At 61.9% G+C, this 57671-nt stretch carries 50 protein-coding genes and 2 pseudogenes (1 of these 52 running past the window's edge); 47 read left to right on the forward strand and 5 right to left on the reverse strand.

The window, feature by feature from the left end; all coding sequences use genetic code 11:
- The 6 genes and pseudogenes from ACIROY_RS04920 to ACIROY_RS04945 form a co-directional block, all read left to right on the forward strand.
- Positions 1-153, forward strand: a pseudogene (locus ACIROY_RS04920) (ABC transporter ATP-binding protein); the annotation flags it as partial.
- 168 nt (positions 154-321) lie between these two features.
- Positions 322-717 (forward strand): RcnB family protein, encoded by a 396-nt coding sequence (locus ACIROY_RS04925; RefSeq protein ID WP_402277679.1) that lies wholly within the window; start codon positions 322-324, stop codon positions 715-717.
- A gap of 217 nt (positions 718-934) precedes the next feature.
- Positions 935-4621: a trifunctional transcriptional regulator/proline dehydrogenase/L-glutamate gamma-semialdehyde dehydrogenase gene (putA, locus tag ACIROY_RS04930; RefSeq protein ID WP_402340175.1), complete on the forward strand. Its 3687-nt coding sequence runs from the start codon at positions 935-937 to the stop codon at positions 4619-4621.
- A gap of 270 nt (positions 4622-4891) precedes the next feature.
- Positions 4892-5428 carry an ATP-dependent protease subunit HslV gene (hslV, locus tag ACIROY_RS04935; RefSeq protein ID WP_007878415.1) on the forward strand — a complete coding sequence of 179 codons (537 nt, stop codon included), beginning with the start codon at positions 4892-4894 and terminating at the stop codon, positions 5426-5428.
- 26 nt (positions 5429-5454) lie between these two features.
- Entirely contained in the window at positions 5455-6813 is a 1359-nt protein-coding gene (hslU, locus tag ACIROY_RS04940) for an ATP-dependent protease ATPase subunit HslU (protein ID WP_402340178.1), read from the forward strand.
- 30 nt (positions 6814-6843) lie between these two features.
- A complete protein-coding gene (locus ACIROY_RS04945; RefSeq protein ID WP_402277673.1) occupies positions 6844-7041 on the forward strand; it encodes a hypothetical protein in 198 nt (65 codons plus the stop codon).
- 65 nt (positions 7042-7106) lie between these two features.
- On the opposite strand, the gene gspG is transcribed toward ACIROY_RS04945, so the two are convergent.
- Both gspG and ACIROY_RS04955 read right to left on the reverse strand, forming a co-directional pair.
- Positions 7107-7589: a type II secretion system major pseudopilin GspG gene (gene gspG / locus ACIROY_RS04950; RefSeq protein ID WP_402277671.1), complete on the reverse strand. Its 483-nt coding sequence runs from the start codon at positions 7587-7589 to the stop codon at positions 7107-7109.
- A 109-nt stretch (positions 7590-7698) separates the two neighbouring features.
- Complete coding sequence (locus ACIROY_RS04955) at positions 7699-8457, reverse strand: DeoR/GlpR family DNA-binding transcription regulator (protein WP_402277711.1); 759 nt, start codon at positions 8455-8457, stop codon at positions 7699-7701.
- A gap of 142 nt (positions 8458-8599) precedes the next feature.
- Between ACIROY_RS04955 and glpD the strand changes: the two genes are divergently transcribed.
- From glpD to glpK, 8 genes are all read left to right on the forward strand, one after another.
- Positions 8600-10114, forward strand: coding sequence for a glycerol-3-phosphate dehydrogenase (gene glpD / locus ACIROY_RS04960; RefSeq protein WP_402340181.1), 1515 nt, complete (start codon positions 8600-8602; stop codon positions 10112-10114).
- Between the two features lie 54 nt (positions 10115-10168).
- Positions 10169-11254, forward strand: coding sequence for an ABC transporter ATP-binding protein (locus ACIROY_RS04965; protein ID WP_402340184.1), 1086 nt, complete (start codon positions 10169-10171; stop codon positions 11252-11254).
- A 1-nt stretch (position 11255) separates the two neighbouring features.
- Positions 11256-12344 (forward strand): ABC transporter ATP-binding protein, encoded by a 1089-nt coding sequence (locus ACIROY_RS04970; protein WP_402340187.1) that lies wholly within the window; start codon positions 11256-11258, stop codon positions 12342-12344.
- A 3-nt stretch (positions 12345-12347) separates the two neighbouring features.
- Positions 12348-13238 carry a carbohydrate ABC transporter permease gene (locus ACIROY_RS04975; RefSeq protein WP_116436929.1) on the forward strand — a complete coding sequence of 297 codons (891 nt, stop codon included), beginning with the start codon at positions 12348-12350 and terminating at the stop codon, positions 13236-13238.
- Positions 13231-14049: a carbohydrate ABC transporter permease gene (locus tag ACIROY_RS04980; protein ID WP_402340190.1), complete on the forward strand. Its 819-nt coding sequence runs from the start codon at positions 13231-13233 to the stop codon at positions 14047-14049. The genes ACIROY_RS04975 and ACIROY_RS04980 overlap by 8 nt, the downstream gene beginning before the upstream one ends.
- 2 nt (positions 14050-14051) lie before the next feature.
- Positions 14052-14333 carry a DUF2160 domain-containing protein gene (locus ACIROY_RS04985; RefSeq protein WP_116436927.1) on the forward strand — a complete coding sequence of 94 codons (282 nt, stop codon included), beginning with the start codon at positions 14052-14054 and terminating at the stop codon, positions 14331-14333.
- A gap of 129 nt (positions 14334-14462) precedes the next feature.
- Entirely contained in the window at positions 14463-16190 is a 1728-nt protein-coding gene (locus ACIROY_RS04990) for an ABC transporter substrate-binding protein (RefSeq protein ID WP_402340193.1), read from the forward strand.
- Positions 16191-16320: 130 nt separating this feature from the next.
- The gene (gene glpK / locus ACIROY_RS04995; RefSeq protein ID WP_402340196.1) at positions 16321-17802 is read left to right on the forward strand and encodes a glycerol kinase GlpK; all 1482 of its coding nucleotides are present in this window, start codon (positions 16321-16323) and stop codon (positions 17800-17802) included.
- Between the two features lie 15 nt (positions 17803-17817).
- On the opposite strand, the gene cyaY is transcribed toward glpK, so the two are convergent.
- Positions 17818-18153, reverse strand: a complete 336-nt coding sequence (gene cyaY, locus ACIROY_RS05000; RefSeq protein WP_116436925.1) for an iron donor protein CyaY — start codon at positions 18151-18153, stop codon at positions 17818-17820.
- Positions 18154-18193: 40 nt separating this feature from the next.
- Between cyaY and ACIROY_RS05005 the strand changes: the two genes are divergently transcribed.
- The 28 genes and pseudogenes from ACIROY_RS05005 (at position 18194) to ACIROY_RS05140 (ending at position 51152) form a co-directional block, all read left to right on the forward strand.
- Entirely contained in the window at positions 18194-18430 is a 237-nt protein-coding gene (locus ACIROY_RS05005; protein ID WP_402277662.1) for a lipoprotein, read from the forward strand.
- A gap of 21 nt (positions 18431-18451) precedes the next feature.
- The gene (gene lysA / locus ACIROY_RS05010; protein ID WP_402277661.1) at positions 18452-19747 is read left to right on the forward strand and encodes a diaminopimelate decarboxylase; all 1296 of its coding nucleotides are present in this window, start codon (positions 18452-18454) and stop codon (positions 19745-19747) included.
- 32 nt (positions 19748-19779) lie between these two features.
- Complete coding sequence (locus tag ACIROY_RS05015) at positions 19780-20538, forward strand: DNA-3-methyladenine glycosylase (RefSeq protein WP_402277659.1); 759 nt, start codon at positions 19780-19782, stop codon at positions 20536-20538.
- A gap of 226 nt (positions 20539-20764) precedes the next feature.
- Positions 20765-20926: pseudogene (locus ACIROY_RS05020) on the forward strand (zinc-ribbon domain-containing protein); the annotation flags it as partial.
- Between the two features lie 276 nt (positions 20927-21202).
- Entirely contained in the window at positions 21203-21937 is a 735-nt protein-coding gene (locus ACIROY_RS05025) for a hypothetical protein (protein ID WP_402277713.1), read from the forward strand.
- A gap of 113 nt (positions 21938-22050) precedes the next feature.
- The gene (locus ACIROY_RS05030; protein ID WP_402340200.1) at positions 22051-23229 is read left to right on the forward strand and encodes a hypothetical protein; all 1179 of its coding nucleotides are present in this window, start codon (positions 22051-22053) and stop codon (positions 23227-23229) included.
- A gap of 11 nt (positions 23230-23240) precedes the next feature.
- Positions 23241-24398: a zinc-ribbon domain-containing protein gene (locus ACIROY_RS05035; protein WP_402277656.1), complete on the forward strand. Its 1158-nt coding sequence runs from the start codon at positions 23241-23243 to the stop codon at positions 24396-24398.
- Between the two features lie 208 nt (positions 24399-24606).
- Positions 24607-26058 (forward strand): sodium:solute symporter family protein, encoded by a 1452-nt coding sequence (locus ACIROY_RS05040; protein ID WP_402277655.1) that lies wholly within the window; start codon positions 24607-24609, stop codon positions 26056-26058.
- Positions 26059-26280: 222 nt separating this feature from the next.
- Positions 26281-27048: a trehalose-phosphatase gene (otsB, locus tag ACIROY_RS05045; protein ID WP_402277654.1), complete on the forward strand. Its 768-nt coding sequence runs from the start codon at positions 26281-26283 to the stop codon at positions 27046-27048.
- A 97-nt stretch (positions 27049-27145) separates the two neighbouring features.
- Complete coding sequence (locus tag ACIROY_RS05050) at positions 27146-28999, forward strand: glycoside hydrolase family 15 protein (protein ID WP_402277652.1); 1854 nt, start codon at positions 27146-27148, stop codon at positions 28997-28999.
- A 91-nt stretch (positions 29000-29090) separates the two neighbouring features.
- Positions 29091-30467: an alpha,alpha-trehalose-phosphate synthase (UDP-forming) gene (gene otsA, locus ACIROY_RS05055; protein WP_402277648.1), complete on the forward strand. Its 1377-nt coding sequence runs from the start codon at positions 29091-29093 to the stop codon at positions 30465-30467.
- A gap of 173 nt (positions 30468-30640) precedes the next feature.
- Positions 30641-31021: an FmdB family zinc ribbon protein gene (locus ACIROY_RS05060; protein WP_402277647.1), complete on the forward strand. Its 381-nt coding sequence runs from the start codon at positions 30641-30643 to the stop codon at positions 31019-31021.
- Positions 31022-31044: 23 nt separating this feature from the next.
- Positions 31045-31692 (forward strand): DUF502 domain-containing protein, encoded by a 648-nt coding sequence (locus ACIROY_RS05065; RefSeq protein WP_402277646.1) that lies wholly within the window; start codon positions 31045-31047, stop codon positions 31690-31692.
- A 129-nt stretch (positions 31693-31821) separates the two neighbouring features.
- Entirely contained in the window at positions 31822-33627 is a 1806-nt protein-coding gene (gene aspS, locus ACIROY_RS05070; RefSeq protein ID WP_402340203.1) for an aspartate--tRNA ligase, read from the forward strand.
- A 257-nt stretch (positions 33628-33884) separates the two neighbouring features.
- Positions 33885-35186, forward strand: coding sequence for an MFS transporter (locus ACIROY_RS05075; RefSeq protein WP_402340206.1), 1302 nt, complete (start codon positions 33885-33887; stop codon positions 35184-35186).
- 40 nt (positions 35187-35226) lie between these two features.
- A complete protein-coding gene (locus ACIROY_RS05080) occupies positions 35227-36477 on the forward strand; it encodes an amidohydrolase family protein (protein ID WP_402340209.1) in 1251 nt (416 codons plus the stop codon).
- 64 nt (positions 36478-36541) lie between these two features.
- Complete coding sequence (locus tag ACIROY_RS05085; protein WP_402340212.1) at positions 36542-37450, forward strand: LysR substrate-binding domain-containing protein; 909 nt, start codon at positions 36542-36544, stop codon at positions 37448-37450.
- Positions 37451-37510: 60 nt separating this feature from the next.
- Complete coding sequence (nudB, locus tag ACIROY_RS05090) at positions 37511-37999, forward strand: dihydroneopterin triphosphate diphosphatase (RefSeq protein ID WP_402340215.1); 489 nt, start codon at positions 37511-37513, stop codon at positions 37997-37999.
- Positions 38000-38071: 72 nt separating this feature from the next.
- Positions 38072-38866 carry an endonuclease/exonuclease/phosphatase family protein gene (locus ACIROY_RS05095; protein ID WP_402277638.1) on the forward strand — a complete coding sequence of 265 codons (795 nt, stop codon included), beginning with the start codon at positions 38072-38074 and terminating at the stop codon, positions 38864-38866.
- Positions 38867-38939: 73 nt separating this feature from the next.
- Positions 38940-40100: a cardiolipin synthase ClsB gene (clsB, locus tag ACIROY_RS05100; protein WP_402277636.1), complete on the forward strand. Its 1161-nt coding sequence runs from the start codon at positions 38940-38942 to the stop codon at positions 40098-40100.
- A 230-nt stretch (positions 40101-40330) separates the two neighbouring features.
- Positions 40331-41779 (forward strand): catalase, encoded by a 1449-nt coding sequence (locus ACIROY_RS05105; RefSeq protein ID WP_402340218.1) that lies wholly within the window; start codon positions 40331-40333, stop codon positions 41777-41779.
- 231 nt (positions 41780-42010) lie between these two features.
- Positions 42011-43186, forward strand: coding sequence for an acetyl-CoA C-acetyltransferase (locus tag ACIROY_RS05110; protein ID WP_402277633.1), 1176 nt, complete (start codon positions 42011-42013; stop codon positions 43184-43186).
- Between the two features lie 151 nt (positions 43187-43337).
- Positions 43338-43712, forward strand: a complete 375-nt coding sequence (locus ACIROY_RS05115) for an RNA-binding S4 domain-containing protein (protein ID WP_116436906.1) — start codon at positions 43338-43340, stop codon at positions 43710-43712.
- 242 nt (positions 43713-43954) lie between these two features.
- Positions 43955-44659 carry a TetR/AcrR family transcriptional regulator gene (locus ACIROY_RS05120; protein WP_402277631.1) on the forward strand — a complete coding sequence of 235 codons (705 nt, stop codon included), beginning with the start codon at positions 43955-43957 and terminating at the stop codon, positions 44657-44659.
- 52 nt (positions 44660-44711) lie between these two features.
- Positions 44712-46502, forward strand: a complete 1791-nt coding sequence (locus tag ACIROY_RS05125) for an acyl-CoA dehydrogenase C-terminal domain-containing protein (RefSeq protein ID WP_402340221.1) — start codon at positions 44712-44714, stop codon at positions 46500-46502.
- Between the two features lie 189 nt (positions 46503-46691).
- Positions 46692-49079, forward strand: a complete 2388-nt coding sequence (locus ACIROY_RS05130; protein WP_402340224.1) for a 3-hydroxyacyl-CoA dehydrogenase/enoyl-CoA hydratase family protein — start codon at positions 46692-46694, stop codon at positions 49077-49079.
- Between the two features lie 35 nt (positions 49080-49114).
- Entirely contained in the window at positions 49115-50311 is a 1197-nt protein-coding gene (locus ACIROY_RS05135; protein WP_402340227.1) for an acetyl-CoA C-acyltransferase, read from the forward strand.
- A gap of 76 nt (positions 50312-50387) precedes the next feature.
- Positions 50388-51152 carry an enoyl-CoA hydratase gene (locus ACIROY_RS05140; RefSeq protein ID WP_402340230.1) on the forward strand — a complete coding sequence of 255 codons (765 nt, stop codon included), beginning with the start codon at positions 50388-50390 and terminating at the stop codon, positions 51150-51152.
- Between the two features lie 39 nt (positions 51153-51191).
- Here the strand turns inward: ACIROY_RS05140 and ACIROY_RS05145 are convergent, their stop codons facing one another.
- Complete coding sequence (locus ACIROY_RS05145; protein ID WP_402277710.1) at positions 51192-51878, reverse strand: DJ-1/PfpI family protein; 687 nt, start codon at positions 51876-51878, stop codon at positions 51192-51194.
- 194 nt (positions 51879-52072) lie between these two features.
- Here ACIROY_RS05145 and ACIROY_RS05150 point away from each other — a divergent pair, with 194 nt between their 5' ends.
- From ACIROY_RS05150 to ACIROY_RS05165, 4 genes are all read left to right on the forward strand, one after another.
- On the forward strand, positions 52073-53023 hold the full coding sequence (locus ACIROY_RS05150; protein ID WP_402340233.1) for a GlxA family transcriptional regulator: 951 nt from the start codon (positions 52073-52075) through the stop codon (positions 53021-53023).
- 238 nt (positions 53024-53261) lie between these two features.
- Positions 53262-54071 (forward strand): IclR family transcriptional regulator, encoded by an 810-nt coding sequence (locus tag ACIROY_RS05155; protein ID WP_402340236.1) that lies wholly within the window; start codon positions 53262-53264, stop codon positions 54069-54071.
- 244 nt (positions 54072-54315) lie between these two features.
- Positions 54316-55680, forward strand: coding sequence for an MFS transporter (locus ACIROY_RS05160; RefSeq protein WP_402277619.1), 1365 nt, complete (start codon positions 54316-54318; stop codon positions 55678-55680).
- A 31-nt stretch (positions 55681-55711) separates the two neighbouring features.
- Entirely contained in the window at positions 55712-56386 is a 675-nt protein-coding gene (locus ACIROY_RS05165; protein WP_402340239.1) for a hypothetical protein, read from the forward strand.
- A gap of 60 nt (positions 56387-56446) precedes the next feature.
- On the opposite strand, the gene ACIROY_RS05170 is transcribed toward ACIROY_RS05165, so the two are convergent.
- Positions 56447-57307, reverse strand: coding sequence for an IclR family transcriptional regulator C-terminal domain-containing protein (locus ACIROY_RS05170; protein WP_402340242.1), 861 nt, complete (start codon positions 57305-57307; stop codon positions 56447-56449).
- A 181-nt stretch (positions 57308-57488) separates the two neighbouring features.
- Between ACIROY_RS05170 and ACIROY_RS05175 the strand changes: the two genes are divergently transcribed.
- A protein-coding gene (locus ACIROY_RS05175; RefSeq protein WP_402277613.1) for a 3-oxoacid CoA-transferase subunit A crosses the window boundary here: on the forward strand, positions 57489-57671 show its 5' portion. It continues 522 nt past the right edge of the window; only the first 183 of its 705 coding nucleotides appear in the window; the start codon lies at positions 57489-57491; the stop codon falls past the right edge of the window.

The raw sequence follows: 57671 nt of genomic DNA on the forward strand, positions 1-57671 counted from the left end.
ACGATCTTGCTGGTGGAACAGAACGCCAAGCTGGCGCTGGAGGCGGCGCACCGGGGTTATGTGATGGAGTCGGGGCTGATCACCATGAGCGGCAATGCCAAGGAAATGTTGAATGATCCGCGCGTCAAGGCGGCGTATCTGGGTGAAGGCTAAGGGACGTTAAATGAATGCCGATCCTGACAAAGTCGTCAGGTAGCATTCAGATACATACTTAAGGGAACGAAGGGGCTTGTTAAGGTCTCCACTGTATGGTCCCGCCGCATCGGGAGCAACAATGCGTGCGGCGGGGTTTCAGATTGTCCATATATAAGGGAGCCCTCCATGAATAAGAAATCCATCGTCTCCTCGGTTCTCGCACTGACGCTCGCCGTCGGCGCCTTACCTTTCGCCCAGGCGCAACAATACGGTCGCGACGACCGCCGTCCGCCGCCAGGCCAGGATGATCGCCGTGGTCCGCCGGATCGCCATGACAACCGCCGCGACGACCATCGCGGTCCCGATCGTCGCGACGAACGCGGTGCCGGTCCCAACCACGCGTTCCATCGCGGCGACCGCCTGCCGCCGGAATACCGCAACCGCCAATACGTCGTCAACAACTGGCGTGAGCACCGCCTGAGCGCGCCACCGCGCGGCTATCAATGGGTGCAGACCGGCGGCGACTACGTGCTGGCGGCAATCGGCACCGGCATCATCCTGCAATTGCTTCTGAACAATTAAATTCTGTCCTGCAGAATGCGCCCGCCGCTGGAACGCGACGGGCGTTTTTGTCGTTCCTGCAGTCGATGTGGCTAAGAATTTAATTCTCCTTAATTCACTTTTTAAAAATTAAATTCGCAATAACTGCCTTAAATGCAGAATTAATATTGGTTAATCCCGAATAGAATCGCAGCAAGCAAAAAATCGTATTTTGCTGATTTTTCAGAGACAAACCAATATGAACAGCGCCTCCCATCCTTCCGTCCCTTCTTCCACCTTTGCTCCCGCCTTCAGCGTCTTCCAACAGGAAGTCATGCAGAATCCGACGCCATTGCGCGCCGCGATTACCGCCGTCTATCGCCGCGACGAACGCGGCGCCGTGCAGTGGCTGCTGGCGCAGGTGCAAAGCAATGCGAGCTGGACCGAGGCGACGCAAAAGCTGGCGCGCAAGCTGGTGCAGGCGGTGCGCACCAAGCGCACGCGTTCGTCCGGCGTGGATGCGCTGATGCATGAATTCTCGCTGTCGTCGGAAGAGGGCGTGGCGTTGATGTGCCTGGCCGAAGCACTGTTGCGCATTCCCGATCACCAGACCGCCGACCGCCTGATCGCCGACAAGATCAGCAAGGGCGACTGGCGCAAGCATCTGGGCGAGTCGCCGTCGCTGTTCGTCAACGCCGCCACCTGGGGCTTGCTGATCACCGGCAAGCTGGTCGGCACCAGCAGCGAAAGCGGCCTGGCGTCGGCGCTCACGCGCCTGATCAACAAGGGCGGCGAACCGCTGATCCGCAAGGGCGTCGACCTCGCCATGCGCATGCTGGGCAACCAGTTCGTCACGGGCCAGACCATCGCCGAAGCGCTGGCCAACAGCCGCGACAACGAAAAGCGCGGCTATCGCTATTCCTACGACATGCTCGGCGAAGCGGCGCTGACCGGGCACGACGCCGACTTCTATTACCAATCCTACGAAGACGCGATCCACGCCATCGGCCGCGCTTCCAACGGCCGCGGCATCAAGGACGGCCCCGGCATTTCGGTCAAGCTGTCGGCGCTGCATCCGCGTTATTCCCGCGCCCAGCATGCGCGCGTGATGAGCGAACTGCTGCCGCGCCTGAAGCAATTGCTGGTGCTGGCCAAGTCCTACAACATCGGCCTCAACATCGATGCCGAAGAAGCCGACCGCCTCGAGCTGTCGCTGGACCTGATGGAAGCGCTGGCATTCGACCGCGACCTCGACGGTTTCGAAGGCATCGGCTTCGTGGTGCAGGCGTACCAGAAGCGCTGCCCGTTCGTGATCGACTACCTCGCCGACTTGGCGCGCCGCAGCGGGCGCAAGCTGATGGTGCGGCTGGTCAAGGGCGCCTATTGGGACAGCGAAATCAAGCGTGCCCAGGTCGATGGCCTGTCCGGCTATCCGGTCTACACGCGCAAGGTGCACACCGATCTGTCCTACCTGACCTGTGCGCAAAAACTGCTGGCCGTAACCGACGTCATCTATCCGCAATTCGCCACGCACAACGCGCACACGCTGTCTGCCATCTACACCTGGGCGCAGCAGCACAAGATCGACGACTACGAATTCCAGTGCCTGCACGGCATGGGCGAGACGCTCTATGACCAGGTAGTCGGCGCCGACCAGCTCGGCAAGGCCTGCCGCATTTACGCGCCGGTCGGCTCGCACCAGACCTTGCTCGCCTATCTGGTCCGTCGTCTGCTGGAGAACGGCGCCAATTCGTCCTTCGTGAATCAGATCGTCGACGAGAATGTCGCCATCGACACGCTCATCACCGACCCCATCGTCACCGTGCAAAAATCGGGCGGCGAACCGCATCCGCAGATCACCCTGCCGCGCAACCTGTACGGCGAAGAGCGCAAGAATTCCGCCGGCGTCGACCTCAGCAATGAAGACACCCTGCGCGGACTCGAGCATGCCTTCGCGCAACTGAGCGCCCAGCAATGGCAAGCCGCGCCGCTGCTGCATGACGGCGCCGTGTCCATCGGCGAGACGCAGCCGATCACCAATCCGGCCGACCGCCGCGACCTCGTGGGCCAGGTCATCGAAGCCTCGCGCGACGACGTCGAGAGCGCCTTGCATGCCGCCACCGAGTACGCCGTGCAATGGCAGGCGGTGTCTTCCGGCGACCGTGCGCACGCGCTGGAGCGCGCCGCCGATCTATTCGAAACACACCAGGCCGAACTGATGGCGCTGGCCGTGCGCGAAGCCGGCAAGTCGCTGCCCAATGCGATCGCCGAAGTGCGCGAAGCGGTGGACTTCCTGCGCTACTACGCGACGCAATCGCGCCACGACGGCAATGCGCTGGCGTGGGGGCCGGTGGTCTGCATCAGCCCGTGGAATTTCCCGCTGGCGATCTTCATCGGCGAAGTCAGCGCTTCGCTGGCCGCCGGCAACGTGGTGCTGGCCAAGCCGGCCGAACAGACGCCGCTGATCGCGCATCGCGCAGTGCAGCTACTGCATGAAGCGGGCGTGCCGCGCGCGGCGCTGCAATTCCTGCCGGGTCGCGGCGACACCGTCGGTGCCGCACTGACCGGCGACGCGCGCGTCAAGGGCGTGATCTTCACCGGCTCGACCGAAGTCGCACAACTGATCAATAGAACTTTAGCTGCGCGCACGCTGGCGAATGGAAGCAAGGACGAGCACGGCGACATTCCGTTCATCGCCGAAACCGGCGGCCAGAACGCGCTCATCGTCGACTCCAGCGCCTTGCCCGAACAAGTGGTGCAGGATGTGCTGAGCTCGGCCTTCGACAGCGCCGGCCAGCGCTGCTCGGCACTGCGCGTGCTGTGCCTGCAGGAAGACATCGCCGACAAGACCATGACCATGTTGAAGGGCGCCATGCAGGAGTTGCGCATCGGCCACCCGGATTGTCTGGAAACCGACATCGGCCCGGTCATCGACGACGAGGCGCGCACGCACTTGCTGGCCCACATCGAGCAAATGAAGAAGGGCGGCAAGGTCTACCAATTGCCGCTCGACGAACGCCACGAACACGGTACTTTCGTCGCGCCGACCGTGATTGAGATCGACTCCATCACCCAGCTCAAGCGCGAAGTGTTCGGCCCCGTGCTGCACGTGCTGCGTTATCGCCGCGACCAGTTGCCGCAGCTGATCGACACCATCAACGCCAGCGGCTACGGCCTGACATTGGGCGTGCATTCGCGCATCGACGAGACCATCGCCTTCGTCGCCGACCGCGCCCACGTCGGCAACATCTACGTCAACCGTAACATCGTCGGCGCCGTGGTCGGCGTGCAGCCGTTCGGCGGTGAAGGCAAGTCCGGCACCGGCCCCAAAGCCGGCGGTCCGCTGTACCTGAAACGCCTGCAACGTCACGCCGATGTCAATCTGTTCAACGACGCTGGGCAGGCGGCATCGCAACCATTGAAATCCCTGCTCGACTGGGCCGCGACCCACGGCCATGCCAAGCTGGCGCAACTGGGCGCGACCTATGTGCAGGAGAGCCTGCTGTACAAGACGCTGACCTTGCCGGGGCCGACCGGCGAGCGCAACACGCTGTCGTTTGCACCGCGCGGCAAGATCCTGTGCGCGGCCGCCGACGTCGCCGCGCTGCTGAACCAGATCGCTGCGGTGCTCGCCACCGGTAACACCGCCGTGGTGCCGGCTGCGCAAGGCAAGCTGATCCCGGCCGGTCTGCCGGCCGACGCGCGCCAAGCCATCGAACTCAGCGGCGACGTCGCTGCGCTGGACTTGCATCTGGCGCTGGTCGATGGTCCGGTGATCGCGCAATGGCGCGGCGTCCTGGCAGCCCGTGACGGCGCACTGGTGCCGCTGGTGCCGACGGCGGAAGACATGCCGATTGCCTTGTGGCGTCTGGTGGCCGAACGCGCGCTGTGCGTCAACACGACGGCAGCGGGCGGCAATGCGAGCCTGATGACCTTGTCGGTTTAAGGTACTGCCGTCATCCCGTTATCCCGTTATCCCGTCATCCTGGCATACGCCGGGATGACGGCGTTTTACATTCTTCCAAAGTAGACAGATTGTCATCTGTCTGCGTCTTCTCCTCCCCGCATTCTGTCCCTTGCCGCAGCGGCGTAAAATAACGCCTCGGCACCGGCGGACTTGCGCGTCCCACGACTCCTTGCAATCTGCACGGCTGTCCCCATTTCACCAGAACAAGCAAAGCAACACTCTGCGCAACACATTCATTGAGGCATTCGCATGGAACAATTTCACGGCACGACCATCCTCTCCGTCCGACGCGGCAACACCGTGGCGCTGGGCGGCGACGGCCAGGTGACGCTGGGCAACGTGGTCATGAAGGGCACTGCACGCAAGGTGCGCAAGCTCTACAACGGCAAGGTCCTAGTCGGTTTCGCCGGCGGCACGGCCGATGCTTTTACGCTGCTTGACCTGTTTGAATCCAAGCTGGAAAAGCACCAGGGCAACCTGATGCGCGCTTCGGTCGAGCTGGCCAAGGAATGGCGCACCGACCGCATGCTGCGTCGCCTCGAAGCCATGTTGCTGACCGCCGACCGTGACAGCACGCTGGTGATCACCGGCAACGGCGATGTGCTGGAGCCCACAGACGGCATCGGCGCAATCGGCTCGGGCGGCACCTTTGCGCAATCCGCGGCCAAGGCGCTGCAGGAAAACACCGAGCTGTCGCCCGCCGACATCGTCAAGAAATCTCTGGTGATTGCAGGTGAACTCTGCATCTACACCAACCTGAACCACATCATTGAGACCCTGGACTAAGCGTCCGGCACAGAAAAGCACACACCATGAACATGACTCCCAAAGAGATCGTTTCCGAACTCGATAAACACGTGGTCGGCCAGGGTCGCGCCAAGCGCGCCGTCGCCATTGCGCTGCGCAACCGCTGGCGCCGTCAGCAGGTCAGCGAACCGCTGCGTCACGAGATCACGCCCAAGAACATCCTCATGATCGGCCCCACCGGCGTCGGCAAGACCGAAATCGCCCGTCGCCTGGCCAAGCTGGCCGACGCGCCTTTCATCAAGATCGAAGCCACCAAGTTCACCGAAGTCGGCTATGTCGGCCGCGACGTCGACACCATCATCCGCGACCTGATCGACATCGGCATCAAGCAGACGCGTGAAGGCGAAGTGCGCAAGGTGCGTGCGCGCGCCGAAGACGCCGCCGAAGACCGCGTACTCGACATCCTGCTGCCGCCGGCGCGCGATTTCGGCTTCACGCCGGAAGGCAACAAGAACGCCGCCGCCTCCGGCGATGGCGTGGAAGAAAAAGGCAGCACCACGCGCCAGACTTTCCGCAAGCGCCTGCGCGAAGGTGCGCTCGACGACCGTGAGATCGAGATCGAATTGTCCGACTCTTCGCCGGCAATGGAAATCATGGCGCCGCCGGGCATGGAAGAAATGACCGAGCAGATCAAGAGCATGTTTTCCGGCATGGGCAACAACCGCAAGAAGACGCGCAAGATCAAGATCAGGGAAGCCATGAAGTTCCTGATCGAGGAAGAAGCCGGCAAGCTGGTCAACGAAGAAGAACTGAAGCAGAAGGCCATCGCCAACGTCGAGCAGAACGGCATCGTGTTCCTCGACGAAATCGACAAGATCGCCACGCGCTCGCAAGGCACGGCGGACGTCTCGCGCGCCGGTGTGCAGCGCGACCTGCTGCCGCTGGTCGAAGGCACCACCGTCAACACCAAGTACGGCATGATCAAGACCGACCACATCCTGTTCATTGCATCGGGCGCGTTCCACCTGGCCAAGCCGTCCGACCTGATTCCGGAATTGCAGGGCCGTTTCCCGATCCGCGTCGAACTGGATTCCTTGTCGATCGATGATTTCAAAACCATCCTGACCGGCACCGACGCTTGCCTGACCAAGCAATACCAGGCCTTGCTCGAGACCGAGGGCGTCAAGGTCGAGTTCGACGACAGCGGCATCCAGCAACTGGCGGAGATCGCGTTTTCGGTCAATGAAAAAACCGAGAATATCGGCGCGCGCCGTCTGTACACCGTGATGGAAAAACTGCTGGAAGAGATTTCGTTCTCCGCCGGTGAAACCGGTGAGCAGACCATCGCCATCGATGCCGCCTACGTCAAGGATCGCCTGGGTGAACTGGCGGTCAACGAAGACCTGTCGCGCTACGTGCTGTAAGCGACGCCTGGTGAACCGAAGGAGGGCGGTATGGCAAACAAGACGCTGGGAACGCGGCAGAAGCTGAGCTTCCGCATCGAGCCTTCGCAACTTGCCAAGCCGCGCAATCCGGTGGCGGTCGCCGCCAAACAGCGCGCCGCCGGCCCGCATCGCAAGACCGCGTCCGCTGTGCGGCAGTCGGCGCGCCGCGAGGTGAAAAAGAAACTGGATGAACCGGGCCAGGATTGATCAGGTCAAGCGCAATAAAAAAGCCACGGCATGCCGTGGCTTTTTTCATGGCGGTGGCGCCGGCGTCAATGCTTGCCGCGAATCACGCCGGCCTGGTCGACGCCTTCATCCGGACCTGCGGCGCCGAAGGAAAACACATCGAAGCTGTTGCCGTCTTCGGACAGCTGGTATTGGTAGGCGTTGCCCCACGGATCGCGCGGCAGTCGGTCGAGGTAGCCGCCGGTCTTCCATTCCTTGGGCACCGGCGCGCGGCCGGGCTTGACGATCAGCGCCAGCAGGCCTTGCTCGGTGGTGGGATAGCGGCCGATATCCTGCTTGTATAGCTGCAGGCCCTTTTCGATCTCGGCGATGTCCTGCTCGGCGGCGACGATTTGCGGGCTATGGGCGTGGTTGACGACGTTGAGCAGGCGCGGCGCGGCGACGATGGCCACCACCGCGATAACCGCAACTGCAGTCAACATCTGTAATTTGCTCAGGCCGCGTTGCAGTGAAAAAAATGGCGGGAGAAGTTGCGTGGGGGAAACGTGTCGCGTAACTATGCGGCGCATCGGACTTTCTTTCCAGTAAAGCGAGATGCGAGAGTATAAAGCCGAAGCGTCGGCTTTGGTATGGCGGAGTCGGATTGCCAGGAAGTTCCGTTCGTGGATTTGTTCAGGCTCAGGTCGCCAGCACCACCTCGACCTCGGTTTCCTGCAGCAGCTTCGCCAGCTCCGGTGGCGGAGCCGCATCGGTGAACAAGACGTCGATCTGCGACAGGTGCGCCATCTTCACCAGCGCCTGGCGGCCGAACTTGCTCGAGTCGGCGACCAGCCAGACTTGCCGGGATTGCTCGATGATGGTTTGCGCCACCTTGACCTCGCGCGCATCGAAGTCGCGCAGCACGCCGTCGAGCTCGATGCTGGAAATACCGATGATGCCGATATCGACCTTGAACTGGCGGATGAAGTCGATGGTTGCCTCGCCGACAATGCCGCGATCGCGCGCGCGCACCACACCGCCGGTGACGATCACTTCCGACGCGGTATTGCTGGCCAGCATGCTGGCGACATTGAGATTGTTGGTGACCACATGCAGGTGGCTGTGGCGATGCAGCGCGCGCGCCACTTCTTCGGTGGTGGTGCCCAGGTTCAGGATCAGTGAACATCCGTCCGGCACGCGCGCAGCGACCGCCTTGCCGATGCGCTGCTTGGCCTCGGCGTTCATCACCTGGCGCTGCGGGTAGGCGATGTTCTCGGTCGAAGAGAGCAGGCCGACGCCGCCGTGGTAGCGCGCCAGCAACTTGGCGTCGACCATCGCCTTGACGTCGCGGCGCACTGTCTGCGTCGTTACATCCAGCTTCCGCGCCAATTCTTCCACCGAAATCGTGATGTGCTTGCGCACGCAGTCGAGCAGGGTTTGTTGCCGCGGATTGAGCATCATGGAAATTGGTTAATGATCATATGAACATTAAAAAACATAATCGAATTGAAAACAACAAAATAATTGTTGATTTGTTTTCACGTTGTCGCGTATCGTAGCCAAAAAATACCATGCGGCAAATATAAAATCCGGAGACAAGTTGAACACACTTCTCGAATGTGATCTTCTGGTGGTCGGCGGCGGCATCAACGGCGCCGGTATTGCCCGTGACGCGGCCGGCCGCGGTTTGCGCGTGATCCTGTGCGAGCAGCACGATCTGGCGCAGCACACGTCTTCTGCCAGCACCAAGCTGATCCACGGCGGGCTGCGCTATCTCGAGTATTACGAATTCAAGCTGGTGCGCAAGGCCTTGCAGGAACGCGAAGTGCTGCTGCGCGCCGCGCCGCACATCATCTGGCCGTTGCGCTTCATCATGCCGCATGACGCCGGCCAGCGTCCGGCCTGGCTGATCCGCGCCGGCCTGCTGATGTACGACTATCTCGCCAAACGCGAAATCCTGCCGGCCTCGCAGGGACTCGAGCTCAACGAACATGCCGCCGGCAAGCCGCTCAAGGGTGACTACCGCCGTGGCTTCGTCTACTCCGACGGCTGGGTTGACGATGCCCGTCTGGTGGCGCTCAATGTGCTCGACGCCAGCGAACGCGGTGCCCGTATTTTCACCCGCACCACATGCACCGAAGCGCGCCGGGAGAGCGAGCTCTGGCGCGCCACGCTGGAGAATGAACAGGACGGCCGCATCCAGGTGCAGGCGCGCGCCATCGTCAACGCCGCCGGTCCGTGGACCGCGCAATTCGCCGACGCCGTTCCCGGTGCCAGCAAGAGCTACGGCCTGCGCCTGATCAAGGGCAGCCATATCGTCGTCAAGCGTCTTTTCGATCATCCTTACGCCTACATTTTTCAGAATCCCGACAAGCGCATCATTTTCGCGATTCCGTATCAGGACGACTTCACGCTGATCGGCACCACCGACCTGGAATACACCGGCGACGCCGGCAAGGTTGAGATCAGTGCTGCGGAAATCGACTATCTGTGCGACATGGCCAACCGCTATTTCACGCGCCAGATTTCCGCACAAGACGTGGTGTGGACATACTCCGGCGTGCGTCCGCTGCTGGACGACAATTCCTCCAACGCCTCCGCCGTGACGCGCGACTATCTGCTCGAATGCAACGACAGCGGGGCGCCCATGTTGAACGTCTGGGGCGGAAAAATCACCACCTACCGCAAGCTCGCCGAGGAAGCGCTGGCCATCCTGTCGCCGCGGCTGGGACTCAAGGCGCCGTCGTGGACTGCCGACGCGCCCTTGCCCGGCGGCGATCTCGAAGAGGCCGGCAAGCTGGTGCGGCACTACGACTTCGCGCGTTTCCTGGCGGCTTTCAGCGCACGCCATCCCTGGCTGCCTTCCGCGCTGGCGCAGCGCTACGCGCGCAGCTACGGCAGTCGCGCCGAACGTCTGCTCAAAGGCGCCGCCGGTCTCGCCGATCTCGGCGAAGAACTGGCGCCGGGACTCTACGAGACGGAGGCGCGTTATCTGCACGACGTCGAATGGGCGCGCAGCGCGGAAGACATCCTGTGGCGCCGGAGCAAGCTGGGCCTGTATTGCCGGCCGCAGCACGTGGAACGATTGCAGCAATGGCTGAAGGAGCGGACCTAGCCCCAACAGACCTGCGCCGCATGTAAAAAAACAGAACAGCAGCAAGGAGACAGCGTGACCCTGGAATTAAGACAAGTGACCAAGTCGGTGGGTGCCGAAACGCACCTGTATCCGCTTGATCTGAAACTGGCGGCGGGCGGCATCAACGTCCTGCTGGGCCCGACGCAGGCCGGCAAGACTTCGCTCATGCGCATCATCGCCGGACTGGACAAGCCCGGCAGCGGCAGCGTGCTGGTCGACGGCAAGGACGTCACCGGCGTTGGCGTGCGCGAGCGCAACCTGGCCATGGTGTACCAGCAATTCATCAACTATCCGGGCCTGAGCGTGTACGAAAACATCGCCTCGCCGCTGCGCCTGAAAAAATTGCCGCAGCAGGAAATCCACCAGCGCGTCACCGGGATCGCCGAAAAACTGCACATCGCGCACCTGCTGCAACGCCTGCCCGGCGAGCTGTCCGGCGGTCAGCAGCAACGCACCGCCCTGGCGCGTGCGCTGATCAAGCGCGCGCCGCTGGTGCTGCTGGACGAGCCGCTGGTCAATCTCGACTACAAGCTGCGCGAAGAACTGCGTTCCGAATTGATTTCCCTGTTCACCGGCGGCGACACCACCGTGGTCTACGCCACCACCGAGCCGCAGGAAGCCTTGCTGCTCGGCGGCCATACCGCCGTGATGCATGCCGGCCGCTTGTTGCAGTTCGGGCCGACGCTGCAATTGTTCAACGCGCCGGCCTCGACCGAAGTGGCGGCCATCTTCAACGATCCACCGATGAACATGCTGGCGGCAACCGCCATCGGCAATGACAGCGTGAAGCTCGACGACGGCAGCGTGCTGAGGGTCGTTGGCCGCAATCTGATGCTGACTTCGGGCCAGCGTTGCCAGGTCGGGATTCGCTGCAACGACGTGCGCCTGCAAGCGCTCACGGGCGCCGGCGTGACGCTGGCCTGCACGGTCGGCCTGGCCGAACTGAGCGGCTCCGAAACCTATCTGCACCTGCGTCACGGAAGCGATGCCCTGGTGGCGCAACTGCCCGGCGTGCATGCGCTCGAAATCGGCAGCGCGGTGCAGGTCAACATCAACGCCGCACAGATTTTTTTGTTCGATACCGAGGGCCGCCTGTTGAGCGCCCCGCAGGGAGACTGACATGGCACGTATTGAATTTCGCAATCTCGGCCATGCTTACGGACCCAATCCGGCGTCGCTGCAGGACTACGCTCTGCAGCCAATGAACATGGTGTGGGAAGACGGCGGCGCATATGCCTTGCTGGGCCCGTCCGGCTGCGGCAAGTCGACGCTGCTCAATATCATTTCCGGTCTGCTGGTGCCGTCCGAAGGTCAGGTGCTGTTCGACGGCAAGGACATGACGCAGATGCCAACGCGCGAACGCAACATCGCCCAGGTGTTCCAGTTCCCGGTGCTGTACGACACCATGAGCGTGTTCGACAACCTGGCGTTCCCGCTGCGCAATCGCAAGGTGGCGGAGAGTGAAGTGCGCGCGCGCGTGCATGAAATCGCCGACATCCTTGAACTGACGCGCGACCTCAAGCAGCGCGCCAGCGGCCTGTCGGCCGACGCCAAGCAAAAGATCTCGCTGGGACGCGGACTGGTGCGCAAGGACGTTGCCGCGATCCTGTTCGACGAACCGCTGACGGTGATCGATCCGCACATGAAATGGCAACTGCGGCAAAAACTCAAGCAGATTCACCACCAGCTCAAGCTGACTCTGATCTACGTCACCCATGACCAGGTCGAGGCGCTGACCTTCGCCGATGAAGTGGTGGTCATGACCAACGGCAAGGTGGTGCAGCAGGGCAAGCCGGAAGCCCTGTTTGTGCGTCCCGATCACACCTTCGTCGGCTATTTCATCGGCAGCCCCGGCATGAACTTTTATCCGCTGCAGATCGACGGCGACGCCGTCGTGATCGGACAGCAGCGCGTGGACGTTGACGCCGCGCAATTGCAGGCGCTCAAGCACGCCAACGGCGAACTCAAGCTGGGCATCCGGCCGGAATTCGTCGAGCTGACCACGGCGGGCGCGCCCGGCGCGGTCAGCGCCAAGGTCGTGCAGGTCCAGCATCTCGGCACCAGCCAGCTGCTCACGGCGGAATTCGGGGGCCAGATCGTCAAGGCCAGGCTCGATGCCTCGACCAAACTGAGCGATGGCCCGCAATGGCTGCGCCTGGCGAAGACGGAAACGATCTTCTTCAGCAATGACGAAAGGATAGGGCGATAGGTCATGAACAAGCCATACAACAACAAGGCCTGGTTTTTCATCCTGCCGGTGTTCCTGACGGTCGCGTTCTCCGCGATCATCCCGCTGATGACGGTGGTCAATTATTCGGTGCAGGACATCATCAGTCCCGAGCAGAGCGTGTTCGTCGGCCTCGAATGGTTCCGCGCCGTGATGCGCGACAGCGAGCTGCATTCGGCGCTGCTGCGCCAGCTGATTTTTTCATTCTGCGTGCTGCTGGTGCAGATTCCGCTGGGCATCGGCCTGGCGCTGTCGATGCCGGCGCAGGGCTGGAAATCGTCGGCGGCGCTGGTGATCCTGGCCATGCCGCTGCTGATTCCATGGAACGTGGTCGGCACCATCTGGCAGATATTCGGACGCGCCGACATCGGCCTGGGCGGTTATGTGTTGAGCCGCCTCGGCATGGACTACAACTACGCCTCCAATTCGCTCGACGCCTGGATCACCGTGCTGGTGATGGATGTCTGGCACTGGACGCCGCTGGTGGCCTTGCTGGCCTTCGCCGGCTTGCGCTCGATTCCGGATGCGTACTATCAGGCGGCGCAGATCGACGGCGCCAGCCGCTGGGCGGTGTTCCGTTTCATCCAGCTGCCCAAGATGCGCGGCGTGCTGGTGATCGCGGTGCTGCTGCGTTTCATGGACAGCTTCATGATCTACACCGAACCCTTCGTGCTCACCGGCGGCGGGCCCGGCAATTCGACCACTTTCCTGAGCCAGTACCTGACGCAGAAGGCGGTCGGCCAGTTCGACCTGGGACCTGCCGCGGCGTTCTCGCTGATTTACTTCCTGATCATCCTGCTGCTGTCCTTCATCTTGTACAACTGGATGCAAAGCGCAGGCAATGGCAACCAGGCGACAGGAGCCAATCATGAATAAAGACAAGCAAAGCAGCTGGCCGCGCGTGCTGACGCTGGCGCTGTACATCGCCTTCACGCTGGTCCCGCTGTACTGGCTGTTCAATACGTCGCTCAAGACCAACGAAGAAACGCTGGCGGTCTTCACGCTGTGGCCGAACCAGCCGACGCTGGACAACTACAAGGTGATCTTCACCGACGCGTCGTGGTATTCGGGCTATATCAATTCCATCATCTACGTCGCCATCAATACGGTGCTGTCGCTGCTGGTGGCGTTGCCGGCGGCCTATGCGTTTTCGCGCTACCGCTTCCTCGGCGACAAGCACATGTTCTTCTGGCTGCTGACCAATCGCATGACGCCGCCGGCGGTGTTCCTGCTGCCGTTCTTCCAGCTGTACTCGACGGTCGGGCTGATGGATACGCACATCGCCGTGGCGCTGGCGCACATGCTGTTCAACGTGCCGCTGGCGGTGTGGATCCTGGAAGGCTTCATGTCGGGCGTGCCGCGCGAGATCGACGAGACCGCCTACATCGACGGCTTTTCGTTCCCGCGTTTCTTCCTGCGGATTTTCCTGCCGCTGATCAAGTCGGGCGTCGGCGTGACGGCGTTCTTCTGCTTCATGTTCAGTTGGGTCGAGTTGCTGCTGGCGCGCACGCTGACCTCGGTCAACGCCAAGCCGATCAGCGCCATCATGACGCGCACCGCCTCGGCGGCCGGCATGGACTGGGGCATCCTGGCCGCCGCCGGGGTGTTGACGATTATTCCCGGGGCGCTGGTGATCTGGTTCGTTCGTAACCATATCGCCAAGGGCTTCGCGATGGGGAGGGTGTGACGATGGCTGCTTTTTCATGGATGTCGTGGACGCCGCCGATCGCCGTCTTTTTCATCTGCATCGCGCTCATGCTGGTGGGCATGACGATCTGGGAAATCCGTTCTCCGACGGTGGAGCGCAAGGGCTTCTTGCCGTTGCGCACGACCCGCGGCGACCGTTTGTTCATCGGCTTGCTGAGCGCCGCCTACATCAATCTGGCGTGGGTCGCGGTGACCGACCTGGATCAGTGGTATGCCGCTGTGCTCGGTTTTGCGGCCTTGTTTATCGTCATGCGCAAGGGCTGATTTTGCGCATGGCCAGGATTCAATTTCCGGTTTGCTCAGAATAAAAAAACCTGGAATGAAATGACGCGTTCGGGGAATGTCCTTCCCTCTCCGGCGCGACCATCTTTGGGAAGGTGACGAGGAGACGTGATGCAAAAATTCAAACTTACCGTGCTGGCCGCTGCGATTGCAGTGGCAGGCAATGTCTGGGCCGACACCAAGTCGGCCGAGAAGTGGATCGACAGCGAATTCAAGCCGAGCACGCTGTCGCGCCAGCAACAGCTGAGCGAAATGCAATGGTTCATCGATGCCGCCGCCAAACTGAAAGCCAAGGGCGTCAAGGAAATCCACGTGGTGTCGGAAACCCTCGACACCCACGCCTATGAATCGAAAACCCTGGCCAAGGCCTTCGAGGAAATCACCGGCATCAAGGTCAAGCACGACGTGATCCAAGAAGGCGACGTGGTCGAAAAGATGCAGACTTCGCTGCAATCGGGCAAGTCGATCTATGACGGCTGGGTCAATGACTCCGACCTGATCGGCACCCATTACCGCAACGGCCAGACCGTGGTGCTGTCCGACTACATGGCCGGCCCCGGCAAGGAATACACCAATCCCGGTCTCGACCTGAAGGACTTCATCGGCACCAGCTTCACGACCGCGCCGGACGGCAAGCTGTACCAGCTGCCCGACCAGCAGTTCGCCAACCTGTACTGGTTCCGCGCCGACTGGTTCGCACGCAAGGATCTGCAGGACAAGTTCAAGGCCAAGTACGGCTATGAGCTGGGCGTGCCGCAAAACTGGTCGGCCTACGAAGACATCGCCGCCTTCTTCACCAACGACGTCAAGGAACTGGACGGCAAGAAGATCTTCGGACACATGGACTATGGCAAGAAGGATCCGTCGCTGGGCTGGCGCTTCACCGATGCCTGGCTGTCGATGGCCGGCGCCGCCGACAAGGGTCTGCCGAACGGCTTGCCGGTCGACGAGTGGGGCATCCGCGTGGCGGCCGACAAGTGCACGCCGGTAGGCGCGTCAATGTCGCGCGGCGGCGCCACCAACTCGCCGGCGGCGGTCTATGCGCTGACCAAGTACCTCGACTGGATGAAGAAATACGCACCGCCGGAAGCGCTCGGCATGACCTTCTCCGAAGCCGGTCCGGTTCCCGCCCAAGGCCATATCGCGCAGCAGGTGTTCTGGTACAGCGCCTTTACCGCCGGCATGACCAAGCAGGGTCTGCCGGTGGTCAACACCGACGGCTCGCCGAAGTGGCGCATGGCGCCGGGACCGCACGGCCCGTACTGGAAGGAAGGCATGCAGAACGGTTATCAGGACGTCGGTTCCTGGACCTTCCTCAAGAGCACGCCGCCTGACCAGATGGCCGCCGCCTGGCTGTACGGCCAGTTCGTGACCTCCAAGACCGTGTCGCTGAAGAAGTCGATCGTCGGCCTGACCTTCATCCGCGATTCCGACATCCGTTCCGAGTACTTCACCAAGAACGCGGCCAAGTACGGCGGCCTGATCGAGTTCTATCGCAGCCCGGCGCGCGTGGCATGGACGCCGACCGGCAACAACGTGCCCGACTATCCGAAGATGGCGCAACTGTGGTGGAAGAATATCTCCACCGCCATTTCCGGCGAAAAGACACCGCAAGGCGCGATGGACAACCTGGCCGAAGAAATGGACGGCATCATGGCGCGCCTGCAGCGTGCCGGCATGAAGAACTGCGCGCCCAAGCTCAACGACAAGAAGGATCCTGCGAGCTGGATGTCCGACAAGGGCGCGCCATGGACCAAGCTGGCCAACGAAAAGCCGAAGGGTGAAACCATCCCTTACGACAAACTGCTGCAAGCATGGAAAGATGGAAAAGTCCGTTAGGATGATTTGAAGGTCTCGCAATCCTGAACGTCATTCCGGCAACTGCCGGGATGACGTTTTTTCTTCCAGCACGGCGCAATCGTTGTTACGCTGTGATCTTCACAGCGACGTATTTTGTAAGGCAAATGTCATGGCATATCTGCTCGCCCTCGACCAGGGCACCTCCAGCTCACGCAGCATCATCTTCGACGAGACCGGCGCCATCGTCGCCACCGCGCAGCAAGAGTTTCGTCAGATCTTTCCGCAGCCCGGCTGGGTTGAACACGATCCCATGGATCTCTGGAGCAGCCAGCTGCAGACTTGCCGCCAGGTGCTGGCGCAGGCCGGCATCAAGGCCGCCGACCTGGCCGGGCTGGGCATCACCAACCAGCGCGAGACCACCGTCGTGTGGGACCGCGCCACCGGCAAGCCGGTGCACAACGCCATTGTCTGGCAAGACCGCCGCACCGAAGCCATCTGCGCCGAACTGCGCGAGCGCGGCCTGACCGATCCCATCCAGGCCAAGACCGGACTGGTGCTCGATCCCTATTTCTCCGGCACCAAGCTGCACTGGATACTCGATACCGTGCCCGGCCTGCGCGAGCGCGCACGGCGCGGCGAGCTGGCGTTCGGCACCGTCGACGCCTGGCTGATCTGGAACCTGACGGCCGGGCGCCTGCACGTGACCGACGTGTCCAACGCCTCGCGCACGATGCTGTGGAACATCCATACCGGCAGTTGGGACGACGAACTATTGGAATGGCTGGACGTGCCGCGTTCGATGCTGCCGGAAGTGCATCCCTCGTCACATCTGTACGGCCGCACCGACGCCGGGCACCTGGGTGCGACGGTGATGATCGGCGGCATCGCCGGCGACCAGCAGTCGGCCTTGTTCGGCCAGGCCTGCTTCCAGCCGGGCATGGCCAAGAATACCTACGGCACCGGCTGCTTCATGCTGCTGCATACCGGCGACCAGTGCGCGCAGTCGCGTAACGGCCTGATCAGCACTGCGGCGTGCCAGGTCGGCGAGCGCAAGCAATACGCGCTGGAAGGCAGCGTCTTCATCGGCGGCGCGGTGGTGCAGTGGCTGCGCGACGGCCTCAAGGCGATCAAGAATTCAACGGATGTGGAAGAACTGGCGGCCTCGGCGCCGGACTCCGGCGGGGTGGTATTCGTGCCGTCGTTTACCGGCCTCGGCGCGCCGTATTGGAACCCTTCGGCCAAGGGTGCGATCGTCGGCCTCAGCCGAGGCAGCACGGTGGCGCACATTGCGCGTGCCGCGCTGGAATCGATTGCCTTCCAGAGCACCGCCTTGCTGACGGCGATGGTGCGCGACGCAGTGTCGCCGATCACTGAACTGCGCGTTGACGGCGGCGCCTCGGCCAATAATCTGCTGCTGCAATTCCAGGCCGACTTGCTCGGCATTCCGGTGATCCGTCCGCAAGTCACGGAGACCACCGCGCTGGGCGCCGCCAGCCTGGCAGGCCTGGCCACCGGTGTCTATCGCGACATGGCGGAGTTGTCGCAGCATTGGCGCATGGAACGCACCTTCCTGCCGACCATGAGTCGCGACGAAGCGCTGACCAAAATCCAGACCTGGGAGCGCGCCATCAAACAGGTGAGTGCGGGTTGACGCTGTTGCGTCTGATCAGGGCGCGCTCAGTGTCACGGCCACGCCGGCCTGTTCGGTGACCGATGCCGACAGCGTGGCGTACAGCTCGTTGCCGTCGCGTGCGCTCAGCCATTGTTTGCCGTCGTATTTGAAGTGATAGCCACCCGATTTGGAGGCAAGCCACAACTCCTGCATCGGCGCCTGGCTGTTGACGATGATTTTGGAGCCGTTATCGATGCATTCGATTTCAAGGACATTGCCGCTGCGGCTGCATTCGACGTCGAGGTCGGTGTCGTCGGTAGCCTGCTCCAGCGCGGCTTCGATCGCGTTCAGCGCGGAATCCGCGAGGGCCAGGAATTCTGATTCTGTCATGCTACACTCCGAGACATTGATGTAAACCCGTGATTCTATCGTGAAGTCTCCATTTCATTTTTCTCCCGTCCGTCCGCTGCTCGGCGCCGCCATGTTTGCCCTGCTGTTGGCAGGTTGCGGCCAGAAGGGCCCGCTCTACATCGGCAAACCGCCGGCGGAGCGCGTGCGCACTGCGCCCGCCGACAACATGAGCAAACCGGCCGTGCCCGATGATGCCGGCGTGCCGGCGATTTCCTTGCCTGCACCGGCCGCAGCACCCTCCAGCAGTTCCAAATAATTTCTCGCCGTACCTTATCTCATGTCCCATTTTTCTTACCGCGACGGCGTGCTGCATGCCGAAAATCTGCCTCTGAACGCGCTGGTCAAGCAGTTCGGCTCGCCGCTGTACGTCTATTCCAAGGCAGCGCTGACCGCCAATTATTCCGCTTACGCCGACGCCTGCAAGAAAGCCGGCCGCACTGAAAATGCGGATAATGGCGGCGCGCTGGTCTGCTATTCGGTCAAGTCCAACTCCAACCTTGCCGTCCTCAACGTGCTGGGCAAGCTTGGTTCCGGCTTCGACATCGTCTCGGGCGGCGAGCTGCTGCGCGTGATTGCCGCCGGCGGTGATCCGCGCAAGGTGATCTTCTCGGGCGTGGGCAAGGGCCGCGACGAAATGCGCCTGGCGTTGCAACACGACATCCTGTGCTTCAACGTCGAATCGATTCCCGAAGTGCATCGTCTCAACGAAGTCGCGGGCGAAGCCGGCAAGCGCGCGCGCATTTCGCTGCGCGTCAATCCGAATGTCGACGCCAAGACCCATCCGTACATCTCCACCGGCCTCAAGGAAAACAAGTTCGGCGTCGCCTACGAAGACGCGCTGGCCTGCTATCGCGACGCCGCTGCACTGCCGAACATTGAAGTGGTCGGCATCGACTGCCACATCGGTTCGCAATTGCTCGACGACGCGCCGCTGCTGGAAGCGCTCGACAAGGTGATCGAACTGATCGACCAGCTCGAATCCGAAGGCATCGCCATCCACCACCTCGACATCGGCGGCGGCATCGGCATTACTTACGACGACGAACAACCGGTCCCGGTCGGCGACTACCTGGGCCGTCTGTTCGCCCGCGTCGACGCCTGGCGCAAGGAAAAATACGCCGGTCGCGCAATCAAGGTCATGTTCGAACCGGGCCGTTCCATCGTCGGCAACGCCGGCGTGCTGGTGACCGAAGTGCAATACCTGAAGCACGGCGAGAGCAAGAATTTCGCCGTGGTCGACGCCGCCATGAACGACCTGATGCGTCCGGCCCTGTACGAAGCCTGGCACGGCGTGCAAGTGGTGCAACAGCGCCAGGACGCCGCCAAGACCTATGATGTCGTCGGTCCGGTGTGCGAATCCGGCGATTGGCTGGCGCGCAACCGCGAACTGGCGATCGCGCCCGGCGACTTGCTGGCGCTGATGTCGGCCGGCGCCTACGGCATGACCATGGCCTCCAATTACAACACGCGCGGCCGCGCCGCCGAAGTATTGGTCGATGGCGACCAGGTGCACCTGATCCGCAAGCGTGAAAACCCGGCCGACCTGTTCGCGCTGGAATCCATCGCTGGCTGATAGCGGCATCGCCGGGCAAGCGCATGGGTCGCATGACTACGACTGACGCGGCCCGGTTCACCATGCTGGATGCGGCGTTCTTCGACCAGGATAGTCCCGCCCTGGCGCGCGCCCTGATCGGCAAGGTCTTGCGGCGCCGCTGGAAAAACCAGTGGCTGTCCGCCCGCATCATCGAGACCGAAGCCTATTGTCTGGACGAGCGCGGCAGCCATGCCTCGCTGGGTTACACCCACAAACGCCGCGCCCTGTTCATGGAGGGCGGCACCATCTACATGTACTACGCGCGCGGCGGCGATTCGCTCAATGTCAGCGCCGCCGGTCCGGGCAATGCTGTCTTGATCAAATCGGCCTATCCCTGGATCGACCCGATCGCCGGTCCCGCCGCGCTGGCGGTGATGCAGGCGGAAAATCCCGACGCGCAGGGCGGCGCGCGTCCCCTGAGCCGGCTCTGTGCCGGCCAGACCCTGTTGTGCAAATCGCTGGCCTTGCGCGTGCCCGACTGGGACGCCGGCGCGTTTGATCCTGCTGAATTTTTTGTCGACGATGTCGGCGAAGCGCCGCAGACGCTGATCGAAACCACGCGGCTGGGCATCCCGGCCGGGCGCGACGAGCACCTCCCTTACCGTTTCGTCGATCCTGCTTACGCCCGCCATTGCACGCGCAATCCTCTGCGCAAGGGGCAGAGTGCGCCGGCGGACTATCGCTGGGTTGATCGCGACGGCAAGCCGGCGGCCGTGCAGGAATTCCCCCGTGGCGTCATTCCTGTCACCAGCGACCCACGCTCTTCCTGACGCGGATACCCCCGCCGAACTGTTGGCGTGACGATCGAGCTTCAGCCAGGTTTTATTACGGCAGCGTGACAGCCATCGGCTGTTTTACATCCTGCTGCGTATTCTTGGCGCAAGAAGGGTGGTTTTTGTTTTCTTTTGAGAAACGATACGTCAGAATGGCGGCGGCAAGAAGAATAGCTTCACATCACATCATTGCCGTCATCAATAAAAACAAGGGGAAAGCAATATGCAGTGTCTGCACTGTGGCGCCGAAAACAGGGATTCGGCGAAATTCTGTCTGTCTTGCGGGACCTCGTTCGCCGCATCTTCCGCACCACCGCCACCGCCGGTCGATACCATCGCTTGCCCGACCTGCCTGCACGCCAACAAACCGTCTGCCAAGTTTTGCGCCAAGTGCGGCACACAGATGCATGCCGCCAAAGTTGCTGTCGCAGCTGCCGTGCCTCCCGTGGCGTCGCCCCCGCCGGCAATTGCTTCGGCGCCGCTACCTGAATCTTTGCCGGATGCATTGCCGGAATCGTCCCCGCTTCCTGCCGCACCTGAACCCGTGCAAGTGATCGCGGCTCCCGAAGTCCGCTCTGAACCGTTGATTGAACCTGCTTCCAAAGCGACTCCTGAGCCTGTGCCGTCACCTGCCCCGAAGCCTGAGTTCACGCCGGCTCCGTTGTCAACGCCAACGCCTCCAGCATCGATCGCCGCGCCGCACGAGCAGGCGCCCACTACCGCAGCAACAACGCCTGATCCGATCCGCAGCGCCAAGCCCGGCTCGCGCCGGCCGTTGATCGCCGCGATCGGCGTTATGGCGATTGCGATTGCAGCGGGCGGTGTGTGGTGGTATTCCCATGTCGGCACTGCCGGTACTGCCAGTTCCGCAGCGGTAGCGGCCGCAGCTACACCAGCTGCCATCGCCCCCGTGGAGCCGGTCGTCGCAGTGGAAACCAAACCGGCTACGGAACTGGCTGCAGCCCCGTCTGCAGCTCCGGCCGCAGAACCCCAAGTACCCGTCGCCGCAGCGGTAGCGACCCCAGCTGCCATCGCTGCGACACCGGAAATCAAGCAGCCTTCGCCTGAAGAACTTGCCGCCCAGAAGGCGCAGTTGCAAGCCAAAAAACTTGCCGCAGAAGAAGCGCGCAAGAAAAAGGCGGAGGCGTTGCAGGCTGAACGGGATCAACGCAGTGCCCGTCTGGCCGAAGCGCAAGCGCAGGCGCGCGCCAATGCAGCGCAGGCGGCCAATGCCGCACCTGGTCCGACCAAGGTATTTACGCCAGGTGCATCGCCGACCGCAGAACGGGTCGCCGAATGCCAGCGCCAGTCTTTCTTCGTGCGCGAAAAATGCATGTGGGAAGTCTGCAACGGCAAATGGGGCAAAGACGGCTGCCCGTCCTACGACCGCAACTGAGCGTCACCCGGAAGTCCGGCCATCGGCCGGACATTCTCTCTGCAAGTCATCGGAAAGTCGGTTCGACCAGGCTTCCCGTTGCGCATCGAATCAAATAACCAAGGGGAAATTGCATGACCGACACGACCACTGCCGCACCGGCATCCGCGCCGCTGAAGTCCACATTCGATTCACTGCTTCAGGCAGCGACTGCGTTCAAGAATTTTCGCGCGCTCAGCCTGCTCGGACTGACCTTTCTGGCGGTTGTTCTGACCGGCGGGCTGCTTTCTTATCTGGCCAGCGTGACCGGCATCTACTTTCTGTTTTTCCTCGCGACCCTGCTGAGCATCGTGGTGCTGTTCTATGGCAGTAACGCCGTCGGCATCCTGCTGATGAACGACGCCCAGGGTCATCCCGACAGCCACGGTATCGTGGATGCCGTCCTGCTGTCGCTGTACACCAGCCATCGGCTGCTGGGCGTCATTTTCCTGCAGTTGCTGATCGTGCTGGCGGTGGTCATCGTCGTGGCGATCGCTTTGGCGATCTGCAAGATTCCGGTGCTGGGGCCGTTTCTCTACACGTTTGTTTTCCCGATCTCTGCGGTGGTGCTGGGCACACTGGTGTTCGCGCTGTACTTCGTGATGCTGCCGCTGGCGGCGCCTGCAGTCTGGAACGGCAGCAGCGTTTTCCAGGTCATCGCCCAACTCAACACGGTCGTGCGCAAGCAGCTGATCATGGTGTTGTTGTCGGAGTTCATCCTGTTGCTCATCACCGGCTTTGTCGCGTTCATCATTTCCATGGTGATCATTTCGGGATCGGCGATCACGTCGAGCATGTCGCTGGGCATCATCGGTTTCGGCAGCAGCGGCGGCTTGCTGGGGCTGGCCTCGGGCTTCGGCTTCGGCGGCATGGGCAGCAGCAACGGCCACGTGGTGGCCGGCATGATCGGCGGCGGCTTGCTATTCGCGGTCGGTGCGCTGATTCCCAGCCTGATCTGGACCAAGGGCATTTGCCTGGTTTATCTCAACAGCACGCGCGACCTGGATTTCTCCAAGGCGGAAGAACAGCTCAACAGCAAGCTGGACACGGTGCGCAAGAAAGCCGAAGAAGCGCGTGAACGCGCCCGCGATCTCGCTGCCCAGCAAAAGCAGAAGTCAGCAACGGAGTTTGCCGCGCCCGCTTCTGTGATCGTCGCCGGCGCAGTCGCCGATGTAGCTGCTCCGGCAGCAGTAGCACCGGCTTGCCCGGCCTGCCACGCAAGCATTGCCCCCGATGACGTCTTCTGCGGCAATTGCGGAAACAAACTGAAATAAGAGGAAACGACATGGCACGCTTTTGTACGCAATGCGGCGTTTCCAATGTGGACGCTGCGCGTTTTTGCGAAGAGTGCGGCACGCCTCTCAAGCAGACGGTGTCCGCCGCTTCTCCTGTGTTCGTCGCGCAGGAAGCCGGCGCAGCGGTCAACGCAAGCGCTGCTGCGCCCGGCGTCGGCATCAGCAAGCGCAAGCTGGCAATCGTCGCCGGCATCGCCGCTACGCTGCTCATCGCGGGCGGCGGCCTGGCCGTCTGGCTGGCGCCGGAAAGTCCTTCGGAAGCCAGTTTCAAGCGGGCGATGGAACGCTATCTGGCCGACAATGCCGACGCGCGCGACAAGCTGCTCTGTGTCGCCAACATGCGCTATCAGGGCGATGCGATCCGTGTCGCCGAATATGATGCGTTCACTCGCAACTGGATGGACGCGCTGGCACAGAGCGGCGTCTACGCGCCGGCGCAAGTGGTGCGCAGCAATTCCGGATTTCTGACGCAGACGCAATATGTCTACGCCTTGACCGAAGCGGGCAAGCCATGGATCAGGAACAATCGCCTCTGTCTTGGCGACGACGTGCGTGTGACGACCGTGTCGGGATTCGACCAGGTGCAAAAAAACGGTGAACAGAGTCTGGCTCTGGCCCGCGCGCAGCTGGAGATCAGCGGGGAAGCGCCTTGGCTGAAGCAATCGCCGCAGCGCGACAACATCCTGCAGAAGACCGGCAAGACCAGCATCCAGCTGAACATGCCGGTGACGCTGGTCGATGGGAAATGGAAGGTCGTTCAGGATGCGGCATTGCTGAGGCGGGCAGGATCCGAAAGTCCGTTCAACCTGTTCGGCCGCGACAACGCGCGCGCCGGCAGGGACGCAGCGGTGGCGTCCGGTGACGGTTTCTTGACCAAAATCAAACGCTGGTTCTCGTTCGGCGGCCATCCGCTGGTCGGCAAATGGCGTGAGCAAAGCGGTTTGCTCAACTTCGAGTTCACCAACGATCAGATGATTGAAGGCGGAAGCGCCGTCAAGGCGCGTTTCGAAACCGACGGAGACACCGTCAAAATATGGCCGGAGCAGGGCAGCGGCCTGGCGCAGGGGCTGGTTGTCACGATGCAGGGACAAGATACGGCGATCATCGACATGGGGCTCATCAAGGTCAGGTTGCTGCGCGTCAAGTGATGCATGGGTGACGCATGAGGGCGGCGCCGGGCTGGGCGCTGGGGATCATTGAGAAAACAGGCGCGGAATTTGCATCAGGCCGGGAGGTGCCTCCGCGTGGCTTCCAGCCGCGCTTTTACGGCGTGTATGCGGCTATAATGCGCGTTTTCGCACTTTAGCCCGCTCGCTTTTTAAGCCTTTTCCAGCCCCCTTTGCGTAAGGAACATGCATGAATGCCCTGATCTGGTTCGTCATACTTTATTGGGTGATTTCAGTCGGTATCGGTCTTTACGCAACCAAGTTCGTCAAGAGCGGCAAGGACTTTGCGATTGCCGGCCGGGCCTTGCCGATGTCGGTGGTGACGGCGACGGTGTTCGCCACCTGGTTCGGCTCGGAGGCGGTGCTGGGCGTGTCATCGACTTTCCTCAAGGAAGGTCTGGGCGGCATCGTGGCCGATCCCTTCGGTTCGTCGCTGTGCCTGATCCTGGTGGGCGTGTTCTTCGCCCGGCCGCTGTATCGCATGAACCTGCTGACCATCGGCGACTACTACAAAAAACGTTTTGGCCGCGCCGCTGAGATGCTGGTGACGATCTGCATCGTGATCTCTTATCTCGGCTGGGTGGCGGCGCAGATCAAGGCGCTCGGCCTGGTCTTCAACGTCGTCTCGGGCGGCTACATCACGATGCAGGCGGGCATGATCATCGGCGCCGCCAGCGTGCTGGTCTATACGCTGATGGGCGGCATGTGGGCGGTGGCGATCACCGACTTCCTGCAAATGATCATCGTGGTGGTCGGCATGCTGTACATCGGCTGGGAAGTGTCCGGCATGGTGGGCGGCCCCGGCGTGGTGATCCAGCATGCGGCCGATGCCGGCAAATTCAATTTCTGGCCCTCGCCCTCGCTCAGGGAGGTGATGTGGTTCTTTGCCGCGTGGATCACCATGATGCTGGGCTCGATCCCGCAGCAGGACGTGTTCCAGCGCGTGATGTCGTCCAAGAGCGAGAAGATCGCGCGCAACGCCTCCATCCTCGGCGGCGTGATCTATTTCGGTTTTGTGTTCATCCCGATCTTCCTGGCGTACTCGGCCACGCTGATCGATCCGGCCATGGTGGCGCGCTTGCTGGAGACCGATTCGCAACTGGTGCTGCCGACGCTGATCATGGAAAAAATGCCGGTGTTCGCCCAGGTGATGTTCTTCGGCGCGCTGCTGTCGGCGATCAAGAGCTGCGCCAGCGCGACGCTGCTGGCGCCGTCGGTGACCTTCACCGAAAACGTCATCAAGGAAATCCGTCCGTGGAAGAGCGACAAGGAGTTCCTGTTCTCGATGCGCGTGGTAGTGCTGTTGTTCACCGTCGCGGTGACCTCGCTGGCCTTGAACAGCCAGTCGAGCATTTACCAGATGGTCGAAAACGCCTACAAGGTGACACTGGTCGCCGCCTTCGTGCCGCTGGCCTTCGGCGTGTACTGGAAGCGCGCCACCCGTCAGGGTGCGCTGGCTGCCATGATCCTTGGCCTGACGACCTGGATCACGCTCGAATACGTCGCGCCGGAAGGTCTGTGGCCGCCGCAGCTGGCCGGCCTGCTGATGAGCGTGGGCGGCATGGTGTTCGGTTCGCTGCTGCCGCAACTGGTGGCGCCGATTCCGCAGGCGCCGGCTGCGGGCGCATTGAGCGCCGACTGATCTCTTCCTGATTTTCTTCCCTGCGCGATTCGCATTTTCTGCGAATCGCGCAGGCGACGCAGTTCCTTCCTGGTTGTCTTGCCCTCCTGTTTTGCAATGGTCATCACGACCGTTCACCTCGCATTTCTTCCTTGCTGAATTTGGCCGTTTTCTTGTGCCCGCGGAAAGTTGTTGTCGAAAAACCAATTGGAACTAATCAGTATTAAATCGACCTCATTGAGCATGTCTCTGCAAACTCATGAATACGATTTTTCTGCTGATGCACTGTTTCTCGACTTCGACGGCACCTTGGTGAATCTGGCTCCTGAGCCTGAAAGTGTTGTACCCGCGCCGGACCTGATCGAGATGCTGCAGCAGCTGCAAACACGCGCGAACGGCGCGCTGGCGGTTGTCAGCGGCCGTCCGGTGGCGCAGCTCGACCATTACCTGGCGCCGCTGCGCTTGCCTGCCGCCGGCGTGCACGGCCTTGAACGCCGCGATGCCTCCGGGCGGCTGGTGCAACTTGCCGCGCCCTCCACCGATGAACTGATGGAGCGGCTCGCGCCGTTCGTCGCACGTCATCCCGGCTTGCTGCTGGAGCCCAAGCGCGGCGCGCTGGCGCTGCATTACCGCAAGGCGCCGCATCTGGAACAGGCCTGTATCGAAGCGATGAATTACGCGGTCTCCAAAGCGGATTCGAACGCGAATTCGCATGCACCGGGCTTCAACGTCCTGCGCGGCAAGATGGTGGTCGAAGCCAAGGCGGCGCTGGCCGACAAGGGCGACGCCATCGCCTCGTTCATGCGCGAAGCGCCATTTGCCGGACGCCGGCCGGTGTTCGTCGGCGACGACGTCACCGATGAAGCCGGTTTCAACTGGGTGCAGACCCTGGGCGGCGGACTCGGCGTCAAGATCGGCGAAGGCGAGAGCCGGGCGCAGATGCGCCTGGACAATCCGGCGGCCTTGCATCAATGGCTGGAGCAGGCGCTGCGGGTCGCACCGCGCATCTGACATCAGCGGAATTTTTCAGACGGACGTCCTTACGTAAAGCAGCAGGCAAGTTCACCGCTCCGGCGACAACAAAAAAAGTAAAGAGAGGAAAGGCAGCATGAGCACGTCATCCATCGATACCCCCAGCAACGACACCTCCACCGGCGTCAGCAACGACGGCGACCGGCCTTCCACTTCTTCCCTCGATCTCGGCGTGATCGGCAACTGTTCCTACAGCGCGCTGATCGACAAGCTCGGCCGCGTGGTGTGGTGTTGCCTGCCGCGCTTCGACGGCGATCCGGTATTCAACGCCTTGCTTGATCCGGGCGAGAGCGGCAGCCTCTGGAGTTTCGAGCTTGAGAATTTTTCGCACAGCGAGCAGTGGTACGAACCGAACACAGCGGTGCTGAAAACGCGCCTTTACGACACGCTTGGACAGGGTGTTGAGATCACCGACTTCGCACCGCGCTTCCCGAGTCGCGGCCGCTTCTTCCGGCCGCAGACGCTGGTGCGCCGCGTGTTGCCGCTTCATGGCGCGCCGCGCTTGCGCGTGCTGTTGCGACCGCGTTTCGACTGGGGCCGCGAAGTGCCCGAGATCACGCGCGGCAGCAATCACGTGCGCTACGTCGGCTCCGAGATGACGCTGCGCCTGAACACCGATGCGCCGATCAGCTACCTGCTCGACGAGACTGCCTTCGTGATCAGCCGGCCCTTCAACTTCCTGCTCGGTCCCGACGAAACGCTGACCGGCGGCATCGGCGACACCGCACGCAGCTTCGAACAGGAAACCGTCACCTACTGGCGCAACTGGAGCCGCAGTCTGGCCACGCCGCTGGAGTGGCAGGCCGCCGTGATCCGCGCCGCCATCACGCTCAAGATGTCGGTCTACGAAGACACCGGCGCCATCATCGCCGCCATGACCACCAGCGTGCCGGAAGCGCCGGGCAGCGCGCGCAACTGGGACTATCGCTACTGCTGGCTGCGCGACGCCTTCTTCGTGGTACGCGCGTTGAACAGCATTTCCGAACTCGGCACCATGGAAGACTACCTGCGTTGGCTCACCAACGTGGTGGTGCGATCGGCCGGCGGCCACGTCCAGCCGCTGTACGGCATCGGCCTCGAAGAGGCGCTGCCGGAGCAGATCCTCGACCACCTGCCGGGCTATCGCCATCACGCACCGGTGCGCGTCGGCAACCAGGCTTACGAGCATTTCCAGCACGATGTCTACGGCAACATCATCCTCGGCGCGGCGCAGGCTTTCCACGATGCGCGCTTGCATCATCGCGCCGGCGCCGAGCAGTTCAAGCATCTGGAAGCAGTGGGCGAACGCGCCTTTGAAATGTACGACCGCCCTGATGCCGGCATGTGGGAGCTGCGCACGCGTTCGCGCATCCATACCTCGTCGGCGCTGATGAGCTGGGCCGCCTGCGACCGCCTCGGCAAGATCGCCTCGCGGCTTGAACTCGATGAGCGCGCACGCTACTGGCACGAGCGCGCCGAGATGATCGGCAAGCGCATCCTGACCGAAGCCTGGAACGAGGAGCGCCAGACCTACGCCGAAAGTTTCGGCGGCCGCGACCTCGACGCCAGCGTCTTGCTGATGGTCGAAGTCGGCCTGATCGCGCCGACCGACAAGCGCTTCATCGCCACCGTCGACGCGCTGGAAAAATACCTGTGCGACGGCCCCTACATGCGTCGCTACGAAGCGCCGGACGATTTCGGCCGGCCCGAAACCGCCTTCAACATCTGCACCTTCTGGCGCATCGACGCGCTCGCGCGCATCGGCCGCAAGGAGCAGGCGCGCGAGATTTTCGAAGCCATGCTGGCGGCGCGCAACCACGTCGGCCTGCTGTCGGAAGACACGCATCCGGTCACCGGCCAGATGTGGGGAAACTTCCCGCAGACCTATTCGATGGTCGGGATCATCAACTGCGCGATGCGACTGTCCGCATCATGGGAGAGCGTCATTTAAACGCTCGCTTCAGCCACGCTCAGCAACATCAGCAACATCAGCAACATCAGAACTGCAATTTTCACTTACACAACAACAAAGGAGTTTCACCATGTCCCGCCTCGTCGTAGTTTCCAATCGTCTCGCAGATCCGCGCAAGCCGGCGGCCGGGGGACTGGCGGTGGCGCTGGGCGAAACCCTCAAACGCACCGGCGGCCTGTGGTTCGGCTGGAGCGGCAAGGTCGTCGAAGACGGCACTCCCGGCGAGGGTGCACTGCACGTCAATCAGGCCGGGCCGGTGACGCTGGCCGAGCTCGATCTGTGCGCCGAAGACCATGACGCTTACTATCGCGGCTACGCCAACGGCGTGCTGTGGCCGGTGTTCCATTATCGCCTCGACCTGGCGCATTTCGAATCGGGGCATCTGGGCGGCTATCGCCGCGTCAACCAACTGTTCGCGCGCAAGCTGATGCCGCTGCTCAAGCCGGACGACCTGATCTGGATCCACGACTACCACCTGATTCCGCTGGCCGCCGAATTGCGCGCCATGGGCTGCGGCAACCGCATCGGTTTCTTCCTGCACATCCCGCTGCCGCCCCCGCAAATCCTGGCGGCGATTCCTTCGCATGAATGGCTGATGCGCGCCTTGTTTGCCTATGACCTGGTGGGCTTTCAGACGGAAGCGGATCTGCAGCATTTTTCGAACTACGTCAAAGCGGAGGCCACCGCCGAGACTGTGGGTGCGAGCCAGTTCCGTGCCTTCAACAGCACGGTGCAGGCCAAGGCCTTCCCGATCGGCATTGACGTCGACGATTTCCAGCGCCTCGGCCGGGCACGGGAGGCGCGCGAGACCTTCGAGAACACGCGCAAGGAATATTCGCGGCGACGCCTGCTGATCGGCGTCGACCGGCTCGATTACTCCAAGGGCTTGCCACATCGCATCCGCGCCTTCCGCGAGCTGTTGCAGCACTATCCGGAAAACCGCCACAGCGCCACGCTGTTGCAGGTGGCCTCGCCGAGCCGTGAAGACGTTGATGCCTACGCCGACATCCAGCGCGAGCTGGAAAGCCTGTGCGGCGCGATCAACGGCGACTATGGCGACTTCGAATGGATGCCGATCCGCTACATGCATCGCACAGTCGCGCGCAAACGCTTGCCGGGTTTGTATCGCGCCTGCGCGGTGGCGCTGGTGACACCGCTACGCGACGGCATGAACCTGGTGGCCAAGGAATTCGTCGCGGCGCAGGACGAGGAGGATCCCGGTGTGCTGGTGCTGTCGCGTTTCGCCGGCGCCGCCGAGCAGATGAAGGAAGCCTTGCTGGTCAACCCCTATGACACGCATGGCACCGCCGAGGCCATCCAGCACGCCTTGCAGATGCCGCTGGAAGAACGCAAGCAACGTCACGCCGCCTTGCTGGCGACGATACGCAAGTACGACGTGCACTGGTGGTGCAACAGTTTCCTCGACACATTGGAACAATCCCGTTGAAAATTCTTCTTTGTAGCGAATACGGCAAATAATCGAGCGGTTTTGTTGCTCCCCGGCAGTCCGCCGCGGGCTTGTGAGGTCTGCGTTGCACCGCCCGCACGCAGCGGACTCGTAAAAACGGCTGAAAAACCTTTATAATTCAGGGTTTTGGACGATTTTTGCTGGAGTAATTCATGCCGATTTACGCGTATCGCTGCGAAGCGTGTGGTTTTGCCAAAGATGTGCTGCAGAAGATGTCTGACGACGCGTTGACCGTCTGTCCGTCCTGCGGCAAGGACAGCTTCCGCAAACAACTGACCGCCGCCGGATTCCAGCTCAAGGGCTCGGGCTGGTATGTGACCGATTTCCGCGGCAATAGCGGAAGCGTCGCCAACAGCTCAGGCGCCACCGGCACGGCGCTGCCTGCGACCGAAGCGCCGGCGTCCGGCGACGCCGGTGCCGCTTCTGCTGCTTCTGCTGCTCCTGCTGCATCGGCTCCTGCCGCCCCGGCGGCGGCACCAGCTGCCGCAGCCCCGAGTGCTCCCAAGCCACCCAGCACCCCAAGCGCTTCCTGAGCGCCACCGCGAAAATCCATCCCATGCGCAAATACTTCATCACCGGCCTGCTGATTCTGGTCCCCCTGGCAATCACGCTGTGGGTGCTCAACCTGATCATCGGCACCATGGATCAGTCGCTGCTGCTGCTGCCTGTCAGCTGGCGGCCGGAAGCGCTGGTCGGCTTCCGCATTCCCGGCCTGGGCACCATCCTCACGCTGCTGATCATCTTCCTCACCGGCCTGGCCACGCGCAATTTCATCGGTCGCCAGGTGGTGTCGCTGTGGGAAGGCTTGCTGACCCGTATCCCGGTGGTCAAGTCGATCTACTCCAGCGTCAAGCAAGTGTCCGACACGCTGTTCTCGTCGTCCGGCAACGCCTTCCGCAAGGCGGTGCTGGTGCAGTATCCGCGCCAGGGCTCGTGGACCATCGCGTTCCTGACCGGCATCCCGGGCGGCGAAGTGAAGAACCACCTGCAAGGCGCCGACTACGTCAGCCTGTACGTGCCGACCACGCCGAATCCGACCTCGGGATTTTTCCTGATGGTGCCGCGTGCCGACACCATCGAGCTGGACATGAGCGTGGACGAAGCGCTCAAGTACATCGTCTCGATGGGCGTGGTGGCGCCGGAAATGCAGGCCGACAAGAAGATTATCACCGACATCGCCGCCGACGCGGCCAATCATAATTGAGGGGGCGTTCAGCGCTCTTCAAGATCGACCGCGCTGTTCTGCCCCGCCTTCGCCCTGCCAGCAGCACCGAACACAAGAAGCAAAAAACTGAATCAAACGAAACTGAAAACGGAATAACGGAACCTGAATATGTCCATGCGAACTCAATACTGCGGCCTCACCACTGAGGCACTGCTCGGCCAAACCGTCAGCCTGTGCGGCTGGGTGCATCGTCGTCGCGACCACGGCGGCGTGATCTTCATCGACCTGCGCGACCGCGAAGGCCTGGTGCAAGTCGTCTGCGATCCTGATCGCGTCGACGTGTTCAAGAACGCCGAAGCCGTGCGCAATGAATTCTGCCTGCGCATCACCGGCATCGTGCGCAACCGTCCTGACGGCACCGGTAACGCCAACCTGAAGTCGGGCAAGATCGAAGTGCTGGCGCACGAACTGGAAGTGCTGAACCCATCGGTCACGCCGCCGTTCCAGCTGGACGACGACAACCTGTCGGAAACCACCCGCCTGACGCACCGCGTTCTGGACCTGCGCCGTCCGCAAATGCAAAACAACTTGCGCCTGCGTTACAAGGTGGCGATGGAAGTGCGCAAGTTCCTCGATGCGCAAGGCTTCATCGACATCGAAACGCCGATGCTGACCAAGTCGACCCCGGAAGGCGCACGCGACTACCTGGTGCCGTCGCGCGTGAACGCCGGTGAATTCTTCGCGTTGCCGCAATCGCCGCAACTGTTCAAGCAGCTGCTGATGGTCGCCAACTTCGACCGTTACTACCAGATCACCAAGTGCTTCCGCGACGAAGACCTGCGCGCCGATCGCCAGCCTGAATTCACCCAGATCGACTGCGAAACCTCGTTCATGAACGAACAGGAAATCCGCGACCTGTTCGAAGGCATGATCCGCCTGGTCTTCAAGAACGTGCTCGATATCGACCTGCCTGATCCGTTCCCGGTCATGGACTTCGCCACCGCGATGGGCATGTACGGTTCGGACAAGCCGGACATGCGCGTCAAGCTGGAATTCACCGAACTGACCGACGTCATGAAGGATGTCGACTTCAAGGTCTTCGCCGGTGCAGCCAACAGCGAAGGCGGCCGCGTGGTCGGCCTGCGCGTGCCGGGCGGCGCCGAAATGCCGCGTTCGGAAATCGACGCCTACACCCAGTTCGTCGCCATCTACGGCGCCAAGGGCCTGGCTTACATCAAGGTCAATGAAAAGGCCAAGGGCCGCGACGGCCTGCAATCGCCGATCGTCAAGAACCTGCATGACGCCGCCCTGGCCGCCATCGTCGAGAAGACCGGTGCGCAAGACGGCGACCTGATTTTCTTCGGCGCCGACAAGGCCAAGGTCGTCAACGACGCCATCGGCGCGCTGCGCGTGAAGATCGGTCACAGCGATTTCGGCAAGAAGAACGGTCTGTTCGACGACGTTTGGCGTCCGCTGTGGGTGGTTGACTTCCCGATGTTCGAATACGACGAAGACAACCAGCGCTGGGTCGCCCTGCATCACCCGTTCACCTCGCCGAAAGATGGTCACGAAGATTTCATCTCGACCAATCCGGCAGCCGCCATTGCCAAGGCCTATGACCTGGTGTTGAACGGTTGGGAAATGGGCGGCGGTTCGGTCCGTATCCACCGCGCCGACGTGCAGAGCAAGGTGTTCCGCGCGCTGAAGATCAACGACGACGAAGCACGCCTGAAGTTCGGCTTCCTGCTGGATGCGCTGCAATACGGCGCGCCTCCGCACGGCGGCATCGCCTTTGGCCTGGATCGTCTGGTCACTATGATGGCCGGCGCCGAGTCGATCCGCGACGTCATCGCTTTCCCGAAGACCCAGCGCGCGCAAGATTTGTTGACGCAAGCACCGTCGGCGGTCGACGAGAAGCAACTGCGCGAGCTGCACATCCGTCTGCGCAATGCGGAGCCGGCAATCAAGGCGTAAGCGTAGCAAGCAACATGGCCATACCGTCCGCGCCTGATCCGCGCGGACGGGCAAGTCGAAAGAAGGCGCGTGCAGCAATGCATTGCGCCTTTTTTCATGGGCGCGTGGTTTTCCGCCATTCCTTGTTGCGGCGTGCATCCGGTATAAATCTTTTCCGCATGCATGCGCTGCAAGCATGGCGACATGCGCAGATATCATTTCCGGCTTGCTTCTTGCTCGTCCTATCATCGGATGCATATCCATCAAGGGGAGAGACCATGCAAACCAACACCGCCTACGTCGCGCCGCCGGTTGTCGTCAGCAACGACCAGCGCCGCCGCGCCATCATCGCCACCGTGATCGGCAACGGCCTTGAATGGTTCGACTTCACCGTCTACAGTTTTTTCGCCGTCATCATCGCCAAATTGTTTTTCCCCACCGGTAACGAACTGACCTCGCTGCTGCTGGCGGTAGCCACCTTTGGCGTCGGCTTCTTCATGCGCCCGGTCGGTGGCATTTTGCTCGGCATCTACGCCGACCGCGTCGGCCGCAAGGCGGCGCTGTCGCTGACCATCCTGCTGATGGCGGCCGGCACCACGCTGATCGGCATCGCACCGACGTATGAACAGATCGGCCTGTTCGCGCCGCTGATCATCGTGGTGGCGCGCCTGCTGCAAGGCTTCTCGGCCGGCGGCGAAATGGGCAGCGCCACCGCCTTCCTGACCGAATATGCACCGGTCAAGGAACGCGCTTTCTATTCCAGCTGGATCCAGGCCAGCATCGGTGTGGCCGTGTTGCTGGGCGCTGCGGTCGGCACCTACGTCACCAGCAGCCTGACTCCGGAAGCGTTGGCGAGCTGGGGCTGGCGCCTGCCGTTCCTGCTGGGCATCATCATCGGCCCGGTCGGCTATTACATCCGCCATCACCTTGATGAAACACCAGCCTTCCTCGAGGCCAAGGACAAGACCGATTCACCGCTCAAGGAAATCATTCGCAACTATCCGCGTGAAACCACCGCGAGTTTTTCGATGGTGATCCTGTGGACGGTCTGTACTTACGTGCTGCTGTTCTACATGCCGACGTATTCGATCAAGGTGCTCAAGCTGCCGCAATCGACCGGCTTCATCGCCGGCATGGTGGGTGGTCTGTGCATCATGGTGTTCGCACCGGTGGTTGGCCGCATCGCCGATCGCTATGGTCGCCGCGGCTTGCTGTCGGGCGCCGCGCTGCTGATCCTGCTGCTGGCGTATCCGATGTTTGCTTACATCAACCATGCGCCCGGCCTCGGCTCGCTGCTGGTGTTCCAGCTGGTGTTCGGCATCCTGATCGCGACTTATACCGGTCCGATTCTGGCGGCGTTCTCCGAGCTGTTCCCGGCCAAGGTGCTGTCGACCGGTTTGTCGGTGGCCTACAACCTGGCGGTGACGATTTTCGGCGGCTTCGCTTCGTTCATCATCACCGGCCTGATCGCCGCCACCGGCAGCACCATGGCGCCGGCGTTCTACGTGATGATCGCCGCCGCCATCAGCCTGGTTGGCACCCGCTTCGTGCGCGAACCTGCGTATCTGCAACGCGCTTAGTTTCAGTTTTTGCTTTCAATTTTCAAGATTCGATTTTTCCATGACCAAGATTCTCCTGCAGGGCGGCAACGTCCTCGACCCGGCGCACGGCAGCCTGCTGCTTCGCCACGATGTCCTGATTGAAGACGACCGCATCATCGACGTCTCTGCGACGCCTATCGATGTGCCGAATGCCTCCGATATGCAACGTATCGACGTGACCGGCAAGACCGTCATGCCCGGCCTGATCGATTGTCACGTGCACGTGCTGGCCTCGCTGGCGAACCTGGGTGCGAACGCCTTGCAACCCGGTTCGCTGACGTCGATCCGCGCGTTGCCGATTGTCGAAGCCATGCTCAACCGCGGCTTCACCACCGTGCGCGACGCCGGCGGCGCCGACTGGGGGCTGGCGCAAGCCATCGCCATCGGGCTGGTGCCGGGGCCGCGGATCTTCCCGTCCGGCAAGGCCTTGTCGCAGACCGGCGGACATGGAGACTTCCGCCCGCGTTCGGATGTGCTGGAGCCATGCTCCTGCGCCTTCCGCGCCGGCGCGATTGCGCGTGTGGCCGACGGCGTCGACGCCGTGCGGCTGGCTGCCCGCGAAGAAATTCAGAAGGGTGCGACGCAGATCAAGATCATGGCCTCCGGCGGTGTCGCCTCGCCGACCGATCCGATCGGCAACACGCAGTACAGCGAAGACGAAATCCGCGCCATCGTGGCCGAAGCGGAAGCGGCGCAGACTTACGTCATGGCGCATGCCTACACCGGCCGTGCCATTTCACGCGCCGTGCGTTGCGGCGTGCGCACCATCGAGCACGGCAACCTGGTGGATGCCGATGCTGCGCGCGTGATGCGCGAATATGGCGCTTTCGTGGTGCCGACGCTGGTGACTTACGACTCGCTGGCGCGGGATGGGGCACGCCTCGGCTTGCCGGCCGATTCGGTCGCCAAGATCGAATCGGTGCGCCAGGCCGGCCGCGACTCGCTGAAAATTTACGCCGAGCATGGCGTGCAGATGGGCTTCGGCTCCGACCTGCTGGGCGAGATGCACCAGGACCAGTCGCAGGAATTCGTCATCCGCGCCGAGATCCTCGGCAACCTGGAAGCGATCCGCTCGGCCACCTCGATTGCCGCCGCCATCCTGCAGCGCGACGGCGAACTCGGCACTGTGCGCGCCGGCGCGCGCGCCGACCTGATCGTGGTCGACGGCAATCCGCTCGATGACATCCAGTTGCTGGCGGGGCAGGGCGAGCACCTGTCGCTGGTGATGCAGGGTGGTTTCGTGCATCGCAATACTTGCAGCACGCGTTGAATCCGGGTGGGCATGTTTTTCGCTCTATGATGGAGCTCTGAGTTGTTCAACACGGGCTGCCATCATGCGTATTTCTCCACTTCCTCCTCTGCCGTCGCTGATCGCGTTTGAAGCTGCCATGCGGCACAGCAGCTTCACGCGCGCTGCGGCGGAACTCCATCTGACGCAAAGCGCCATCAGCCGCCAGATCGCGCAGCTGGAGCGTTTCCTCGGCAAGAAGCTGTTCATCCGCGAGCCGCGCGCGCTGCGCCTGACCGTCAGCGGGCAACGCTACGCCGAAGAGGTGCAGCGCCTGCTGGTCGGCTGCGCCGAAGTCACCGAAGACATCATGAAGCGCAAGGGCCACAGCGAACTGACGGTGGCCTGTTCGTCCGGTGTCGCGGTGCTGTGGCTGACGCCGCGGCTGGCGCGGTTCCGCGCGCTGCAGCCGGAGTGCCATCTGCGCCTGATCGTCAACGACAGCCTCGCCGCCTTGTCGGAAACCGATTTCGACATGGCCATCTACTTCCTGCGCGACGGTCCGCCGTCCGGGCTGGCGGCACGCCGCTTGTATGACGAAGAAGTGTTCCCGGTGTGCTCGCCGGCCTATCTTGCCGGGCGCACACTGGCGCCACGCGACTTGTTGCAGGAAACCCTGCTGATGCAGGAAGACGGCCAGCGCCAGTGGATGTCCTGGCAGAACTGGATGGCGCAGAACGGCCTCGGTGACGCCCGCATCGAACATCAGATCCTGTCCAATCAATATCCGATCCTGCTGCAACTGGCGATGGAAGGCCACGGCATCGTGCTGGCCTGGCGTCACATGATCGACGCCTGCATGCGCGCAGGCTTGCTGGTGCGCGCCTGCGAGGCCAGCGCCAGCCTGGGCGGCGGCTATTATGCGGTGTGGCCGCGCGACCGCATCGAGCACGCGGCGGCGCGCAGTTTCCGCAACTGGCTGGTCGAGGAGAGCGCCGTCGCCGTTGCGGACTGATCGTGCGACGGGCGATGCGGATACAATGGGCGTTGGCAACTTGTCACATGCTCAAGAGAAATGAACCGTCCCTTTAAAATCCCCGAGTCCGTCCTGGTCGTCATCTACACCGCAGCGCTGGACGTGCTGCTGATCGAACGCACCGACAAGGCTGGCTACTGGCAATCGGTCACCGGCTCCAAGGACGCGCCTGACGAACCCCTGGTGCTGACCGCACAACGCGAGGTCGAGGAGGAAACCGGGATTGTGATTAGTGACGAAATCAGTGTTTCGCCGACAGCCGCCAATCGCGTTCCGTGCGATCATCTCAGCGACTGGAAGTTGTCGAACGACTACGAAATCTACCCGGTCTGGCGTCACCGTTATGCACCCGGCGTCACGCGCAACCTCGAGCACGTGTTCGGCTTGCTGGTGCCGCAAGGGATTCCGGTGACCCTGGCGCCGCGCGAGCATACGCGCTACCAGTGGTTGCCGTACCGCGCCGCGGCCGACCTGTGTTTCTCGCCGTCGAACGCCGAAGCGATCCTGCAGTTGCCACAGTACATTTAGGTTGTTGACGTGCATTCGTAACGTCGACGACCGCAGTCTTATTTGAATTCACCAAGAGGTTTTGCCGATCGTATGAAGTTACGCATAGCCACTTACAACATCCACAAGGGGGTCACCTCCTTCAGTGGGCGCCCGCGCATCCATGCGCTCAAGCAGGCGCTGGCGCAACTCGACGCCGACCTGGTGTTCCTGCAGGAAGTGCAGGGTCGTCACGATCGCATCGCCCTGCGCCACGCGGCGCTGTGGCCGCAACAGGCACAGCACGAATACCTGGCCGGCGAATCGCACCATGCCGCTTACGGCGTCAACGCGGTGTATGACCACGGCCATCACGGCAACGCCTTGCTGTCGCGCTTCGCGATCGCCTCGGCGCGCAACCAGGACGTCTCCGATCACGCCTACGAATCGCGCGGCATCCTGCATTGCGTCGTCGAGATCGAGGGCGTGCCGGTGCATTGCTACGTGATCCATCTCGGCCTGTTCGCGGGCGGCCGCCGTCGCCAGACCGCGGCGCTGATCGAAGCGGTGCGCGCGTCGTCGCCGCCGGACGCGCCCATCATCATCGCCGGTGACTTCAATGACTGGGGCAACAAGCTCAGCGAATTCCTGCGCATCCGCCTGGGCGTGAGCGAAGTGTTCGAACAGCATGGCTCCGCGCACGGCCTCATGAGCTACCTGCGCAAGCTCGGCGGCATGCGGCCGGCGATCCAGCCGGCGCGCACCTTTCCGGCGTCGATGCCGATGTTGCGGCTGGACCGCATCTACTTGCGCGGCTTCGAAGTCGAATCGGCGGAAGTCATGCGCGGCGGCCTGTGGGCGAACCTGTCGGATCACGCCCCCATAGTCAGCACCTTGCGCTTAAAATGACGGCAGTCCAACTTCCGTCCTCCCTTTCCTTGCCAGCTCTCTTTCTTGACTATCGCCATCGCGCGGGCCTGCCATGCGCGTAATCAGCTATAGCGGCGACAACAATGTGGTGCTGCTGCGCAGCGGCGCCGAATTCTTTCCAGCGCTGATCGCCGCCATCGACGACGCCCACGTCGAGATCTATCTCGAGACCTACATTTTCCGCATTGACGATACCGGCATCCTGGTGCGCGAGGCCCTGGCGCGCGCGGCCAAGCGCGGTGTCATCGTCAGCGTCATCACCGACTGGGTCGGCACGGGCCGCGTCCACAGCAAGCAGGTCAAGGCGACGCTGACCGCCGCCGGCATCCAGCACCGCTCTTTCAATCCCTGGTTCCGGCGCGGCGTTGCGCGCAGCCATCGGAAACTATGCGTGGTGGATCGCAAATGGGCGTTTGTCGGCGGGCTCAATATCAATGACGATTTTATCGACGACGCCAGCCACGAAATATTGCCGGCGCCGCGCTGGGATTTCGCGGTGCAGATCAACGGGCCGCTGGTCGAGGCGATCCATGAGGAAATGCAAAACCAGTGGATACGCACCGGCAAGATGAAGCTGCGCGCGCGCTGGGATAAATTCAAAATGGCGCGCTATACCCAACATGGCACCGAGCCGGGACAAGCGTTGGCCGGGCTGGTGGTGCGCGACAACCTGCGCAATCGCCGCACCATCCAGCGCGCTTATCTGCAAGCGCTCGGCCGTGCCCGCGAAACGGCGTTCCTCGCCAATCCCTATTTTGCGCCCGGCCGCAAGCTGCGCCGCGCGCTGGAAGAAGCCGCCATGCGCGGCGTCAAGGTGACTTTGCTGCTCGGCGTGGGACAGTTTTATATGCAGGATGCGGTGGCGCATTCCTTCTATCCGAAACTGCTCAAGGCCGGCGTGCGCATCGTCGAATACACCAAGACCCAGCTGCACGCCAAGGTCGCGGTGATCGACGACGAATGGGCCACGGTCGGCTCCAGCAACTACGACGGCCTCAGCCTGTTCGTGAACCAGGAGGCCAACGTCGTCGTCAGCGACGTCGACTTTGCCGCCACCCTGCGCAACGAAATCGAAGTCGGCCTGCGCGAGGGCAGGTTGGTGCAGTTGCAGGATTTCCTCCATTCGCCTTGGTACAAGCGCCTCTGGTACGGCACCGCCTTCCTCATGTATCGGGGAATCATCCGCATCATTACCTTGGGACAGGACGCTTAGCGCTCCTGCATGTCATTGCCTTTACACAAGGCTGGGTCATAATGCACTTTCATTTTTGCAGGCGCATGCGAGCAGATGCGCGATGTTGCCGGCCTGAATGGAATGCCTATCCCATCAATAAAGACAATCAATTTCTCAATATCAATAAATTTAATTAAAGTTCATGCAGCACCGCCATCATGCAGGCACAGATGCGGGTCTTCTAACCTAGATTTTTAAAGGGATGTGACATGAGCAACAAGTTAACCACCTCCGCCGGCGCCCCGGTCGCCGACAACAACAACATCCAAACTGCAGGCCCGCGCGGTCCGGCTCTGCTGCAAGACGTCTGGTTCCTCGAAAAGCTGGCGCATTTCGACCGCGAAGTCATTCCCGAGCGACGCATGCACGCCAAGGGTTCGGCCGCCTACGGTACCTTTACAGTGACGCACGACATCACCAAATACACCAAGGCCAAGATCTTCTCCGAAGTCGGCAAGAAAACCGACCTGTTCCTGCGCTTCTCGACCGTCGCGGGCGAACGCGGCGCGGCCGATGCCGAGCGCGACATCCGCGGCTTCGCCATCAAGTTCTATACCGAGCAAGGCAACTGGGACCTGGTGGGCAACAATACGCCGGTGTTCTTCATGCGCGATCCGCACAAATTCCCGGACCTGAACCGCGCCGTCAAGCGCGACCCCAAAACCAACTTGCGCAGCGCCAACAACAACTGGGATTACTGGACGCTGCTGCCGGAAGCGCTGCATCAGGTCACCATCGTCATGAGCGACCGCGGCCTGCCGCGCTCGTATCGCCACATGCACGGTTTCGGCAGCCACACCTTCAGCTTCATCAACGCCGCCAATGAGCGCTTCTGGGTCAAGTTCGCCTTCAAGACCCAGCAGGGCATCCAGAACCTGACCGACGCCGAAGCCACCGAGCTGGTCGGCCGCGACCGCGAAAGCTCGCAGCGCGACCTGTTCGACGCGATTGAGAACAAGGACTTCCCGCGCTGGAAACTGTTCGTGCAGATCATGCCCGAGAAGGACGCCGGTTCTTATCACCTCAATCCGTTCGACCTGACCAAGGTGTGGCCGCACAAGGACTATCCTGAAATCGAAGTCGGCGTGCTGGAACTCAACCGCAATCCGGAAAACTACTTCGCCGAAGTCGAGCAGGCTGCTTTCTCGCCGGCCAACGTGGTCCCGGGCGTGGGCTTCTCGCCGGACAAGATGCTGCAAGGCCGCCTGTTCTCGTACGGCGACGCGCACCGTTACCGTCTCGGCGTGAACCATTACCAGATCCCGGTCAATGCGGCGCGTTGCCCGGTCCATACGTCGCACCGCGACGGCGCCATGCGCGTCGACGGCAACCACGGCGCGACCCTGGGCTACGAGCCGAACAGCTACGGCCAATGGCAGGAGCAGCCGGATTTCCGCGAGCCGCCGCTGGCCCTCGAAGGCGCCGCCGATCACTGGAACCATCGCGTCGACGAGGACTACTACTCACAGCCGCGCGCCTTGTTCCAGCTGATGACGCCGGCCCAGCAGCAGGTCCTGTTCGAGAACACCGCACGCGCCATCAACGGCGCCTCGGAGCCGGTCGTGCAACGCCATATCGACAACTGCACCAAGGCCGATCCTGCCTACGGTGCCGGTGTAGCGAAGGCAATTGCGGCGCTCAAGGCCGGCAGCAAGTAAGGCAGGGCATACTCGCCGGAAGGTAGTTCCGGCATCGAAAAACGCCGCTGTTCCGCAAGGACGGCGGCGTTTTTTATAGACAAATAAATTTGAATATTTGCGACGTTCATACCGAAAATCCACCGTATCGCCATTGCCCCTGAAATGGACTAAGATGGACGTCCCGGATTTCAACAAGCAAGTCAGTCCACCCCCGGAAAGACTTCGGTAATTCAACAAAAGGAGTGAAACATGGATGACGTCGTTATTGTTGCAGCACAGAGAACAGCGGTCGGTAAATTCGGCGGTTCCTTGTCGAAAATCGCCGCCTCGGATCTCGGCGCGCAAGTCATCAAGGCCTTGCTGGCAAAGACCGGCATCAAGCCGGAAAGCATCAGCGAAGTCATCCTCGGCCAGGTGCTGACAGCCGGCGTCGGCCAGAACCCGGCGCGCCAGGCGGTGATCCGCTCGGGCTTGCCCGACATGGTCCCGGCCTTCGTGGTCGGCAAGGTCTGCGGCAGCGGCCTCAAGGCCGTGCAGCTGGCGGCCCAGGCGATCAAGTGCGGCGACGCGCAGATCGTGATTGCCGGCGGCCAGGAAAACATGAGCGCCTCGCCGCACGTGCTGAACAACTCGCGCGACGGTTTCCGCATGGGCGACGCCAAGCTGACCGACACCATGATCGTCGACGGCCTGTGGGACGTCTACAACCAGTACCACATGGGCATCACCGCTGAAAACGTCGCCAAGAAATACGACATTTCGCGCAAGGAGCAAGACGAGTTCGCCGCCGCTTCGCAGAACAAGGCCGAAGCCGCGCAAAAGGCCGGCAAGTTCAAGGATGAAATCGTCCCGATCGAAATCAAGAACAAGAAGGAAACCATCGTTTTCGACACCGACGAATTCGTCAAGTCCGGCGTCACCGCCGAAGCGCTGGGCGCGCTGCGTCCTGCGTTCGACAAGGAAGGCACTGTCACCGCCGGCAACGCGTCGGGCATCAATGACGGCGCTGCCGCCGTAGTCCTGATGTCGGCCAAACTGGCGGCTGAACTCGGCCTGCCGGTGCTGGCCAAGATCAAGTCGTATTCCTCGGCCGGCCTCGATCCAAGCATCATGGGCATGGGCCCGGTGCCGGCGTCGCAACTGACGCTGAAGAAAGCCGGCTGGAGCCCGCAAGACCTCGACCTGATGGAAATCAACGAAGCCTTCGCGGCACAGGCGATCGCGGTCAACAAGCAAATGGGTTGGGATACCAGCAAGATCAACGTCAACGGCGGCGCGATTGCGATCGGTCACCCGATCGGCGCCTCAGGCTGCCGCGTGCTGGTCACGCTGCTGCACGAAATGATTCGCCGCGACGCCAAGCGCGGCCTGGCCAGCTTGTGTATCGGCGGCGGCATGGGCGTGGCGTTGGCGGTTGAGCGTTGATGTTGTCTTGCCGGACTACGACCCGGCGCGCTGAGCAATAACGCAGCAAAAATGCCGGCCTTGCGGAAACTCCCAAGGCCGGCATTTTCATTTTGACCCGAATTGAATCTACATTGAATCTACATTGAATCTGAGCTGAGTCTGAACCGACATGGACACCACCCGCATCGACAAATGGCTCTGGGCGGCGCGCTTCTTCAAGACGCGTTCGCTGGCCACCGACGCCGTCGAGCGCGGCAAGGTGAAGCTGCGCGGCGAACGCACCAAGCCTTCGCATAACCTCAAGACCGGCGACATGCTGCAGATCGACAACGGCGCCACCGAATGGGAAGTGCAGGTCTGCGGCATCTCCGACAAGCGCGGTTCGGCCGCCGTGGCGCAGGGTCTGTACGGCGAAACCGCCGCCAGCGTCGAAAAGCGCCGATTGCTTGCCGAGCAGCACCATTTCTTCAAGGAACCGACGGCCACGCTCAAAGGCCGCCCGACCAAGCGCGACCGGCGTTTGCTCGATCAGTCCTCGTCCTGAATCCCCTTTTTCTACGCGACGAATCGCGATCTTTCCCTCCCGCAAGCGCTACCGGCGGTGTGGCTTCAATGCCTCCCTCGCCGCAATTTGATGACGTCCTCACTTTTCGTTTGACATTTGTCATGCAATGAATAATAGTACGACCGTTCGCATAAAAAATTCTGCGCTGCCCAGGTAGGCCGAAGACAACAATAAACACCGGTGCAGCAGACCCACACGTTGGCGTTTTTCGAGATACAGCAATGATTGAGACATCATCATCCGTGACACGGCCGAAGTTCATGCGCAAGGGCGAGCTCACGCGCGCCGCAATTCTTGACATGGCCTTGGAGTTGTCCAGCCGCGACGGCCTGGAAGGCCTCACCATCGGTTTGCTCGCCGAAAAAATGAAGATGAGCAAATCCGGCGTGTTCGCCCATTTCGGCTCGCGTGAAGACCTGCAGATCGAAGTCGTGCGCCTGTACCACCATCGCTTCGAACAGGAAGTTTTCTATCCCAGCATCAAGGAGCCGCGCGGCCTGCAGCGCCTGCAAGGCATGTTCGCGCGCTGGGTCAAGCTGGTCAGCGTGGAAATCGCGCTCGGTTGCATCTACATCAGCGGCGCGGTCGAATATGACGACCGTCCCGGCGCCATCCGCGACCACCTGGTGGCAATGGTGCAGGCATGGCGCGACGCGCTGCACCGCTGCATCAACCAATCGATGGAAATGGGCCACCTGCGCGACGACATCAACGTCGAGCAAATGGTCTACGAAATCTACGGCCTGATCCTGGCGCTGCATCACGACGCGCGCTTCCTCAAGATCCCGGGCAGCGTCGAACGCGCGCAGGCTGGTTTCGATCGCCTCATCGACAGCTATCGCAACCCGCAAGTGCCGCAGATTTCGGCGTCTGCCAAGACCGCCAGCAGCAAAACCACAAAACCGGCTGCTAAAAAAGCAGCTTGAAGCAGCTTCAATTCAATCAGAATTATTCCAATCAGTTCCGCCGGAGACCACCATGCCCCAATACAACGCCCCCCTTCGTGACATGCAATTCGTTCTGCACGAGTTGCTCAAGGTGGAAGACGTCCTCAAGACCTTGCCGGCGCACGCCGACACCAACCGCGAACTGATCGACCAGGTGCTGGAAGAGGGCGGCAAGTTCACCTCGCAGGTGCTGTTCCCGCTGAACCATTCGGGCGACCGTGAAGGCTGCACCTACAACAAGGAAACCAAGACCGTCACCCCGCCCAAGGGTTACAAGGAAGCCTACAAGCAATACGTCGAAGCCGGCTGGGCGGCATTGTCCTGTGATCCCGATTTCGGCGGCCAGGGCCTGCCGCTGGTGATGAACAACTCGTTCTACGAAATGCTGAACTCGTCCAACCAGGCCTGGACCATGTATCCCGGCCTGTCGCACGGCGCGTATGAGTGCATCCACGCGCACGGTTCCGACGAGCAGAAGGCGCTGTACCTGCCCAAGCTGATCTCCGGCGAATGGACGGGCACCATGTGCCTGACCGAAGCGCACTGCGGCACCGACCTCGGCATGTTGCGCTCGAAGGCCGAGCCGCAAGCCGACGGTTCCTACAAGATTACCGGCAGCAAAATCTTTATCTCTGCCGGCGAACACGATATGTCGGACAACATCGTCCACTTGGTGCTGGCTCGCCTGCCGGATGCGCCGCAAGGCTCCAAGGGCATCTCGCTGTTCATCGTGCCGAAATTCATGCCCAACGCTGACGGTTCGCTGGGTTCGCGCAACCCGATCACCTGCGGCGCCATCGAAGAAAAGATGGGCATCCACGGTAATGCCACCTGCCAGATGAACCTGGACGGCGCAGTCGGCTGGCTGATCGGCGGCCCGCACAAGGGTTTGAACGCGATGTTCGTATTCATGAACGCAGCCCGTCTGGGCGTCGGCATGCAAGGCCTCGGCCTGACCGAAGTCGCGTATCAGAACGCGCTGGTCTACGCCAAGGACCGCATCCAGATGCGCAGCCTGTCGGGCGTCAAGGCGCCGGACAAGGCCGCCGATCCGATCATCGTGCACCCCGACGTGCGCCGCATGCTGCTGACCGCCAAGGCCTATGCCGAAGGCGGCCGCGCATTCTGCTCCTATGTCGCGCTGCAACTGGACAAAGAGTTGAATCACCCGGATGAAGAAGTGCGCAAGGAAGCCGCCGACCAGGTCGCGCTGCTGACGCCGATCGTCAAGGCCTTCATCACCGACAACGCCTGGATCGCCACTTCCGAGTGTCTGCAAGTCTACGGCGGCCACGGCTACATCTCCGAATGGGGCATGGAGCAATACGTGCGCGACGCCCGCATCAACATGATCTATGAAGGCACCAACACCATCCAGTCGCTGGATTTGCTGGGCCGCAAGATCCTGATGGACAACGGCGCAAAACTGAAGAAATTCGGCGCGCAAGTGCAGGCTTTCATCGAAGACAACGGCACCGACGAAGCGATGTCCGAGTTCATTTCGCCGCTGGCCGACATCGGCGACAAGGTGTCCAAGCTGACCATGGAAATCGGCATGAAGGCTTTCCAGAATCCGGACGAAGTCGGCGCCGCCGCCGTGCCTTACCTGCGCGTCGTGGGCCACATGGTCTACGCCTACTTCTTCGCGCAAATGGCCAAGATCGCGCTGGAAAAGCAGGATTCCGGCGACAACTTCTACAAGTCCAAGCTGGCCACCGCACGCTTCTACTTCGCGCGCCTGCTGCCTGAAACCGCGACCCTGATCCGTCAGGCGCGTTCGGGTTCGTCCAACCTGATGGCGCTGGACGCCGATCTGTTCTAAGCATCTTCATCAGGCTGCAAGCGTGACGGCCGGCAAGTTTTCGAACCTCGCCGTCACGCCAGTGTCATCACAGCACAGCATGCTGTAAAAAATTGCGGGAAGGCGTAGAGTGTCGCAGACCGTCCGGTTTTTGTGACCTGCTTCCTGATCAGCCAGACCTCATTTCTGCATCATTAAAAGGAGACACGCGTGTCCAACTTCATCGTCAAAAAAGTAGCCGTTCTCGGCGCGGGTGTGATGGGCGCCCAGATCGCAGCGCACTGCATCAACGCCAAAGTGCCGGTCGTGCTGTTCGACCTGCCGGCCAAGGAAGGTCCAAAGAACGGCATCGTCCAGCGCGCCATTGAAAACCTGAAGAAACTCAGCCCCGCGCCCTTGGGCAACAAGGAAGACGCATCGCTGATCCAGGTCGCCAACTACGAAGACGACATCGAGCTGCTCAAGGGTTGCGACCTGATCATCGAAGCCATCGCCGAGCGCATGGACTGGAAGCACGACCTGTACAAGAAGGTCGCGCCGCACATCGCGCCGAACGCCATCTTCGCCTCCAACACCTCCGGCCTGTCGATTACTGCGCTGTCGGACGGCTTCGACGCTGAACTGAAAGCGCGCTTCTGCGGCGTGCACTTCTTCAACCCGCCGCGCTACATGCATCTGGTCGAACTGATCCCGACCGCGACCACCAATCCGGAAATCCTCAACCAGCTCGAAGCCTTCCTGACCACCACGCTGGGCAAGGGCGTCGTGCGCGCATTCGATACGCCCAACTTCGTGGCGAACCGCGTCGGCGTGTTCGGCATCCTGGCCACCGCCATCGAAGCGGAAAAATACGGCCTGTCGGTCGACGTCGTCGATGACCTGACCGGCGCCAAGCTGGGCCGCGCCAAGTCGGGCACCTTCCGCACGGCGGACGTGGTCGGTCTGGACACCATGGGTCACGTCATCAAGACCATGCAGGACAATCTGAAGGACGATCCATTCTTCAGCAGCTACGCCACGCCGCCGTTGCTGGCCAAGCTGGTCGAGCAGGGCGCCCTGGGCCAGAAGAGCGGCGCCGGTTTCTACAAGAAGGTCGGCAAGGACATCCTGCGCATCGATCCGGCCAAGGGCGACTACGTCCCGGGCGGCGGCAAGGCCGACGACATCATCGCGCGCATCCTGAAAGAAAAGGATCCGGTCAAGCGCATGAAGGCGCTGCACGATTCGACCAATCCGCAAGGCCAGTTCCTGTGGGCGATCTTCCGCGACGCCTTCCATTACATTGCCGTGCATCTGGAAACCGTCGCCGACAACGCGCGCGACCTCGACTTCGCCATGCGCTGGGGCTTCGGCTGGAGCGTCGGGCCGTTCGAGACATGGCAGGCGTCCGGCTGGCAGCAAGTCGCCACCTGGATCAAGGAAGACATCGACGCCGGCAAGGCGCTGTCGACAGCACCGCTGCCGGCCTGGGTATTCGACGGCCGTGACGGCGTGCACAGCGCGCAAGGTTCGTACTCGCCATCGAAGAAAGCCAACGTGGCCCGTTCTGAACTGCCGGTCTATCAACGCCAGGCATTCCGCGCACCGCTGGTCGGCGAAGGCGCAGCCGACGGCAAGACCGCAGGCACCACCTTCTTCGAAGACGACTCGGTCCGCATCTGGCATCAGAACGACGATGTCCTGATCCTGTCCTTCAAGACCAAGATGCACGTCATCGGCCAGGGCGTCATCGACGGCATCAACAAGGCGCTCGACGAAGCTGAAAAGAATTTCAAGGGCCTGGTGATCTGGCACGCGGACGCAGCCGAAGGCGGCGCGTTCTCGGCCGGCGCCGACCTGCAATCGATGCTGCCGCTGTTCATGTCGGGCGGCGTCAAGGCCATCGAGCCGGTCGTGCATCACCTGCAACAGGCGCATCAACGCCTCAAGTACGCCAACGTCCCGGTCGTAGCAGCCGTTGCCGGCCTGGCGCTGGGCGGCGGTTGCGAATTGCTGCTGCACACCGCCAAGCGCGTGGCTTCGATCGAATCCTACATCGGCCTGGTGGAAGTCGGCGTCGGCCTGATCCCGGCCGGCGGCGGTCTGAAAGAAGCGGCCGTGCGCGCCGCCAAGGAAGCCAAGGGCAACGACATCCTGCAATTCCTCAAGGACTACATGCTGGCCGCGGCTACCGCCAACGTCTCCAAGTCGGCGCTGGAAGCTCGCAAGCTGGGTTACCTCAAGGCCGATGACGTGATCGTCTTCAACCCTTACGAATTGCTGCACGTGGCCAAGGTCGAGGCGCGCGCGATGTTCGACTCCGGCTACCGCCCGGCGCTGGCGCCGCAAGTGCCGGTGGTCGGCCGCTACGGCGTCGGCACCATCATGGCGCAGCTGGTCAACATGCGCGACGGCGGCTTCATCTCCGCACATGACTTCAAGCTGGGCCAGATGATCGCCGAGATCGTCAGCGGCGGCGAAGTCGAAGAGGGCAGCGTGGTCAACGAGCAATGGTTGCTGGACCTGGAACGCAAGGCGTTCATGGAACTGCTGAACCATCCGAAGACTCAGGAACGAATCATGGGCATGATGCAGACCGGCAAACCGGTTCGCAACTAATCGCACGCTGCCACGTAAAAAATCAGGAGCCATAAATGACCAAACAACTTCAAGACGCCTACATCGTCGCTGCGACGCGCACCCCGATCGGCAAAGCGCCGCGCGGCATGTTCAAGAACGTGCGCCCGGACGACCTGCTGGTGCGCGCGATTCAATCCGCGATTGCGCAAGTCCCGGGCCTCGACCCGAAACTGATCGAAGACGCCATCATCGGCTGTTCTTTTCCTGAAGGCGCGCAAGGCCTCAACATGGCACGCAATGCCGTGCTGCTGGCTGGCCTGCCGAACACCATCGGCGGCGTCACCATCAACCGTTATTGCGCATCCGGCGTGACCGCGATTGCGATGGCGGCGGACCGCATCCGCGTCGGCCAGGCCGACGTCATGATCGCCGGCGGCGCCGAGTCGATGTCGATGGTGCCGATGATGGGTTTCCATCCATCGGTCAACATGGGCGCGTTCAAGGACGAAAACATCGGCATGGCCTACGGCATGGGCCTGACCGCTGAAAAAGTCGCCCAGCAATGGAAGGTCTCGCGCGAAGCGCAGGACGCGTTCGCACTGGCCTCGCATCAGAAGGCGATCGCGGCGCAACTGGCCGGCGAATTCAACGATGAGACCACGTCGGTCGACATCATCGAGCGCTTCCCCAACCTGGCGACCGGCCAGATCGACATCAAGACCCGCACCGTCAACAAGGACGAAGGCGCCCGCGCCGACAGCACCATCGAAGCACTGGCCAAGCTGAAGCCGGTGTTCGCCGCCAAGGGCAGCGTCACCGCCGGCAACAGCTCGCAGACTTCCGACGGCGCCGGCGCCCTGATCCTGGTCAGCGAAAAGATCCTCAAGCAATTCAACCTGACGCCGCTGGCGCGCTTCGCCTCGTTCGCCGTGCGCGGCGTACCGCCGGAAATCATGGGCATCGGTCCGAAGGAAGCCATCCCCGTCGCTTTGCGCGCGGCGGGCATCACCCAGGATCAACTGGACTGGATCGAGCTGAACGAAGCTTTTGCCGCGCAGGCACTGGCGGTGATTCAGGACCTGGGTCTGGATCCATCCAAGGTCAACCCGATGGGCGGCGCGATTGCCCTCGGCCACCCGCTCGGCGCGACCGGCGCGATCCGTGCTGCGACCACCATCCACGCGATGCGTCGCAAGAACCTGAAGTACGGCATGGTGACGATGTGCGTCGGCACCGGCATGGGAGCAGCCGGCATTTTCGAACGCATGTAAGCCAGAAGCAAAACGACAAAGCTTAGGAATCAAGCCGCACAGTCATTGGCCGTGCGGCTTTTTTTATCGGAGACATATGGAAATCGAACTCACCAAAAGCAACGGCGTCCTGACCATCGCCTTCAACCGCGAAGAAAAGAAGAACGCCATTACCGCCGCGATGTACCAGCAGCTGGCCGACGCTCTCAAGGACGCCGAAACCGACAACGCGGTGCGCGCCATCCTGTTCACCGGCAAGCCGCAGATCTTCACCGCCGGCAACGACCTCGAAGACTTCCTCAAGAATCCGCCCAGCAGCAAGGACGCGCCGGTGTTCCAGTTCCTGTGGGAGATCAGCCACGTCGGCAAGCCCATCGTCGCCGCCGTGTCCGGCGCCGCGGTCGGCATCGGCACTACCTTGCTGCTGCATTGCGATCTGGTCTACGCCGCCGACAACGCCAAGTTCTCGATGCCGTTCACGCAACTGGGGTTGTGCCCGGAAGCCGCCTCGTCGCTGCTGCTGCCGCATATCGCCGGCTACCAGCGCGCCGCCGAAAAGCTGCTGCTGGGAGAAGCCTTCGACGCTGCCGAGGCGCACGCCATGGGCATGGTCAATCGCGTGCTGACGGCGGAAGAGTTGCTGCCGTTCGCCCAAAAGCAGGCGGCCAAGCTGGCCGCATTGCCTGCCAGCTCGGTGCGAGTCACCAAACAACTGATGAAGAAGAATCGCGTCGCCGCCACCGAGGCGCAGATGGCGGCGGAGATTGAACACTTCGCAAAAATGCTGACGGCGCCGGAAGCCAAGGAAGCCTTCACGGCATTCTTCGAGAAGCGTCGGCCGGATTTCAGCAAGTTCGCCTGAGACCGGTCAATGCATGCGGTGAAGGCAAGAACGCCGGCATCAACCACCGGCGCGATTGAGCCTTTGAGCAGCTTCTGCCACCATGGATTCCCGCAGCGCCCGACGTTTGCCCGAGTCCTTGAGCACCGCTGCCACAATCTCCGGCGGCGATGTGTAGGGCGTACCGCCGGCAAACGGCGGCGCCGGATCGTATTCCATCGCCAGCTGGATTTTTTGCGCGGTCTCGAGGCCGGCAATATCGGCCACGACGCGCAGCGCCATGTCGATGCCGGAGGTCACACCGCCGGAGGTGTAAATATTTCCATCGCGCGTCATCCGGTCATTTGAAACAGTGGCGCCGAACTGCGTCAACATGTCGCGTGCTTGCCAGTGGCCGCCGGCGCGTTTTCCTTTCAAAACCCCCGCCGCGCCAAGCAATAAAGAGCCGGTGCAGACGCCGAATACATAGTCGCATCTGGCGCTTTCCCTGCGCACATACGCTACCCATTCCGGGTCCAGCATCGCTGTATCGATGCCGGTGCCACCGGGTATGACCAGGATGTTCGACGGCTTGGCGGTCGCTCGCGTGACGTTGGGCAACAGTCGCAATCCGCGATCCGTGCGTACCGCCTCCGGCGTAGCGGCCACCAGGTCGACGGTCCATCCGGGTGTGCGCGCCAGCACCTCATAGGGGCCGGTGATGTCCAACTGCACCATGTCGGGAACGGCGATGATATTGACGTGCATGGGCCTGTCTTTTGAAGCGCCCTGGGCCAGTGACCTGGTCGCCGCCGATGCCAGCAATACACTGGCTACACCGCTTGCCTGCAAGATCGTTCTGCGTTTTTGATCCATGTTGACCTCCCCGAAATTTGTCGTATACCCTGAGATGGATTATGCGCAATGGAGCAGGGGAATTTATGCCAAATAGCAGTCCAAAAATGCCAGCGCGACAAGTCGTCATTCTCGTTTTCGACGGTGTGCAGCCGATTGATTTTTCCGGCCCGGCGCAGGCGTTGATCACCGCGAATGAAGAGGGCGCATCACCGCAATACCTGGTCAGCGTGCGGTCATTCACTGCCGGAAAAATCCAGACGGCTTCGGGATTCTCGATCAACGCGGAATCGGTCGATCTCGTTGAGAATATCGACACCCTGCTGATCCCCGGCGGCCCGGGCGTGCATGATGCAGTCCAGAAAAATCTGGAATTCAGGAATGCCTTGCGTCGATTGTGCGAGCGCTCCAGGCGGATATGTTCCATTTGCACCGGCGCCTTCTTGTTGGCGCAGACAGGCATGCTGACGAACCGACGTGCTGTCACGCATTGGCGTTCCTGCGATCGTCTGTCCAGCGAGTTTCCCGAGGTGCAGGTGCAGCCCGATTCACTTTTTCTGAAAGACGGGCAAGTCTGGACTTCGGCCGGCGTGACTGCGGGAATCGATCTGACCCTGGCGTTGATCCAGGAAGACCATGACGCCACTCTCGCTGCGAAAGTCGCGCGGCGACTGGTGGTGTATCTGCGCAGGCCGGGCGGGCAGAATCAGTACAGCGAACCCTTGTCTCTGCAGGAAGCATCGGGAACTCCGTATGCCGACTTGCTTCAGCAGATGATCAGCAAGCCGGAATTGGCGTGGACGGTTGAACACATGGCCTCAATCGCAGGTCAGTCTCTGCGTTCGTTTCATCGGCAATTCAAGGAAGGCACAGGAACGACCCCCTCCAAGGCCTTGGAAAAGATCCGTACCGAACTGGCGCGAACTTACCTGCATACCACCGATATGCGCATGAAGCAGATCGCCGCTAAAGCAGGCTTCGACTCGGAAGATGCGATGCGCGACGCCATTGTTCGCCAGTTCGGACTCTCGCCGAAAGAAATGCGCGAACGATTTTAGCCATGCAGGTGGTGCCGCTGGATAGGCCCATCTTCTTTTCCCCTGGCGTCTTGACGACTGACCCGGCGCCATGCCGCGGACGTTGTCGCGCATGCCGCTCCTGTTCTCGTCGGACAAATAACACCCAGTTTTAGCAAAATTGGAAAGTGTTTGCAAAATGGAAGAAGTTTCCATAAAATGATTTCCATCCAATAGGCCTCGAATTTTTTGAGGTCGCCATCTTGGTATGGAGACGTCCATGACAGCAGTATTGCAACGCAGTTTCCGGGTCCTTGAGGAACTCGCCATCGCCCCTGAAGGCAGGACCCTTTCCGAACTGGTCAACGAACTGGGATTGCCCCTGAGCGCGACCCATCGCCTGCTCGCGGATCTGATCGAGCAGGGCTATGTGCGCAAGGATGAACGGCGCGGCGAATTCCTGCTGACGATGAAGATGCCTGCGCTCGGCCTGCGCTTTCTGAGTGCGGCCGGCATCGCCGATATCGCCCAGCCCATCCTCGAACGCCTGGCCGGACAATGCGGCGAGCTGGTCCGGCTGGCGCTGGTGGAAGACGATCAGCTGATCTACGTCGCCAAGGCGCAAGGCGCCCGCCAAGGCATCGTGTATGACCCGGAGATGGGGCGTCCGGTGACCTTGTCGGTCAGCGCCGCCGGCATCGTCTGGATGTCGACCAAGACCGAGGAAGAAGCCATGGCGCTGGTGTCGCGGCAGGGCTTCGGTACGCCAGCGGAATTCGGGCCGCGTGCGCCGACCACCTTCAAGGCATTGATGCCGATGGTCGAACTGGCGCGTAGCCGCAAGTTCGCCACCACGCAGGACATGTTCCTGCCCGCGATGAGCTCGATGGCGACGCCGGTCTACGGACCTGCGCAGGAAGTGCGCGCCGTGCTGATCATCGCCGGACCGATGTCGAGATTGTCGGAAGAAAAGATGGAAGAACTTGCTCCCGTTCTGCAGTCCACTGCACAGGAGTTGTCGGCAGCCAGCAGCGTGTCGCCGATGTTCCGGCGCGCACTGAATTCCCGGCAGACCGAGCCTGCCTCATAAGAATTAACACCATCGCCGGCAGGCGAAACTGAACAACTGATTCAACGCCAACCGGCTCGTTGCTGCGCGCCGGCGGGGGAGTGTTTGCGCGCAAAAAAAGCAGCTATCTAAAACCACCAAGAGCGACTAACAAAACGTCGATGGCAGGCGCGCCGACGAAGACAGTACGAAAGTACGGCTAGGAGCAGCAACGCCGCCAGCGGCGTTTTGTTAGTCGCTCATAATAATCAACAAGGAGACTGAGATGAGCAGTTCATCGCATCAACATGACGGCAATGCCATGGCCAATCGGGCGGTAACGGCCGCCACCATGGGCACCGCCCTGGAATGGTTCGACTTCACGCTGTACGGTGCGGTCGCGGCCACCATACTTCCCAAGCTGTTCTTCCCTGCGCTGGAACCGACCTCGGCGTTGCTGGCATCGCTGGCCACCTTCAGCGTCGGCCTCGCGGCGCGTCCCCTGGGCGCGATCATCTGCGGCTACTTCGGCGACAAGATCGGCCGTCGCAATCTGATGCTGGGAACGGTGTCGGCGATGGGCATTACCTCGGTGCTGATGGGCTTGCTGCCGACCTACGCGCAAATCGGCGTCTGGGCACCGATCCTGCTGGTGATCCTGCGCATCCTGCAAGGCTTCGCGCTCGGTGGCGAATCGACCGGCGGCCAGTTGATGGCGCTGGAACATGCACCGGCCGCACTGCGCGGACGCTACTCGGGCCTGATCGGCATGTGTGCGCCGCTCAGCCAGATATTGGCGAACGGGGTGTTGCTGGGGCTGGCGGGACTGATGAGTGCGGAGGCTTTCGAAAGCTACGGCTGGCGCATTCCGTTTGTCGCCAGCTTTGTCCTGGTGATCGTCGGACTCTACATCCGCCTCAAGGTGAACGAAACGCCGGCCTTCGTCGAGCTGAAGAAATCCGGCGTCTCCACCCAGGGCCGGCCGCTGCGCGACGCCTTCCGCCTGCACTGGAAAACCATCCTGCGCATGATGCTGTTCTTCTGCGGCCCGACCGCGCTGTTCTACCTGGCCGTGGTGTTCACGCTGAGCTACCTGACCAACAACCTGGGCGTGCCCAAGCAGACCGGCTTCAAGCTGCTGATGATCGCCAATGCCTGCGCCATCGTCGGCTCCATCGTGGGCGGCCGCGTCAGCGACAGGATCGGCCGCAAGCGCGCACTGATGATCGCTTCCGCCGCAACCTTCGTCATCATGCTGGCCTATTTCCCGGCGATGGAGACGCGCAACTTCGCCGTGATGGCGATCGCCATGGGTTTGTTCATGTGCTTTACCCAGGTGCAGACCGGCATCCAGCCGGTCGCCTTCGCTGAAGCATTCCCGACCAATGTGCGTTACACCGGTTCGGCGCTGGCCTTCACCGGCGCCAGCCTGTTCGCCGGCGGCCCTGCGCCGGTGGTGGCGACCTGGCTGGTCAAGCTGGGCAACGGTTCGCCGTGGGGCCTGGTGGCGCTGGTGGCGGTGCTCAATATCGTGTCCTTCATCATGATCGCCATCGGTCCCGAGACCGCCGGCAACGACATGAACCGCATCGACTCCGATCTCGGCGGCGTGCAGGCCTATCCCGATGGCGCCAAGCGGGCAACGGTGTAAGGCATTCATCAGCAAGCAACAAGGAATCAGCATGACAATCAAGGGAACCGGCCTGTTGGCCATCTGGAGCACCGTGAATGCGGACTTCGAGACCGACTACCTGCACTGGCTGACGCGTGAGCATGTGTTCGAACGCGTCGCGGTGCCGGGCTTCCGATCCGGCCGGGTGTTTCGCCGCCGCGGCAGCGCGCCTTCGGAGTACATGATCCTGTACGAGCAGGACAATGCGCAGGTCATGAGCAGCGACGCCTATCAGGCGCGCCTGAACCAGCCGACGCCGTGGACCCAGCGAGTGATGCCGAACCTGCAGAAGTTCAGGCGCGGCGGCGGTACGATCGTCAAACAGAGTGGCCACGCCTGTGCGTTTGGCGCGCGCCTGGCGGTGGCGCGCTTTGAAGACGGCTTGCCGGACGCCTTGCTTGGCGACGACTCGACCGCCACGTGGAAGCGCATCTCGGACATCGATCGCGTGGTGAACCTGTATGCGATGGAAGTGGCGGCCGACGGCACGCAGATCGCCACCAAGGAAAAGTCGATGCGGCGCGGCGGCGAGGGAATATTCAAGGGCGTCTTCTTGTTGGAAGCCCTGGACGACAACGCGCTGGAGCGCTCCCTCGATGCTGCGGTTGCGGACCTGGCGATTCCGGCCACGCAATTTGAAACCTACGATCTGGTGTTTGCGTACGCGGATCGACCGGCCGGCTGATCTGGCTGCTGATGGCGGTTGAGAAGAAAAGGGCCGCATCCATGATGCGGCCCTTCTGCATCAAGGCAACAAAATCGACAGTTCCTCCGCGCCTCTTTTGAGGACCGGCAGGAACTGCTCCTCCATTTGCCTGCGACTCACGCGGGTCGCCTGCACGCCGACATTGAGCGCGGCCACCACGTTGCCGCCGGCGCCGCGCACGGGCACGGCGATCGAACGCAAACCGACTTCCAGTTCTTCATCGATCAAGGCATAGCCGTCTTCACGCACGGCGGCCAGGATTTCGCGCAGGCGTTTCTGCGACACCACCGTCTTGTCGGTCATGGCGCGCAGCTTCACCTTGCTGAAGTAAGTCTTGAGCTGGTCTTCCGGCAGATGCGCCAGCATCGCGCGACCCAGCGACGTGCAATACGCCGGCAGCCGGCTGCCGGTGTTGAGCGCGACCGACATGACGCGTGACGCGGCCGAGCGGGCCACATACAACACCTCGGTGTCATCCAGCACGGCCAGTGAGCAGGACTCGCCCAGCGTGCGGCTGATGTTGTTCAGGTAAGGCTGGGAAGAGACCGTCAACGGCGTCGACGAAAGGTAGGAATAGCCCAGCGTCAGGATCTTCGGACCCAACGAAAAGTTATTCACGTCGGCATCCGCATAACCGAGCTGGCGCAGCGTATGCAGGCAGCGGCGCACGGCGGCGCGCGGGATGCCGGTCTTCTGGCTGATCTGGGCAATCGTCAGGCTGCGGCGCGAATCGGCGAAGGCGCGGATGACGGCCAGGCCGCGCGCCAGCGAGGTCATGAAGCTGGGATCGGTGAGGGCGTCGATTTCTTCGGCGATGCTCAGGCTGCGCTCGGCGGCAGGGGCCGTATCGGCGTCGTCAGTGGATTTCGGCGGTGCTTTCTTGTTGGCGTTCCTGGGCATGGTCTCGGGGGGGGGAGGAGGGAAGTAGATTCGTATTCTAAACATTTGTGCGGTGAACGAACACAACCGCTTCCGGCTTATTGACGATGAAACCGCCATTTCTCTACACTGGATGTGCGAAATATGACTATTTGTTCGATTATCGAACATTCCAGATTGGTACACTTCAGAGAGACGCATCGTGATCGATAAAACTTTTGAGTCTTTGGAACAGGCGGTGGAAGGCATCCACGACGGCGCCACCATCATGATCGGCGGCTTCGGCAACGCCGGCATGCCGTCCGCGCTGATCGACGCGCTGATTGCCCAGGGCGCGCGTGAACTCACCATCGTCAACAACAACGCCGGCAACGGCGAAACCGGG

Source organism: Herbaspirillum sp. NPDC101396, from assembly GCF_044767365.1.
In the GTDB taxonomy this organism is placed as follows: domain Bacteria; phylum Pseudomonadota; class Gammaproteobacteria; order Burkholderiales; family Burkholderiaceae_D; genus Herbaspirillum.

Coding starts and splice junctions, on each gene's coding strand:
- ACIROY_RS04925 (WP_402277679.1), top strand. CDS start 322: ATGAATAAGAAATCCATCGTCTCCTCGGTTCTCGCACTGACGCTCGCC.
- putA (WP_402340175.1), top strand. CDS start 935: ATGAACAGCGCCTCCCATCCTTCCGTCCCTTCTTCCACCTTTGCTCCC.
- hslV (WP_007878415.1), top strand. CDS start 4,892: ATGGAACAATTTCACGGCACGACCATCCTCTCCGTCCGACGCGGCAAC.
- hslU (WP_402340178.1), top strand. CDS start 5,455: ATGAACATGACTCCCAAAGAGATCGTTTCCGAACTCGATAAACACGTG.
- ACIROY_RS04945 (WP_402277673.1), top strand. CDS start 6,844: ATGGCAAACAAGACGCTGGGAACGCGGCAGAAGCTGAGCTTCCGCATC.
- gspG (WP_402277671.1), bottom strand. CDS start 7,589: ATGCGCCGCATAGTTACGCGACACGTTTCCCCCACGCAACTTCTCCCG.
- ACIROY_RS04955 (WP_402277711.1), bottom strand. CDS start 8,457: ATGCTCAATCCGCGGCAACAAACCCTGCTCGACTGCGTGCGCAAGCAC.
- ACIROY_RS04970 (WP_402340187.1), top strand. CDS start 11,256: ATGGCACGTATTGAATTTCGCAATCTCGGCCATGCTTACGGACCCAAT.
- ACIROY_RS04975 (WP_116436929.1), top strand. CDS start 12,348: ATGAACAAGCCATACAACAACAAGGCCTGGTTTTTCATCCTGCCGGTG.
- ACIROY_RS04980 (WP_402340190.1), top strand. CDS start 13,231: ATGAATAAAGACAAGCAAAGCAGCTGGCCGCGCGTGCTGACGCTGGCG.
- ACIROY_RS04985 (WP_116436927.1), top strand. CDS start 14,052: ATGGCTGCTTTTTCATGGATGTCGTGGACGCCGCCGATCGCCGTCTTT.
- ACIROY_RS04990 (WP_402340193.1), top strand. CDS start 14,463: ATGCAAAAATTCAAACTTACCGTGCTGGCCGCTGCGATTGCAGTGGCA.
- glpK (WP_402340196.1), top strand. CDS start 16,321: ATGGCATATCTGCTCGCCCTCGACCAGGGCACCTCCAGCTCACGCAGC.
- cyaY (WP_116436925.1), bottom strand. CDS start 18,153: ATGACAGAATCAGAATTCCTGGCCCTCGCGGATTCCGCGCTGAACGCG.
- lysA (WP_402277661.1), top strand. CDS start 18,452: ATGTCCCATTTTTCTTACCGCGACGGCGTGCTGCATGCCGAAAATCTG.
- ACIROY_RS05015 (WP_402277659.1), top strand. CDS start 19,780: ATGACTACGACTGACGCGGCCCGGTTCACCATGCTGGATGCGGCGTTC.
- ACIROY_RS05030 (WP_402340200.1), top strand. CDS start 22,051: ATGACCGACACGACCACTGCCGCACCGGCATCCGCGCCGCTGAAGTCC.
- ACIROY_RS05035 (WP_402277656.1), top strand. CDS start 23,241: ATGGCACGCTTTTGTACGCAATGCGGCGTTTCCAATGTGGACGCTGCG.
- ACIROY_RS05040 (WP_402277655.1), top strand. CDS start 24,607: ATGAATGCCCTGATCTGGTTCGTCATACTTTATTGGGTGATTTCAGTC.
- otsB (WP_402277654.1), top strand. CDS start 26,281: ATGTCTCTGCAAACTCATGAATACGATTTTTCTGCTGATGCACTGTTT.
- ACIROY_RS05050 (WP_402277652.1), top strand. CDS start 27,146: ATGAGCACGTCATCCATCGATACCCCCAGCAACGACACCTCCACCGGC.
- otsA (WP_402277648.1), top strand. CDS start 29,091: ATGTCCCGCCTCGTCGTAGTTTCCAATCGTCTCGCAGATCCGCGCAAG.
- ACIROY_RS05060 (WP_402277647.1), top strand. CDS start 30,641: ATGCCGATTTACGCGTATCGCTGCGAAGCGTGTGGTTTTGCCAAAGAT.
- ACIROY_RS05065 (WP_402277646.1), top strand. CDS start 31,045: ATGCGCAAATACTTCATCACCGGCCTGCTGATTCTGGTCCCCCTGGCA.
- aspS (WP_402340203.1), top strand. CDS start 31,822: ATGTCCATGCGAACTCAATACTGCGGCCTCACCACTGAGGCACTGCTC.
- ACIROY_RS05075 (WP_402340206.1), top strand. CDS start 33,885: ATGCAAACCAACACCGCCTACGTCGCGCCGCCGGTTGTCGTCAGCAAC.
- ACIROY_RS05080 (WP_402340209.1), top strand. CDS start 35,227: ATGACCAAGATTCTCCTGCAGGGCGGCAACGTCCTCGACCCGGCGCAC.
- ACIROY_RS05085 (WP_402340212.1), top strand. CDS start 36,542: ATGCGTATTTCTCCACTTCCTCCTCTGCCGTCGCTGATCGCGTTTGAA.
- nudB (WP_402340215.1), top strand. CDS start 37,511: ATGAACCGTCCCTTTAAAATCCCCGAGTCCGTCCTGGTCGTCATCTAC.
- ACIROY_RS05095 (WP_402277638.1), top strand. CDS start 38,072: ATGAAGTTACGCATAGCCACTTACAACATCCACAAGGGGGTCACCTCC.
- clsB (WP_402277636.1), top strand. CDS start 38,940: ATGCGCGTAATCAGCTATAGCGGCGACAACAATGTGGTGCTGCTGCGC.
- ACIROY_RS05105 (WP_402340218.1), top strand. CDS start 40,331: ATGAGCAACAAGTTAACCACCTCCGCCGGCGCCCCGGTCGCCGACAAC.
- ACIROY_RS05110 (WP_402277633.1), top strand. CDS start 42,011: ATGGATGACGTCGTTATTGTTGCAGCACAGAGAACAGCGGTCGGTAAA.
- ACIROY_RS05115 (WP_116436906.1), top strand. CDS start 43,338: ATGGACACCACCCGCATCGACAAATGGCTCTGGGCGGCGCGCTTCTTC.
- ACIROY_RS05120 (WP_402277631.1), top strand. CDS start 43,955: ATGATTGAGACATCATCATCCGTGACACGGCCGAAGTTCATGCGCAAG.
- ACIROY_RS05125 (WP_402340221.1), top strand. CDS start 44,712: ATGCCCCAATACAACGCCCCCCTTCGTGACATGCAATTCGTTCTGCAC.
- ACIROY_RS05135 (WP_402340227.1), top strand. CDS start 49,115: ATGACCAAACAACTTCAAGACGCCTACATCGTCGCTGCGACGCGCACC.
- ACIROY_RS05140 (WP_402340230.1), top strand. CDS start 50,388: ATGGAAATCGAACTCACCAAAAGCAACGGCGTCCTGACCATCGCCTTC.
- ACIROY_RS05145 (WP_402277710.1), bottom strand. CDS start 51,878: ATGCACGTCAATATCATCGCCGTTCCCGACATGGTGCAGTTGGACATC.
- ACIROY_RS05150 (WP_402340233.1), top strand. CDS start 52,073: ATGCCAGCGCGACAAGTCGTCATTCTCGTTTTCGACGGTGTGCAGCCG.
- ACIROY_RS05155 (WP_402340236.1), top strand. CDS start 53,262: ATGACAGCAGTATTGCAACGCAGTTTCCGGGTCCTTGAGGAACTCGCC.
- ACIROY_RS05160 (WP_402277619.1), top strand. CDS start 54,316: ATGAGCAGTTCATCGCATCAACATGACGGCAATGCCATGGCCAATCGG.
- ACIROY_RS05165 (WP_402340239.1), top strand. CDS start 55,712: ATGACAATCAAGGGAACCGGCCTGTTGGCCATCTGGAGCACCGTGAAT.
- ACIROY_RS05170 (WP_402340242.1), bottom strand. CDS start 57,307: ATGCCCAGGAACGCCAACAAGAAAGCACCGCCGAAATCCACTGACGAC.